Annotated in this window: 77 protein-coding genes (2 of these 77 only partly in view); 26 read left to right on the top strand and 51 right to left on the bottom strand. The window is 68.9% G+C overall.

Going from position 1 to position 51287, the window contains the following annotated elements:
* The 21 genes from BLW32_RS14145 to BLW32_RS14050 form a co-directional block, all read right to left on the bottom strand.
* Positions 1-6 carry the start of a tRNA(His) guanylyltransferase Thg1 family protein gene (locus BLW32_RS14145; protein WP_068741732.1) on the bottom strand. The gene continues 696 nt to the left of window position 1, outside the view, so only the first 6 of its 702 coding nucleotides appear in the window; the start codon lies at positions 4-6; the stop codon falls past the left edge of the window.
* Positions 3-182: a hypothetical protein gene (locus BLW32_RS14140; protein ID WP_068741733.1), complete on the bottom strand. Its 180-nt coding sequence runs from the start codon at positions 180-182 to the stop codon at positions 3-5. The genes BLW32_RS14145 and BLW32_RS14140 overlap by 4 nt, the downstream gene beginning before the upstream one ends.
* Positions 179-349 carry a hypothetical protein gene (locus BLW32_RS27580; RefSeq protein WP_156486407.1) on the bottom strand — a complete coding sequence of 57 codons (171 nt, stop codon included), beginning with the start codon at positions 347-349 and terminating at the stop codon, positions 179-181. Before BLW32_RS27580 ends, BLW32_RS14140 begins: the two co-directional genes overlap by 4 nt.
* Positions 342-953, bottom strand: a complete 612-nt coding sequence (locus BLW32_RS14135; protein WP_068741734.1) for a hypothetical protein — start codon at positions 951-953, stop codon at positions 342-344. The genes BLW32_RS27580 and BLW32_RS14135 overlap by 8 nt, the downstream gene beginning before the upstream one ends.
* Positions 946-1578 (bottom strand): hypothetical protein, encoded by a 633-nt coding sequence (locus tag BLW32_RS14130; RefSeq protein WP_068741735.1) that lies wholly within the window; start codon positions 1576-1578, stop codon positions 946-948. Before BLW32_RS14130 ends, BLW32_RS14135 begins: the two co-directional genes overlap by 8 nt.
* Positions 1575-1808, bottom strand: coding sequence for a hypothetical protein (locus BLW32_RS14125; RefSeq protein ID WP_068741736.1), 234 nt, complete (start codon positions 1806-1808; stop codon positions 1575-1577). Before BLW32_RS14125 ends, BLW32_RS14130 begins: the two co-directional genes overlap by 4 nt.
* A complete protein-coding gene (locus BLW32_RS14120) occupies positions 1808-2140 on the bottom strand; it encodes a hypothetical protein (protein ID WP_068741737.1) in 333 nt (110 codons plus the stop codon). Before BLW32_RS14120 ends, BLW32_RS14125 begins: the two co-directional genes overlap by 1 nt.
* Positions 2137-2445 (bottom strand): hypothetical protein, encoded by a 309-nt coding sequence (locus tag BLW32_RS14115; protein WP_068741738.1) that lies wholly within the window; start codon positions 2443-2445, stop codon positions 2137-2139. Before BLW32_RS14115 ends, BLW32_RS14120 begins: the two co-directional genes overlap by 4 nt.
* On the bottom strand, positions 2442-3668 hold the full coding sequence (locus BLW32_RS14110) for a hypothetical protein (RefSeq protein ID WP_139286164.1): 1227 nt from the start codon (positions 3666-3668) through the stop codon (positions 2442-2444). Before BLW32_RS14110 ends, BLW32_RS14115 begins: the two co-directional genes overlap by 4 nt.
* Before the next feature lie 79 nt (positions 3669-3747).
* The gene (locus BLW32_RS14105; RefSeq protein WP_068741740.1) at positions 3748-4359 is read right to left on the bottom strand and encodes a hypothetical protein; all 612 of its coding nucleotides are present in this window, start codon (positions 4357-4359) and stop codon (positions 3748-3750) included.
* A 122-nt stretch (positions 4360-4481) separates the two neighbouring features.
* The gene (locus BLW32_RS14100; protein ID WP_068741741.1) at positions 4482-4856 is read right to left on the bottom strand and encodes a hypothetical protein; all 375 of its coding nucleotides are present in this window, start codon (positions 4854-4856) and stop codon (positions 4482-4484) included.
* Positions 4853-5119: a hypothetical protein gene (locus BLW32_RS14095; RefSeq protein ID WP_068741742.1), complete on the bottom strand. Its 267-nt coding sequence runs from the start codon at positions 5117-5119 to the stop codon at positions 4853-4855. Before BLW32_RS14095 ends, BLW32_RS14100 begins: the two co-directional genes overlap by 4 nt.
* 16 nt (positions 5120-5135) lie before the next feature.
* Positions 5136-6578, bottom strand: coding sequence for a hypothetical protein (locus tag BLW32_RS14090; RefSeq protein WP_068741743.1), 1443 nt, complete (start codon positions 6576-6578; stop codon positions 5136-5138).
* Positions 6579-6660: 82 nt separating this feature from the next.
* Positions 6661-6849 carry a hypothetical protein gene (locus BLW32_RS14085; RefSeq protein ID WP_068741744.1) on the bottom strand — a complete coding sequence of 63 codons (189 nt, stop codon included), beginning with the start codon at positions 6847-6849 and terminating at the stop codon, positions 6661-6663.
* 123 nt (positions 6850-6972) lie between these two features.
* The gene (gene whiA, locus BLW32_RS14080; protein ID WP_170181051.1) at positions 6973-7935 is read right to left on the bottom strand and encodes a DNA-binding protein WhiA; all 963 of its coding nucleotides are present in this window, start codon (positions 7933-7935) and stop codon (positions 6973-6975) included.
* 8 nt (positions 7936-7943) lie between these two features.
* Entirely contained in the window at positions 7944-8432 is a 489-nt protein-coding gene (locus tag BLW32_RS14075) for a hypothetical protein (RefSeq protein ID WP_068741746.1), read from the bottom strand.
* 22 nt (positions 8433-8454) lie between these two features.
* Positions 8455-11145: a DEAD/DEAH box helicase gene (locus BLW32_RS14070; RefSeq protein ID WP_068741747.1), complete on the bottom strand. Its 2691-nt coding sequence runs from the start codon at positions 11143-11145 to the stop codon at positions 8455-8457.
* Between the two features lie 260 nt (positions 11146-11405).
* The gene (locus tag BLW32_RS14065; protein WP_139286163.1) at positions 11406-12179 is read right to left on the bottom strand and encodes a hypothetical protein; all 774 of its coding nucleotides are present in this window, start codon (positions 12177-12179) and stop codon (positions 11406-11408) included.
* On the bottom strand, positions 12176-13036 hold the full coding sequence (locus tag BLW32_RS14060) for a hypothetical protein (RefSeq protein ID WP_068741749.1): 861 nt from the start codon (positions 13034-13036) through the stop codon (positions 12176-12178). The genes BLW32_RS14065 and BLW32_RS14060 overlap by 4 nt, the downstream gene beginning before the upstream one ends.
* On the bottom strand, positions 13033-14529 hold the full coding sequence (locus BLW32_RS14055) for an E3 binding domain-containing protein (protein ID WP_139286162.1): 1497 nt from the start codon (positions 14527-14529) through the stop codon (positions 13033-13035). Before BLW32_RS14055 ends, BLW32_RS14060 begins: the two co-directional genes overlap by 4 nt.
* Before the next feature lie 48 nt (positions 14530-14577).
* Positions 14578-15015 carry a hypothetical protein gene (locus tag BLW32_RS14050; RefSeq protein ID WP_068741751.1) on the bottom strand — a complete coding sequence of 146 codons (438 nt, stop codon included), beginning with the start codon at positions 15013-15015 and terminating at the stop codon, positions 14578-14580.
* Between the two features lie 909 nt (positions 15016-15924).
* Here BLW32_RS14050 and BLW32_RS14045 point away from each other — a divergent pair.
* Genes BLW32_RS14045 through BLW32_RS14035 form a run of 3 tightly spaced genes read left to right on the top strand, consistent with a single transcriptional unit; the run spans position 15925 to position 19076 of the window.
* Positions 15925-17850 (top strand): DNA polymerase, encoded by a 1926-nt coding sequence (locus BLW32_RS14045; protein WP_068741752.1) that lies wholly within the window; start codon positions 15925-15927, stop codon positions 17848-17850.
* Positions 17851-17897: 47 nt separating this feature from the next.
* A complete protein-coding gene (locus BLW32_RS14040; protein WP_068741753.1) occupies positions 17898-18263 on the top strand; it encodes a hypothetical protein in 366 nt (121 codons plus the stop codon).
* Positions 18264-18275: 12 nt separating this feature from the next.
* Positions 18276-19076, top strand: coding sequence for a hypothetical protein (locus BLW32_RS14035; protein WP_068741754.1), 801 nt, complete (start codon positions 18276-18278; stop codon positions 19074-19076).
* 101 nt (positions 19077-19177) lie between these two features.
* On the opposite strand, the gene BLW32_RS14030 is transcribed toward BLW32_RS14035, so the two are convergent.
* From BLW32_RS14030 to BLW32_RS14010, 5 genes are all read right to left on the bottom strand, one after another.
* Positions 19178-19486, bottom strand: a complete 309-nt coding sequence (locus tag BLW32_RS14030) for a hypothetical protein (RefSeq protein ID WP_068741755.1) — start codon at positions 19484-19486, stop codon at positions 19178-19180.
* Positions 19487-19518: 32 nt separating this feature from the next.
* Positions 19519-19821, bottom strand: coding sequence for a hypothetical protein (locus BLW32_RS14025; protein ID WP_068741756.1), 303 nt, complete (start codon positions 19819-19821; stop codon positions 19519-19521).
* 59 nt (positions 19822-19880) lie between these two features.
* The gene (locus BLW32_RS14020; protein WP_068741757.1) at positions 19881-21206 is read right to left on the bottom strand and encodes a hypothetical protein; all 1326 of its coding nucleotides are present in this window, start codon (positions 21204-21206) and stop codon (positions 19881-19883) included.
* Positions 21207-21441: 235 nt separating this feature from the next.
* Positions 21442-24000, bottom strand: coding sequence for a hypothetical protein (locus BLW32_RS14015; protein WP_068741758.1), 2559 nt, complete (start codon positions 23998-24000; stop codon positions 21442-21444).
* A 42-nt stretch (positions 24001-24042) separates the two neighbouring features.
* Positions 24043-24615, bottom strand: a complete 573-nt coding sequence (locus BLW32_RS14010) for a transglycosylase SLT domain-containing protein (protein WP_231857402.1) — start codon at positions 24613-24615, stop codon at positions 24043-24045.
* A 934-nt stretch (positions 24616-25549) separates the two neighbouring features.
* Here BLW32_RS14010 and BLW32_RS14005 point away from each other — a divergent pair.
* The 7 genes from BLW32_RS14005 (at position 25550) to BLW32_RS13975 (ending at position 33206) form a co-directional block, all read left to right on the top strand.
* Entirely contained in the window at positions 25550-26119 is a 570-nt protein-coding gene (locus BLW32_RS14005) for a chymotrypsin family serine protease (RefSeq protein ID WP_231857375.1), read from the top strand.
* Positions 26120-26298: 179 nt separating this feature from the next.
* Positions 26299-27072 carry a helicase associated domain-containing protein gene (locus tag BLW32_RS14000; RefSeq protein WP_074850579.1) on the top strand — a complete coding sequence of 258 codons (774 nt, stop codon included), beginning with the start codon at positions 26299-26301 and terminating at the stop codon, positions 27070-27072.
* Entirely contained in the window at positions 27069-27764 is a 696-nt protein-coding gene (locus BLW32_RS13995; protein WP_068741761.1) for a helicase associated domain-containing protein, read from the top strand. Before BLW32_RS14000 ends, BLW32_RS13995 begins: the two co-directional genes overlap by 4 nt.
* A gap of 159 nt (positions 27765-27923) precedes the next feature.
* Complete coding sequence (locus BLW32_RS13990) at positions 27924-28565, top strand: 3'-5' exonuclease family protein (protein ID WP_068741762.1); 642 nt, start codon at positions 27924-27926, stop codon at positions 28563-28565.
* Positions 28562-29965, top strand: a complete 1404-nt coding sequence (locus BLW32_RS13985) for a helicase associated domain-containing protein (RefSeq protein WP_068741763.1) — start codon at positions 28562-28564, stop codon at positions 29963-29965. Before BLW32_RS13990 ends, BLW32_RS13985 begins: the two co-directional genes overlap by 4 nt.
* Entirely contained in the window at positions 29962-32940 is a 2979-nt protein-coding gene (locus BLW32_RS13980) for a DEAD/DEAH box helicase (protein WP_068741764.1), read from the top strand. The genes BLW32_RS13985 and BLW32_RS13980 overlap by 4 nt, the downstream gene beginning before the upstream one ends.
* Entirely contained in the window at positions 32940-33206 is a 267-nt protein-coding gene (locus BLW32_RS13975; RefSeq protein WP_068741765.1) for a hypothetical protein, read from the top strand. The genes BLW32_RS13980 and BLW32_RS13975 overlap by 1 nt, the downstream gene beginning before the upstream one ends.
* 21 nt (positions 33207-33227) lie before the next feature.
* Here the strand turns inward: BLW32_RS13975 and BLW32_RS13970 are convergent, their stop codons facing one another.
* From BLW32_RS13970 to BLW32_RS13960, 3 genes are all read right to left on the bottom strand, one after another.
* A complete protein-coding gene (locus tag BLW32_RS13970; protein ID WP_068741766.1) occupies positions 33228-34169 on the bottom strand; it encodes a DMT family transporter in 942 nt (313 codons plus the stop codon).
* 52 nt (positions 34170-34221) lie between these two features.
* Complete coding sequence (locus BLW32_RS13965) at positions 34222-34440, bottom strand: hypothetical protein (protein ID WP_068741767.1); 219 nt, start codon at positions 34438-34440, stop codon at positions 34222-34224.
* Positions 34441-34539: 99 nt separating this feature from the next.
* Positions 34540-34770 carry a hypothetical protein gene (locus BLW32_RS13960; protein WP_068741768.1) on the bottom strand — a complete coding sequence of 77 codons (231 nt, stop codon included), beginning with the start codon at positions 34768-34770 and terminating at the stop codon, positions 34540-34542.
* A gap of 147 nt (positions 34771-34917) precedes the next feature.
* Between BLW32_RS13960 and BLW32_RS13955 the strand changes: the two genes are divergently transcribed.
* The gene (locus tag BLW32_RS13955) at positions 34918-35181 is read left to right on the top strand and encodes a hypothetical protein (protein ID WP_068741769.1); all 264 of its coding nucleotides are present in this window, start codon (positions 34918-34920) and stop codon (positions 35179-35181) included.
* Between the two features lie 111 nt (positions 35182-35292).
* Here the strand turns inward: BLW32_RS13955 and BLW32_RS13950 are convergent, their stop codons facing one another.
* The gene (locus BLW32_RS13950) at positions 35293-38313 is read right to left on the bottom strand and encodes an FtsK/SpoIIIE domain-containing protein (RefSeq protein ID WP_068741770.1); all 3021 of its coding nucleotides are present in this window, start codon (positions 38311-38313) and stop codon (positions 35293-35295) included.
* A gap of 313 nt (positions 38314-38626) precedes the next feature.
* Here BLW32_RS13950 and BLW32_RS27085 point away from each other — a divergent pair, with 313 nt between their 5' ends.
* The 13 genes from BLW32_RS27085 to mihF all read left to right on the top strand — a co-directional run bounded on the left by BLW32_RS27085 (position 38627) and on the right by mihF (position 42321).
* Positions 38627-39103 (top strand): hypothetical protein, encoded by a 477-nt coding sequence (locus BLW32_RS27085; RefSeq protein ID WP_068741771.1) that lies wholly within the window; start codon positions 38627-38629, stop codon positions 39101-39103.
* On the top strand, positions 39100-39249 hold the full coding sequence (locus tag BLW32_RS27575) for a hypothetical protein (RefSeq protein ID WP_156486408.1): 150 nt from the start codon (positions 39100-39102) through the stop codon (positions 39247-39249). The genes BLW32_RS27085 and BLW32_RS27575 overlap by 4 nt, the downstream gene beginning before the upstream one ends.
* Positions 39246-39425, top strand: coding sequence for a hypothetical protein (locus tag BLW32_RS13940; RefSeq protein ID WP_068741772.1), 180 nt, complete (start codon positions 39246-39248; stop codon positions 39423-39425). The genes BLW32_RS27575 and BLW32_RS13940 overlap by 4 nt, the downstream gene beginning before the upstream one ends.
* 15 nt (positions 39426-39440) lie before the next feature.
* The gene (locus tag BLW32_RS27570; RefSeq protein WP_156486409.1) at positions 39441-39599 is read left to right on the top strand and encodes a hypothetical protein; all 159 of its coding nucleotides are present in this window, start codon (positions 39441-39443) and stop codon (positions 39597-39599) included.
* 48 nt (positions 39600-39647) lie between these two features.
* On the top strand, positions 39648-39830 hold the full coding sequence (locus BLW32_RS27080; protein ID WP_139286161.1) for a hypothetical protein: 183 nt from the start codon (positions 39648-39650) through the stop codon (positions 39828-39830).
* Positions 39831-39851: 21 nt separating this feature from the next.
* Positions 39852-40031 (top strand): hypothetical protein, encoded by a 180-nt coding sequence (locus BLW32_RS13935; protein ID WP_068741773.1) that lies wholly within the window; start codon positions 39852-39854, stop codon positions 40029-40031.
* Positions 40032-40129: 98 nt separating this feature from the next.
* A complete protein-coding gene (locus tag BLW32_RS27565; protein WP_156486410.1) occupies positions 40130-40300 on the top strand; it encodes a hypothetical protein in 171 nt (56 codons plus the stop codon).
* 3 nt (positions 40301-40303) lie between these two features.
* On the top strand, positions 40304-40516 hold the full coding sequence (locus BLW32_RS13930; protein ID WP_068741774.1) for a hypothetical protein: 213 nt from the start codon (positions 40304-40306) through the stop codon (positions 40514-40516).
* 7 nt (positions 40517-40523) lie between these two features.
* The gene (locus BLW32_RS13925) at positions 40524-40790 is read left to right on the top strand and encodes a hypothetical protein (protein WP_068741775.1); all 267 of its coding nucleotides are present in this window, start codon (positions 40524-40526) and stop codon (positions 40788-40790) included.
* Positions 40791-40792: 2 nt separating this feature from the next.
* Positions 40793-41023: a hypothetical protein gene (locus tag BLW32_RS13920; protein ID WP_068741776.1), complete on the top strand. Its 231-nt coding sequence runs from the start codon at positions 40793-40795 to the stop codon at positions 41021-41023.
* An 83-nt stretch (positions 41024-41106) separates the two neighbouring features.
* Positions 41107-41700 carry a ParB N-terminal domain-containing protein gene (locus BLW32_RS13915; RefSeq protein WP_170181050.1) on the top strand — a complete coding sequence of 198 codons (594 nt, stop codon included), beginning with the start codon at positions 41107-41109 and terminating at the stop codon, positions 41698-41700.
* A gap of 15 nt (positions 41701-41715) precedes the next feature.
* A complete protein-coding gene (locus tag BLW32_RS13910; protein WP_068741778.1) occupies positions 41716-41928 on the top strand; it encodes a hypothetical protein in 213 nt (70 codons plus the stop codon).
* 81 nt (positions 41929-42009) lie between these two features.
* Positions 42010-42321 carry an integration host factor, actinobacterial type gene (mihF, locus tag BLW32_RS13905; protein WP_068741779.1) on the top strand — a complete coding sequence of 104 codons (312 nt, stop codon included), beginning with the start codon at positions 42010-42012 and terminating at the stop codon, positions 42319-42321.
* A 278-nt stretch (positions 42322-42599) separates the two neighbouring features.
* On the opposite strand, the gene BLW32_RS27560 is transcribed toward mihF, so the two are convergent.
* The 21 genes from BLW32_RS27560 to BLW32_RS13805 all read right to left on the bottom strand — a co-directional run bounded on the left by BLW32_RS27560 (position 42600) and on the right by BLW32_RS13805 (position 49684).
* The gene (locus BLW32_RS27560; RefSeq protein WP_156486411.1) at positions 42600-42776 is read right to left on the bottom strand and encodes a hypothetical protein; all 177 of its coding nucleotides are present in this window, start codon (positions 42774-42776) and stop codon (positions 42600-42602) included.
* Positions 42777-43088: 312 nt separating this feature from the next.
* Positions 43089-43307: a hypothetical protein gene (locus tag BLW32_RS13895; RefSeq protein ID WP_068741780.1), complete on the bottom strand. Its 219-nt coding sequence runs from the start codon at positions 43305-43307 to the stop codon at positions 43089-43091.
* A 46-nt stretch (positions 43308-43353) separates the two neighbouring features.
* Entirely contained in the window at positions 43354-43614 is a 261-nt protein-coding gene (locus tag BLW32_RS13890) for a hypothetical protein (RefSeq protein WP_068741781.1), read from the bottom strand.
* A gap of 41 nt (positions 43615-43655) precedes the next feature.
* A complete protein-coding gene (locus tag BLW32_RS13885; RefSeq protein WP_068741782.1) occupies positions 43656-43871 on the bottom strand; it encodes a hypothetical protein in 216 nt (71 codons plus the stop codon).
* Positions 43872-43891: 20 nt separating this feature from the next.
* Positions 43892-44083, bottom strand: a complete 192-nt coding sequence (locus tag BLW32_RS13880) for a hypothetical protein (protein ID WP_074850575.1) — start codon at positions 44081-44083, stop codon at positions 43892-43894.
* A complete protein-coding gene (locus tag BLW32_RS13875; RefSeq protein ID WP_068741784.1) occupies positions 44080-44322 on the bottom strand; it encodes a hypothetical protein in 243 nt (80 codons plus the stop codon). Before BLW32_RS13875 ends, BLW32_RS13880 begins: the two co-directional genes overlap by 4 nt.
* Before the next feature lie 32 nt (positions 44323-44354).
* On the bottom strand, positions 44355-44600 hold the full coding sequence (locus BLW32_RS13870; RefSeq protein ID WP_068741785.1) for a hypothetical protein: 246 nt from the start codon (positions 44598-44600) through the stop codon (positions 44355-44357).
* Positions 44597-44920 (bottom strand): hypothetical protein, encoded by a 324-nt coding sequence (locus BLW32_RS13865; protein ID WP_068741786.1) that lies wholly within the window; start codon positions 44918-44920, stop codon positions 44597-44599. Before BLW32_RS13865 ends, BLW32_RS13870 begins: the two co-directional genes overlap by 4 nt.
* On the bottom strand, positions 44920-45168 hold the full coding sequence (locus tag BLW32_RS13860; RefSeq protein WP_068741787.1) for a hypothetical protein: 249 nt from the start codon (positions 45166-45168) through the stop codon (positions 44920-44922). Before BLW32_RS13860 ends, BLW32_RS13865 begins: the two co-directional genes overlap by 1 nt.
* Positions 45165-45338, bottom strand: a complete 174-nt coding sequence (locus BLW32_RS27555; RefSeq protein ID WP_156486412.1) for a hypothetical protein — start codon at positions 45336-45338, stop codon at positions 45165-45167. Before BLW32_RS27555 ends, BLW32_RS13860 begins: the two co-directional genes overlap by 4 nt.
* Positions 45335-45538, bottom strand: coding sequence for a hypothetical protein (locus BLW32_RS13855; protein ID WP_068741788.1), 204 nt, complete (start codon positions 45536-45538; stop codon positions 45335-45337). The genes BLW32_RS27555 and BLW32_RS13855 overlap by 4 nt, the downstream gene beginning before the upstream one ends.
* A gap of 77 nt (positions 45539-45615) precedes the next feature.
* On the bottom strand, positions 45616-45915 hold the full coding sequence (locus BLW32_RS13850; protein ID WP_068741789.1) for a hypothetical protein: 300 nt from the start codon (positions 45913-45915) through the stop codon (positions 45616-45618).
* Complete coding sequence (locus BLW32_RS13845) at positions 45912-46112, bottom strand: hypothetical protein (RefSeq protein WP_068741790.1); 201 nt, start codon at positions 46110-46112, stop codon at positions 45912-45914. The genes BLW32_RS13850 and BLW32_RS13845 overlap by 4 nt, the downstream gene beginning before the upstream one ends.
* 172 nt (positions 46113-46284) lie before the next feature.
* Positions 46285-46941 carry a hypothetical protein gene (locus tag BLW32_RS13840; RefSeq protein ID WP_139286159.1) on the bottom strand — a complete coding sequence of 219 codons (657 nt, stop codon included), beginning with the start codon at positions 46939-46941 and terminating at the stop codon, positions 46285-46287.
* 249 nt (positions 46942-47190) lie between these two features.
* Positions 47191-47994, bottom strand: a complete 804-nt coding sequence (locus BLW32_RS13835; RefSeq protein ID WP_068741792.1) for a metallophosphoesterase family protein — start codon at positions 47992-47994, stop codon at positions 47191-47193.
* Between the two features lie 58 nt (positions 47995-48052).
* Positions 48053-48295, bottom strand: a complete 243-nt coding sequence (locus tag BLW32_RS13830; RefSeq protein ID WP_068741793.1) for a hypothetical protein — start codon at positions 48293-48295, stop codon at positions 48053-48055.
* A gap of 35 nt (positions 48296-48330) precedes the next feature.
* Positions 48331-48516, bottom strand: coding sequence for a hypothetical protein (locus BLW32_RS13825; protein WP_068741794.1), 186 nt, complete (start codon positions 48514-48516; stop codon positions 48331-48333).
* Between the two features lie 55 nt (positions 48517-48571).
* Positions 48572-48835, bottom strand: a complete 264-nt coding sequence (locus BLW32_RS13820) for a hypothetical protein (RefSeq protein ID WP_068741795.1) — start codon at positions 48833-48835, stop codon at positions 48572-48574.
* The gene (locus BLW32_RS13815; RefSeq protein ID WP_139286158.1) at positions 48832-49137 is read right to left on the bottom strand and encodes a hypothetical protein; all 306 of its coding nucleotides are present in this window, start codon (positions 49135-49137) and stop codon (positions 48832-48834) included. Before BLW32_RS13815 ends, BLW32_RS13820 begins: the two co-directional genes overlap by 4 nt.
* A complete protein-coding gene (locus BLW32_RS13810; RefSeq protein WP_068741797.1) occupies positions 49134-49391 on the bottom strand; it encodes a hypothetical protein in 258 nt (85 codons plus the stop codon). Before BLW32_RS13810 ends, BLW32_RS13815 begins: the two co-directional genes overlap by 4 nt.
* Positions 49388-49684 (bottom strand): hypothetical protein, encoded by a 297-nt coding sequence (locus tag BLW32_RS13805; RefSeq protein ID WP_068741798.1) that lies wholly within the window; start codon positions 49682-49684, stop codon positions 49388-49390. Before BLW32_RS13805 ends, BLW32_RS13810 begins: the two co-directional genes overlap by 4 nt.
* Before the next feature lie 166 nt (positions 49685-49850).
* Here BLW32_RS13805 and BLW32_RS13800 point away from each other — a divergent pair, with 166 nt between their 5' ends.
* Positions 49851-50843 carry an SPFH domain-containing protein gene (locus BLW32_RS13800; protein ID WP_068741799.1) on the top strand — a complete coding sequence of 331 codons (993 nt, stop codon included), beginning with the start codon at positions 49851-49853 and terminating at the stop codon, positions 50841-50843.
* A gap of 104 nt (positions 50844-50947) precedes the next feature.
* Positions 50948-51287 carry the 5' portion of a hypothetical protein gene (locus BLW32_RS13790; protein ID WP_068741800.1) on the top strand. Its footprint extends 170 nt past the window's final position, so the window shows 340 of its 510 coding nt (coding positions 1-340); it begins with the start codon at positions 50948-50950; its stop codon lies off the right edge, out of view.

Here is a 51287-nt window from a genome sequence, read left to right as displayed (position 1 = left end):
GCTCATGCGGTCCCACCTCCCCGCGATTCGCGCTCGGCGCTCAGCACAGAGAGCCACTCCCAGTCCTGCGAGCCGCGGCCCAGGGACTGCAGGAACGCCTTCTCCAACTGCTCGTCGTTGAGCGCTGCCGCCTGCTCGCGCATGCGCTGCATTCTCGAGTCGTACTCAGCGCTTGCGCTCATGGTGTCTGGTCCTCTCGGGTGCGCAGGTAGGGGATCGAGCCGGCGATGTTGGCCGGTGGGTCGTAGATGCTGACGGGATGGCGCCGGCGCCGGAGGGCGGCGAGCCAGTAGCCGAAGCCCAACCCGCAGACGAAGGCCGCGGCATGCAAGAGGACGAGTTCAGCCACTGGCCTGCTCCGTCCCATGGCGTGCGATCCAGCGGTCCACCGTCTTGAGATCGCCCTTGGTCATGTAGCTCAAGCGGGGGTTGGCTTTGGGCAGGAGAATCGTGGTGGCGCCCGACCGGGAGTCGATGACGTCGGCGGGCCTGCGACCGCGAGCGGGGTCGCCGCACTGGTACGCGGACGACTCACTCAGGTAGCTCCAGCCCGGCGTCCACAGCAGCGGAGACGTGTCCGGAACAGCGTGCCGGACGAGGTCGGCCTCCCACATCACTCGGCCGGCGGTGCCCGTCCAACCGCCGCCCGGGAACACGTAGCCGTCAGGGAGGAGCTCCTCGGTGAGCACCGGCAGCTCCGGGAGAGGGGTGGCGTCCACATACGCCCGGAGGGCGACTGCGACGTGGAACGAGGTGAGCCAACGGACGTCGATCCCGCGCTCCACTGCGGACGCGATCACGGAGACGAGCGCGGGGTACCAGCGCTGGTCGCCGAACGAGTCATCCAACCAGGACAGATCGAACGTGGGGAGCTCCTCCTTGCTCCACCGGCCGTCGAGAACGCCGTCAAGCCCGAGCAGCCATACCGGGCGGCCGGCGACGAACTCATGCATCTCCGGCCTCCTCGACGAGGGCGTGGAGCACCGAGAGCTTCTGGCGGTGCCAGGTGGCGGTATCAACTCGGCTGTCCGAGTCGGGGACGCGGTCGGGATCGGCGTTCATGACCGCGATGACCGCGTTGGCGACACGGCAGTAGTGGGGCTCGTAGCGGCGGAACGAGAACCCGTTGCCGGTGGGGATTCGAACCTCGATGTCCATCGTTGGCAGGAAGTCGCTCTCCTGCGGGGCGTGCCCGAGCTCCTTGAACCGCTGCACGGTCGCCGCCTCGCGGTCGGCCTTGGTCCGGCGTGAGGGAACGAGATGCCCGGACTTGGAGTCGATTCGCCATCCGACCGGGACGACAGTGCGTCCGGCCCGCATCTCGTCGGTGGGTTCGTACCCGTGCACACCGAACCAGCTGATGCGCGCGGTCTTGACTCCGATGTCATCGGCCACGTCGAAGACCTTCTTGTTCCAGGCGTCGTACGAGCTGCGGTACCGGTCATACCCGTCGACGACCCGCGGATCGGTTGCGATCCACCACGCGGCCGGCAGCGTGTTCTTGAACTTGGGCAGTCGGTCGCCGATGAGCACGCGCGCTTCGTCGAGTTCGAGCTTGTCGGTGGTGTTGGGGGTCATGGGTGTTCTCCGATCGGTAAGGTCTTCCCGCCGAGCGCGGCGATGGTCAGGCCCATCCAGCAGTCGGCAGCGTCGAGGTGCGCCGTCTGTAGGCGCTTGGTGGTCGGGGAGTCGATGCGGGCCGCCATATCCGCAGCCTGGGCGCAGTACACGGCGTTCTGCAAGGCGATCGACGCCATCTGCAGCCGCCAGGCCAGGTGGGCCCGCGACGGGCTGTAGTCCGGCGTCATCAGCCGGTCCTCGTGCGGTGTTCGGTGCAGACGACGCCGCGGTCGGGCAGAAGCGGTGCGAGTAACGGCCACCGCGCGAACCTGCTGCCGCAGCGGCAGCAGTCGTACGTCTCACGCCACGACGGGCGCCGGTCGTCGACCGTGACCGCGTGGCAGGCCGGGCAGCGGTGCCTCTTGTCGGTGTTCCAGCGTGCGACACCGAAGGCGTCTCGGCCGAGAGTGCCGTCGGCGAAACGAGATCGGTAGACGCGCAGGAGGTACCGAGCGCGGGTGTAGCCGGGGACGTGGTCCTCGAGGAACCAGATCAGCTCCTGGCGGCGGCGGGTGCTCATGAGCGCTCCCCGAAGACGAGCTCGGCGCAGTACATCGCGAACTTGCTCGTGTAGTTGGAGTGGCCGGCTGCGAGCTGCTCGACAGCTTCGATGCGTGCGACATCCACTGGACCCGCCCCGCGGTCGGCGCGAGCCGCGTTCACCAGGTCACGCATGAAGTCACGCTCGTGCGCGGCCCAGGCGAGCTCGCCAGAGGACAGGCGCTGCTGCCGCTCGTCGCGGTGCTCGGCTTCGCTGTTCAGCTTGTTCGTGAACTCCTTGATGAGGCCCAGGAACTCGCGGTGCTGCACGCTGCTGAGGGTCACGACTCTTCCTCCACTCCGGTGTCGGGGCCGATGTGCTCACGCCCCACGCCGACGTTGCGGTAGACACCGCGGATCGGGTCTGCGACCACGCGGTGGCCAGGAGTCAAGGGATCGAAGTCCCGCTCCTCGATCGCGGGCACGGCGGGCTCGTAGCGAGTGGTCTTGCGGCTGGAGCGACTTGCGTTCGCCGAGTCACGCGCGAGGCTCGCCAGGGAGAGGAAGTCCTCGCTGGCAACGCCCTCCTGGGGCTCGAACCGGCGCGGGGCCACGATGTAGGTCCGCGCAGGGTCGAAGGGGCGTGTCCGACCGGCAGCCTGAACGCGCGATGTCGGCGAGTCGAAGTCGGTGACGCGGTGCAGCTGGTCGGTGACGTTGCGCTTCCACCAGGCGTCGTGTTCGCGGGCGGCGTCGGCCGCGCAGTAGCCCTGCGCGTAGTTCTTGTCCCGGAACGTGTCGGGCGTCAGCACCAGCCACGGCGTGTCCGCGCGAGCGGCGATGATGGAGTCGATCGACCGGTCCCACCTCTCGTCGAGCGGAAGCTCCGACCACTGCTCCGATGCCTCTTCGCGAGCGGCGTCGTCCTTGATGTCCCAGATGCCGGCGGCCTTGGCGCCGAGGTCGCGCACGGAGTAGCCCTGCGAGCAGGTCAGCAGCGCGGGACCGGGATCCGCGACGGAGTCCGCGAGGTGAAACGCGACAGCGAGCCACCGCTGTGCGGCCCCTTCGAGCGGCCCGCCAGGGCCGACTCCGGTGGTGATCACGCCCGCCAGCCAGGTTCGGTCCTCTGCGGGGACGATCATGCCGTCCTCGACGGAGCCGGAGAGCCGCGCGAGAAAGGCCTCGGCCTCAGTGCCGTGCGCGATGGCGGTGTTGAGCACCGTCTCCGCGAGCGACTGCGTGGTCGCGGTCTCCACGCTCTTCCGGATGACGTAACTGGGTCCGGGGACGATCCGCAGTTCGGACTGGCCCATCAGCCACATGGTGGCCGCCCACCTGGAGAACTCTTCGACAGGTGGGCGGGTTTCGCGGTCCACCGCCCGGCACATCCGCACGTACGGGTAGTAGTCGTCGGGCAGGATGCGGCCTGCTCGCCGGTCTCCGCGGTCGGTGTCGAGCTCGAGCATGCGCGCGGTGATCTCGCTGATCCGGTGCATCGCACGGGCGCGCTCCCGGCCGGGAACGCTCGTCTCGCGGGTGCGAGTGGTGCAGTAGATCGCGCTCACGGTGCCGGCCACCCTCCACGGGCGCTGCCGATGTCGGCGTGATTGCTGGTCATCGTTCTCCTCCTGGTGCCTGCGCCGGCTACGCGGCGTTCTTGCGCGCGATACTGGCGTCGATCAGGGCCAGGACCTCGGTGATCGCGACAGGGGCCTCTGCGGACCGGCGGGGGACCTCGATCTCGTCGAGCGTCGCCCAGAGCTGCCGATCGGCTTCGGTGGCGTCGTCCGGGTTGAACCCATCACGGTGGTCGGCGACCGCGCGTGCGAGGGTGAGCAGGCCCTTCTCGTAGCTCCGCGCGTAGGCGGTGATCTGCTCGTGCGCGGTCGCCGCCGCGGCGCGGCAGGCAGCGCTGATGCGCAAGGCCGCCGAGCAGCGCTGCTTGATCCGCAGGTGCTCCCGCTTGGCCTCGCGGTAGTCCTCAGCGCGGTCGAAGAGCCCGGACAGCTCCTCAACGGCCGCAGCCGCCGCGGAGGCCCTACTCTGCAGCTCGGCCGCGACCACCTTCACGACGGCCAGCACCTTGTCGCAGGCGACGGGGTCGCGCGTGATCGCCTCGATGGCGGTCTGGGCGGGCGCCCAGCAGAGCGCATGCACCGCATTGCGCAGGAGACTCGGGTCGGCGTTGGCGACCCAGTTCGGTTCGAGCAGAAGTGCGCGGTACTCGGCGCCGCTGGACGGGATGCTGCTGGCCATGGGTGTTCGCTTTCGTCGCGGTTCAGGACTTCAGCGATCTCGCGTTGAAATCTCTAAAATAGAGAGTACGACGAATGTGCGAGCAGGGCAACCCGATCCTGCTGCGCTCGAAGTGGGCGGGGCTACGCGCCGTGCAGGCGCGCGAACTCCTCGAAGCCGCCGTCGGAATGCGCCTGGGGCTCACAGGTCTCGCACTCGGAGAAGGTTGCGGCGAGCGCCGCGTGCTGGATCCACCAGGCGACCGCCTTGCGGTTCGGGACCGGGTACAGCTCAGCCGAAGTGGCGGTCCCCTCGATCATGCGGAGCATCTTCGTGTCGAGGACGACCTTGTTCTCCCGCACCGCGCGGCGCACGATCTTCGCGAGCTCGACGTCGGGTCCGGCGGGCTGGTACAGGATCAGGCACCCGTGCTCGCAGGTCTCGGTGAGTCCGAGACGCCCGTCTGACGGGTCCCACACCACGTTCCGGACATCGGGGGTCTGCCAGGGGAGGTTCATCGCTTGAGGGCCTTTCGGATTCCGGTGACGGCGACCGCCACGGTGATGGCTGCCGCCACGAACTGTGCGGCGAGGAGGAACTCTCGCGCAGAGTGCTCCTCACCCCACAGCGCGGCGCAGAAGAAGTTCACGGCGAAGGTGAGCATGAGCACTGTGCTGCATGCCGCCAAGGCGCGGGTGTGCGCGGACAAGCGCTTCCATGCGGCCGCGGCCGGCACGGCTACGACGAGCGACAGGACGATGTAGAAGGTGAAGCCGAGCACGGTGCATGCCTCTCGGTCAGGGCATCGGGTCGTCGTGGCGGGCTGCGAGAGCCAGCTCGACGGTGCCGTTGGTGAGCTCCCACCACAGCAGTCGCGGTGCCTGTGGCGTGTGAGAGCGGATGTAGCAGCGGTACGCGGAGGCGGAGTCGTCGCGGGTCATCTGCCCGGTCGTGCCGGCGCTGCGGCCGTTCCCGTGGGCGTGGACCGCCCGGGAGGGCATGTTGAACGCTCGCCGGGTCAGCACGTCGACGACCACTTCGATGACCTTCTCACGCGGCGCCTGGGGGAGTGCCAGCGACTCGATGAACGAGGCGCCGATGACGAAGTCCCGGAGCGGGAACTGGGAGCGCTCGGATTCCGCGGTCACGCGAAGCCAGGTGCGGTGCACGTCATCTCGGAACTGTTCTTCCGGGTCGCTGAACAACGGAGCCGACTCGGCCGCCAGTTGCGCCTCGAGGGTGTTCTTCTTGGTTCGGAGCTCGTCGACTTGCTCACGCAGCCGCACCAGTTCCGCGGACATCGTGCGTTGCGACGCTTCGGCTGCCGCCGCGGCCCGGGCCGCGGCATCCGCTTCGGACTCCGCGGTCGCTTGGCGAGTCCGGGCGGCAGCGGCGTTCGCTCGAAGTCGCGATGCCTCGTCACGCGCGGTCTCGAGCTGACGCCGCAGCGTCTCGAGCTCTGCGGTGTCGCCGCCCGCAGGGTGTTCGACCTCCGTCGACCTCGACGGTGCGCGACTCTCCGCGGCGGTGTTCATGACGTTGGCGAGTGCGGCTTGGGCCTGAGCTAAGACGTCGCTCAACTGTTCGAGTGGTTGCGCGAGCGGATCGTCAGCGGCGCTGCTGCCGGCCGCAGGCGCGACGGGGTCTTCCGCAACGGCGAGCCGAATGCTCTCGCTCCGGGTGTCACCAGGCGAGGCCGGAGAGTTTGCCGACGCGGGGCGGGCTGCGCCCTGGAGGCGAGCAGCGACATCCCCGGGGGTCGCAGTGACCGTTGGAGCGGAGGTGATCACCCGCAGCACGGTCGATGCGCGTCGCGGAGGAGTTCGTTCTTCGAACAGACGTTCTGCATGTTCGACAGCCGCGGTCACGCGTCTGCGCGCTTCCGCGGTGCCGCTGTCGGTGCGGATGATCCGCCCCCACGAGTGCGGCCCGACCACGCGGATGGCGCCGCCGTAGGTCCGGAGGCCTGGCGTGTCCTCGAGATACCAGGACACGCCCATGTCGGCCAGGCCGTAGACCGCGGCCCGGGGGCCGACGAGCGTGGCGATCTCCTCGAGCGGTACGCCGAACCGGGACACTCCGTTGTCGTTCCAGGGGGAGACGATCACGATCGGGGTCTCGTTCTGGTTGGACAGTGCGCGCGTGATCAGCGCCTCTGCGTCATCCCGGGTGCGGACCACGGTGAACGCCTCGGACGCTGGATGATGCAGCGTGGCGGACATGGTGCTCCTCTCGGTCATCGGCTTGGTGTCGATCCTTTCAGGTAGGCCTGACATTGATCTGCTGATTGCAACAACCCCCTGTGCGGCTGAGGCTCCGGCCTCATGCGGCGGCGATGAGCGACGTCGCCATCGCGCCGCCGCCGGCCGCGGTCAAGACGCGGGCGATCAGGCTGGACCACACGCGGATGACCGCCGGGGCCCCGGGGGCGCTGGGTTCGACGGCGGCCGCGGCCATGCCGATCGCGAACGCGAATACCCCGAGCATGAAGATGTTGTGCGGTTCGGTCACCGTCGCCTCCTCCCATTCGAGTCTCTAAAATAGAGACTACAGCGTCTCTGGTTAGAGAGCCACTCGGCGGGGAAGCGCAGATGCGCCGCCGCTCGAGGCCCACAGGGACGCGACATGCGCAGCTCACGCCGCGTGCTGAAGGCGGTCGGCACGCGCAGCGAGTCGAATCAGCCTGCGAATCCTGCCCGCGACCGCGTCCTTCGACAACGGCGGCTCGGCCATCTCTCCGAGTTCCGAGAGGGTCAGCTTCGGGTGCTCGACCCGGAGCCGGGCAGCCTCAACGAGAATCGGTGGCACGTCGTCGCCCAGGACCTCGAAGGCGTGCAACACTGCGCGCACAGCTTCTTCGGCGGACGCGAGATGACGGAAGGTGTTCGCCGCGCGCAAGTCGGCCACGCGCGTCTGGTGTCTGGACTGTGCGCGATCGGCGACCCTCTCGCGCCACGCGACTGCGGCCCCGGGCGCACCGAGCGTGTCCAGCGCGCGCACGAGTGCCGCGTCGTTTCGAACGCGCAGAACCTCGAACTTGCCCTCGCGGGACGGAACCGTGCGCAAGGACGCATCGATCTCGAGACGCCGCGCGAACCCTGAAAGAGCCATCGCAGCGGGCAGGCAAGGAGTGCCGATCTCGAGCATGCCGGTGGTGTTGGCTCGAGGCGTCACGGTCAGAGCGCCCCGCATCAGCACCGCGCCGCGCAGCGCCGCCGTGATCTCGCCAGCGCTGCCGCTGACGATCCTTCGAGGCATCCCCTGCACCGGCCGGCCGGCCTTGTCGATCAGGCCGAGCAGGCGAGCGACGTCGGCGCCCTCTCGAACCCTGACGGTGAACCCTGAAGGCTTGCGCTTCGCGCGCTCGATGACGACATGAGCATCGTCGAAGGCGAGGGAGAGGAGCGCCTTGAGTCGGCGGGCCGGTGCCTCGAACGGCGTCGACGCCTCCAACTCGACGCGTCCGCCTCGGACGACTAGGGCGTCCGCGACGCGAAGCGCTCCGACGAGCTCTGCGCGCGTCAACAGTTCGTCCCCCGGCGCGGGCTGGTTGCCTTGGGCGAGCTCGGTGAGGAGGTCGTCCTGAAGGTCGCTCACACCCGTGCTCATGCTCGCGTCGCTCCGTGCTCGATCGACGCAAGGGCGCTCCACAGGGCGCGGTCGGCGTCGGATGCCTCGTCAGGCGATGTCTCGCGCCGGTGCGTAGCGACTGCGTCCACCAACGGATGAAACGCGGCGGTGCGATCGGAGCGCGCGGCGTTGAGCGCCTCGATGAGCGTGTTCACGGCCGCGCGCCGCCGCGCCAGCGCGCGGTTGCGCTCCCGGGAGTCCGCCGTGCGCGGCGCTCCCGACGCGCGTGAGGCCAGCTCGGTCAGTTCCGCCTTCACCAGCCGCGCGACGGGACGGATCTTCTCGCAGGAGCGCCGGTCGGCGCAGACGGCGGCGATGAGCCCCTTCTCGTTGCGCCAGGCGAGGGCATGCACGGCACTGCGCAGGTCCTCCTCGTCGGCAGCCAGGACCCACGCAGGGTCGCGCAGCAGCGCACGGTACTGATCGCCGAGCCGGCGGTGGGCGGCGTTCATCGTGGTCGTCATCGAACCTCCTTCTGGTCATGGGTCACGCCGCGGGAACCTGCGGCGCGTCGGGGACATCAAACAGCGGAATCCAGTAGTCGGCCTGCGCGAACGCGATCATGTCGGCCAGGTCCCGGCGATCGAGGCTCCGCGCATCGGCGACTCCGAGCCGCTCGGCCAGGCCCACATCGGCGGCGCCGGGTGTGCCGCGGGAGGCGTCGCGGAGATGCCCCGGGAAGAACCGCTCCGCGGCGGCATCCGCCTCGCTCAAGCTCATCCCCATGAGGTAGGCCTGCGGCCCCGGCTCCACCCACTCGCCGGTGGTGCTGATCCAGAACATCCGGCGCACGATCGAGTCGAAGAAGCCGAAGCCCCAGTCCTTGCCCGGCTCGGTTCCGGGCACGCCGCGCATGTCCGCCAGGATGATCGCGCCGCGACGCCCGTCGATCTTGTAGACCGGCCGCACCAGACCCCGAGGGTGCCGCGTCCAACGAACGGTGGCCGTGCGAGTGGACCACTTCGAGTCGCTCACGCGCAGGTTCTCCGTCGCGACGACGGTGCCGGAGACCGGGTCGAAGGTCTCGAGCGGATCCACGCGGTGGGTGTCGCACACGCATCCGCATCGGCAGATGCTGAACGCGAGGCGGCAGGTGCACGTGCAGGGGACGGTCGGCTCCGCTTCGAGGGCCGGCATCTCGCCGGCCTCGATCTCCGCGCAGCTGCAGCGGCAGTCGCACCCGACGCCCGTGCAGGAGAACTCGCAGTCTCCGGCGCAGGGCTGGATGCATCCGCAACCAAGGCTGAGCTCGTCCTCTTCCTGCTGCTCGCGGCGCTGGGGGTCGAGCTGGGTCTTGACGATCAGCCCCAGCGTTCCGGCGCCAACGAGATCTACGACCAGCGCGCGCTCCTTGACGCGCCCGTCCTCGAAGGTGTGCGGGCGCAGCCCCCGGCCCACGCACTGTACGAGCCGGATCTGGCTCTTCGTCGGCCGCGCGAGGACGACCACCTCGCACCGGGGGAAGTCTGCTCCCTCGGTGAGCACGTCGACGGTCACGAGGACCCGCGTCTTGCCGGCGCGGAATCTCGAGTAGATCCCGCGGCGCTCCTTGACCGTGGTCGGGCCGACCACTACCTCGGCGGATACGCCGAGCCCGACCAGCGCTTCCGCCAGCTTCTTGCAGTGCTCCATCGAGGCGCCGAAGACGATGGTCGACATGTCGCCGGTGCGCTCGAGGACGGCCTCGACGGTGGCGTTGAGCGTCGTCTCGCGGAGCATCGCCTCCTCGGCCTCGCTGTCGGTGATCTCGCCGTCGCCGACGTGCAGCGAGGACACGTCGAGATCGGGGAGATCAACCGTTACCCCCTCGGGCCGCAGGAGGAACCCGTTTTCGATGGCCCACAGCACATCGCGTTCGAACACGACCTGGTTCCAGATCTCGCGCAGGGGGCGCTCACCGGTGGTCGGCGCGTGTCGCACCATCGTGGCGGTGAAGCCGACGCGTCGCCCGCCAAGAGCCTCGAAGTGGTCGAGGACCTTTCGGTACGTGTTGGCTGGGGCGTGGTGCGCTTCATCGACAATCACCAGGTCGCGCATGCCGATGCGCTCGAGCGACGCCTCCTTCTGCAGCGACTGCACGGTGGCCGAGACGATGGGGGCGCCCGGATCGCCGCGGTGCGGGCCGCCGATCAGCGCGGGCGGCGGACCTGCTGGATTCACAGCCACACAGGCATCGGCCATCTGTTCGATGAGTTCGTTACGATGCGCCATCAATAGAACACGGCCGCCGGCGGCGATCTCGCGCTTCGCGAGCTCGGCGATCACCGTCGTGTTGTGCGTGACGATGTGCTCCTCGCCGATGACGTAGAGCCCGTCATCGGCCTCGACAGAGATGCACTGGCACTCGGCGTCGCCGGCCGGCTCGATCGACACGATCGAGCGGTGGGGTTCGAAGGTACGCCGCGGCTGATCGGTGCGCTTCTTGCGGGAGCTGTGAAAGGGCTCGATGGTGGTCGGCAGGAGGATGTTGACCTGGAACTCGGTGTACCGCTTGCCGGTGGTGGGTTGGGTCCGATCCTTCGAGGAGACGCCCGCGGTGCCGCCCAGAGACCACACGAGACGCTGGACGTCGTTGGCCAGTCGCCGGGAGGTCGTGTGGTAGTTGATCGAGCGTCGGCCGCCTCCGCGCGACGATCCGTCGCCATCCATGAGGCCCTGGAGCAGCGCGACACGCTGCTCGACGGACGCCTCGAGGTACGGGTCCGGGATGAACTTGCCGGCGCTGAGAGTGCGCAGGCCGAGGTCGCCGAGCGCCTCGTAGAGGTCGCGCTCGCGCGCGAACGACATTCGGGGGCAATACGCGCCGTACTGCTTCGCCTGGACGGAGTAGGACAACCGGACCCGGGCGTGGACTTCTTCGTCGGGGGTGGTCAGGTTGACGCTCGCGGGAGTCGGGCCCGCGAGATAGCCGTTCGCGATGAGGGCACCCAAGGTGTATGGGTCGATGGGCAGTTCCTGATCGGGGTACTGGACCGGTGCGGTCATCGGGATCCGCCAGCGGTAGCCGCCGTTGTCGGTCTCGTCGATGAGGTCCGTGGCGGCGAGCTGCACCGTCGTCATCACGCGAGGCTTGCGCTTGCGGCGCCACACGTGCCAGAGGTGGTCGCCACTGGCGAGCGCGGATGTGCCGTCGGAGAAGGTCAGGCGCCAGATCGGGAGCGTGCCCTGCGGGTACACGCCCCGGATCTGCGTTGGCGTCCCGGACGGGTGAAATACGCGGTCACCTGCCTTCAGTTCGCCGTGTTTGCGCAGGCCAGACGGGGTGGGGACCAAAACGTAACCTGGGATACTTTTGCCCGACCCAGTCGGCAGCACCACCGCGGGTCCGCGTACCCCGAGCAGCGTGGCGTCATCGACAGCATCTGCGGCCTCGACCTGGTAGCCCCGCAGCTGGCGGGGTGCGTTCGCCGGCGCCGCGTTGGGCAGTTGCGCGAGTGTCACGCAGCTCCTTCCGGTCGCAGTGCACATGTGAGAACGAAGTCGGCGCCGGTGACGTACATGGCCGCGCGATCAGTAAGGAGCAGCGAGAGGCATTGCGCCGGGCCGGCATCGGTGACCGAGAGGACGCTGCGGCGCACGCCTGCGCGGCGAGTCATCCGCCACCCGAACCCGGCCTTCTCGAATACCGGGACTGCGCCGGTCGAGCGCATCAGCGACGCCGCGCTCGCGCAGGCGAGGTCGCCGGCCGACGCAGGCATGTGCCCCTTCCCGGCGAACAGCCCGTTGAGCACCTCGCGCCGGTCGCCGTCCTCGGCGGTCAGGTAGGGGAGCAACTCGGACTCGGCGGTCGTGAAGCCCTGCCGGATCTCGTCGCCGAAGGTGTACGGGTCGATCGGTAGGGCGATGCCCCGGAAGCCCACTGAGTGCGCGAGCGGGACGCTCCACCGCGGTGCGCCGTCCCCGAGGTGCAGGTGCGGTGCGATGTCCGCCGTCCGGTACACGGCGTCCGTGCCCGTCGCCGCGTCGCGGGCCAGCCACGGATGTTCGTGGACGACACGTGCAGTGGCGCCGTCGTCGAAAGTGACCGCCACGGTCTCCCGCCACCCGAGATCGCCGACCTCCAGCACGTCGACGGTGCCCCCGTCGGCGCTGAACACCGAGTCGCCGGTGAGGAGGTCGGCGAGCCGGACGAAGCCGGAAGGAACAGGGATCAGGGTGTCGGCGGGCTGTCCCGCGCCCATCGCAGGTATGGCGGTCGCTGCCGCGGTCACAGCCCCGGCTCGGGTAGGTGGTCCAGCCACTCCGGGGAGGCGCCGAGGGACGTGCGCGCCGCGGCGATCGCCATGCGGAGCGCTACGGCGCCACGGACCATCGACGGGGCGGGGGTGCCGTCTCGCTTGCGCCTGGGAGTGACGATGACCGCCAGGTGGTAGGCCGCCAGGGACTCCCTCGTGTGCGCGGCCGTGAGGACGCGCGTCGGCTGGTGCTTGCGCGCCAGGTAGTGCAGGAGCTCGAAGTCGGCGTTCTCGATCCGCAGGGCCGCGAGCATCACCTCGCCCCAGTGCTCGCCGTAGAGCTCCTCGAGCGTGTTGGCCGAGATCGTCTTGGCCAGATCACGAATCCGGCTGACGGCGTTCTCGGTGTTGCAGCGCTCGGAGGAGTTCCACTCCTCTCCGCTGCCCGTGAGCTCGAGGATCTCCAGAAGCGCCTGCGCGAGCGTGCGATGCGTGGCACGCCCCAGCACGGCGCAGCGGACGCAGGGACGGCCGGGTTCATCGCTGTGCTCGTGAGGGTGGTCGACGAACTCGACCTTGTCGTCACGGATGGCGTTCGCCGCGCGCTGCGCGGTGGTGCGCGTGTAGTCCACGAGGAGCTGTAGGTCCATCGCGAACATCGAGGGCGGCTGCTCGTCGACCGTCGTCCTACCCTCGTTCGAAGAGAGGATCAGCGGCGCTACGCGCACCGGCACACGCGTCGCGGACGAATCGACCTCGGCCCGGCTGGTGGCCCATGCAGCCGCCTCCGCGAGGTCGGACTCGCTCGGCGTGAAGGGTTCTTGGTCGGGGATCGGGTCGTTGAGGAAGTCGCCGAACATCTCGGCGATCGCGGAGTCCAACGTCGCCGTCACAGTGCGACCGTCGCGATGGCGCCGAGGGTGACCAGGATCGAGACGCCGCCGGCGATGACGAGCTCGGCGTCGACGATCTCGACGCCGGTGATCACGCTGGCGGCGAGCTGCTTGAGGTCCTCGGTGTCGCCGCCTCGGAGGACGCGGCCGGCGGCGACGAGACTGTCGGCCGAGATCCTGACCTGGTTGGCGGGCACGGCCGCGGTGGCGGCGGGGGATTCGGGCACGGGGACCTCCTGAGTGGGCGGGGCGGGCGATTCGACGACGGGTGCGGGCGCGGGTTCCTGGGCGGCGGTCTGCGCCGCGGCTGCCTGCTCCGCCTGCGCGGCCGCTGCCTGCGCCTGGGCGAGGGCGAGGGCGTCGGCGGCTGCTTGCGCGGCGGCCTCCTGCTCCGCGATCACCTGCGCAGCTGCGCGCTGTGCCTCGAGCTGCGCGTCCTGCGCCGGGTCGACCGCGGCCGCGGGCTGCGCGGCGGCCGGTTCCACCGCCTCCGGAACCTCGGCGGGAGCGGGCTCGGCGGGAGCAGTCGCCGCCACGGAGCCCGACTCCGCCGTCGAGGAGCTCTCGAGCGGAGTCGACGCGGGCGCGGACACCTCTGCCGGCGCCGCGCTCTCTGCCGAGGCGGCGGCCTCGGCCTCGGCAGCGTTGCGCGCGGCGATGTAGGCCTGGACGTCGGTCTTCTTGATGCGACCGCCGGGCGCGGTACCCGTCACCAAGTCGAGGTCGACGTTGTGGCGCTTGGCGAAGGTGATGGTGGTCGCCGCGGCCTTGGCGCTGCCACCCGCCGGCTTGTCGGTCGACGCGACGGGCACGGCCGGAGGCGCCTCGACCGGCGTGACCGGCATCGCGGGCTGGTCTGGAACGTAGCCATCCGCGACCGCGGAAGCGACCGGGGGCAGCTGCGCACCCAGGGCCGCGGTGAAGTCCACCGGCGCAGCTGCCTGAGCGACGCCTGCGGCCGCGCCGGTGAACGCGGTCTCGGTCTGCACCGAAGGGGCCGCGGGCGGAGCCGCCGCCGGCCCGGTCGCGGGAACTGCGGCCGGTGCCACCTCGGGAGCCGGCGCAACGGCCGCGGGGAGGGTAGGAGGCGGAGTCGTCGGCGCGATGCCGACGATCGCGGACGTCGCCAGCGGCTCGGGCTGCGGTTCGGCGGTCAGCGCCGTGCGAGACGGGTCGACCGGCGCGGGCAGCGGCGCGGGCACGGACGCCGTGACAGGAGCCGCGACAGCGGCGGGATGGCTGACGTCCTGCAGCGGCGCGCCCGCGGGGGGAGTGGCAGCGGGCGCACCCGCCGAGGGAGGCACCGCAGCGGGGGTAACCGCCGGTGCGACCGCTGCGGGCACGACCGCCGCGGGGACCGGCGCCGCAGTCACGGGAGGGACGGCCGCGGCCGTGGGAGCCGCGGCGGCCGGCGGTGCAGCCGCCGGAGGAACTGCGGCCGGCGGAACGGCGCTCGGCGGGGCGATGTTCGACGGGGGAAAGGTCGTGGTCACGTGAATCCTCTTCGGTGGTTGGTCAGGGATGGGCGGCGGGCAGAATGCTCAGGCCGAGGGGGTGCACTTGATCTGGAACCCGTCGGGCCCGGTCGTCACGACGTCGGCATACACGCTCGGGTAGCGGTCCATCAGCCGGCCGTAGTCGACCTCACGGCGACCCTGCGTCGGGGAGATCCGGAAGCTGCCGTAGTCGCCCGCGCGCACCTGGCCGTACTGAGCGATGACGGCGTCGAGCAGGGCCTGCCGCGGGCCCGCGTCACGATCCTCGTCACGCTTGCACGCGTTCTTCACGACGCGGAGGACGTGGAGCTGCTCGGCGGCGTTGGGGCGCGCGGCGGCGACGGCGAGCACCAGATCGGCGAGCACCTGCGCCGCGTCATCCTGGGAAGCCAGGAGCTCGACGAGCGTGGCCTGGAAGGTGGGCTGGCCGGGCGCCTGCACGACGGCGGGCGGGGCGGCGGGGGTGTCGAGCGTGGCGGTCATCAGAAACCTGCCCTTCATGTGGTTGGTCGGGCGCCCGGGTGAGCGCAACCGTGTTGTGCGTCGGCGGCGAAGCAATCACGGTTCAGGCACCGTCATCCGGGCCTGATGGTGACTGTAGTGCGCCGCCACGACCAGCGCAACGAAAGACGCAACGCGGTCACGAATGGTGTACCAAGACGCACCGACAAGTTCTGCGCGCGGGAAGACCTGGACGCTTCGACCAGCTCCACGGTCTGCTCGAAGCGTACTAATGATTCGCTATCACTCGAACATAGATACGAGTCACTAGCCGGTGCTTCCGGCTGGGCGCAGTTGTGTCGACCGCGCCACGATCCGCACCCGGATGACCTGCGCAAACTGACAACGAGACTGGAAGTTCTGTTCGTAGCTGCAGACTTCCTCGACCGTCGCGGGAGCGGGGGGACCCTCCTCTCGACCGCACACATGTCTGATTTCGTCTATTGCAACGTTCGCGCATCGTGTTTCGCGATCAGACGTATCTCTGCTGGTAGTCCTATGTAATTATCATTGCTAATGAAAAGGTTCTTCGCATATGTTCTCTCGATCGTTGGCATTGCAACTGTCGATCGCGGCGCGCTGGAAGTGCTGCCCCTTCCCTCAGAGGGACCCCCCTCTCGCGCGACCGCGGGGAAACGCAGCACGTCTACGTCGGACTCTGAACTCTGCTGTCAGTTTTCGCAGGTGAAGGCGGCGCGTTCTCGGTCCTGCGAGGGACGATTCCGCCGGCGAGCGCATCCACGGCGCTGACATGGTTCGAACGGAATACCTCCCGACTGTCGACACGTTCGACCTCACCGTGGCGGCGAGCAGGGCTTGATGCGGAGGTGCATCCGGCGTGTCGCAGGGGGCGCACTTGCGTTCCTCCGATTCGCCGGTTGAATGGGGCGCATGCTTGTCGAGCCCGCCGTCCCGGCGATCAATCTCCCGCGTGTGAACGCGGTCGAGTTCGCCTTCTACGACCACATGGTCGGGGCCTACCTCGTCACGGCGGATGCCGCGATGGACACCTGGATCGACGAGTTCTGCCGTTCAGCTCCATCGACTGTGGCAGCGGACATCGAGTCGCGCGGCCTGGACGTCAACAAGTTCTCGATCACCTGCGTGACCGTCGCGTTCAAGCTCGGAGGCGACACGATCTCGATGCTCTTCGATCCGCTCAGGCGCCCACATCACGCCCGCAAGCTGGAGCGGGTCTTCGAGCACGCGTCGCGGATCGTCTTTCACGGCGCCGCCTACGACCTTGCTCCCCTGTACGCGCACCGGCTGATCACCCGCGGGCAGATCCGCAAGCTCGGCGACACGCTGGTCGCCTCTCGGATGGTGCGCACCAACTCCAAGGGGCAGCGCGGCCTGGGCGAGCTCGCCACGACGCACAAGCTGATGAGCGATGACCGGCTCACGATGGAGGACGTCTTCAGCGTCCGCGGACTCAAGAAGAGCGAAGGCTGGTGGGCCACCGACATCGACACGCCCACGTACGCAGTCGGCGCCATGTCCGACACCGTCGCCACCCTGCGTCTGTGGGGGACTCCTGGCGTGCACGGCGAGGGCATCATGACCGTCGCAGCGCGGCACCTCACCGCGCCCGCACTTGGGTTCGGCGGCAAGGGGGTCCTGTCGGCACAGGACGCCGAGCGCGTCGTCGAGGAGGTGCAGCAGGTCAACCAGATCGTCCTTGAGCGCACCGCCCGCGGCTACGCGATCGACCCGGACTTCCTTCAGCGCGTCCACGACGAGACGGACGAGGCCACGCAATCCGCTGCGCGGATTCTGACCGAGGCCGGGATCAGGCCCGGCGTGGGTCGCGACCTCGTCGCCGTGCTCGAGAGTCAGGGCAAGTTGCCCCAGCCCTGGCCGCTGACCAAGGGAGGACAGCTCTCCTCTGCCAAGGAGCACCTCGCGATCTTCACGGATGAGGACGCCGTACTCACCTCCGAGCTGGCGGTGGCTCACCGAACGGTCGCGAACAACGAGAAGGTCGTCGGCTACGTCCAGAAGGTCGTGGAGAACGCCGGCCCGACCGGGCGCCTACACCCGGAGATCAAGATCCTCGGCGCCCACGCGACCGGACGAATGAGCGCGGCAATGCCCGAGATCCAGCAGTTCCCGAAGGAGGCCCGCGGCGTCATCATCGCCGACCCCGGCCACCAGCTGATCTCCGCGGACTGGAAGTCGATCGAGCCCGTCGTCCTCGCGACCGCCGCGGGCGACCGCGGCTTCATCGCCGACATGCGCGCCGGCAAGGACCCGTACGAGCCCGTCGGCCAGGTCGCGGGCGTCGACCGCAAGCTCGCCAAACGCAAGATGCTCGCCGACATGTACGGCCAGGGCCACGCCGCGGCCGCCCGGCAGTACGGCTGGACCATCGAGCGCGCCAAGTACGTCCAGCAGCAGATCCGCCGCTCCCTGCCGATCCCGTACCGCTTGATCGACAACCTCAAGCAACAGTCCGAAGCGACCGGGCACGTCACCACCCTCTCAGGGCGCGTGGCCGACCAGATCCTGCGGTTCAAGATCGACGGCCGCGAGGTGATCGAGGTCAAGGATCGCGTCGCGCCCAACCACTTCTGCCAGGGAAGCGCGCTCGACATCATGCACTACTCGATCCTCGAGTGCGATCGACGTGGCCTCTCCGACCACGTCCACCTCTGGATGCACGACGAGATCATCGCCGACAAGGAGGTTCAGGAGGAGGTGCGCGAGGTCATGTCGACGCCGCCACCGTTCCTCGCGTCGGTAGCCGAGTTCCACGGTATGGAGGCGTTCCTCGCTGTGGACGTCCAAGACATGGGCTCCCGCTGGGAGTACGTCTAGCTACCGCTCCTCACTATCCGACCAGCCACCGACACCGGGAGTTCAGAATGCCCAGCCACCCCAAGGCGACGGCGGACATGTTCGCTGCCACGAAGTTCCACACCGCCGACGATAAGGCGCTGACTGTCAACGCCACTGTCCGGTTCCTCGAGTCCGGGCTCGACCCCTCGAAGCTCACTAAGCGTGCGTACTACTTCTTCCATCAGACGCTGTCCATGTCGGCGCAGTACAACCTGGACGGATTCCGGCACCACCACCTGATCGACGACGCCGCCAAGGCCGACTTCCTCGATGAGGTCCGCTACCTCGTTGATCGTCAGGCGATGCTCGACCCGGAGCGGAACTCCGACATGGCGAGCCTGTTCGCCGACGGATTCGACGGACGCTACGCAGACCTGCTCAACCAGTTCTGAGAGGAGAACACCATGCTCGGATCCGACCCCATCGCCGGCTTGCTCGGAGCGGGCCTCGACCCGCGTTCGCCAGCCGTGCTCTGGACCCGCTATCTGAAGGCGCTCAACGCAGAGGGGTGCGCGACGACGATGCTCGGTCCGAGCGTCACGAACACCGGTGCATTGACCGACGAGGACGTCGCCAAGCTGGCGGCCCTGGCGACCCAGTACCCGGCCGGCACCGCGATGCCGCGCGAGACCACCGGCAAGCTCGCGGGCTTCGAGACCGTCGATGTGCTTCCTGAGCGCATCACCGCTCGGGTCGGTGCCTACTTCCGGCGCGTGACGCGCGCCGTCGGCAAGGACAACTTCCTCCGGCTGGCCCAGACCGGAGCGGTGTGCGCCGGCGCGGGCATCCACGTCGGGCGGTCGCGGATGGCGGCGGTCGTTGTGCCGGACGCTGGCGCGATGAGCGCCTGGCGGCAGTGGGCAGTCGAGACGAGCGGCGATCCGCACGAAGCGCACACTGCCCCGACTCTGCTCCTGTCGGGAATGCCCGGCGGTGGGATCTACCTGTTCCGGACGTCGGCGATGGCACCCGCGGGCGAACCGCCTGCGGCCGAGCCACTCCCGGCGGCGGCCTTCACGGTAGGCGGCTGCACCGTGACGTCGAGCGAGCTGGTGGTTCCAGTGCCGCCCACGAGGCTCGCGGGCGGCACAGTGATGCGGTTGGGCCCGTGCCGCATGCTCCCTTCCTGGCTTGAGGGCGCGATCGCGGACACCGCCGCCGCGGCCCCGAGCGCCCTGGGCCCCGGAGTCGCAGCTGCGGCGTGAGTCTGCGCACCCCGGAGATGCAGAAAGACCCCGACACCGCGTGAGGACGGTGTCGGGGCCTCGATCTGCGCCGGAGGGCGCCGCTGGGGCCTGGTTCAGGCTTAGCCCTGACCGGTGACCTTGCTTGCTGCTCCGCCGCTCCGGTCGTAGCCGACGGTGTCGGACTTCGCCTCGGAGACGGCCATGTTCACCTTGTTGACGGTCTCGCGGACGCTGAGGACCGCGGCGTTCTGCTGCTGCGAGAACTCGGTGGCCGAGTCCATCGCGATGCCCTGGACGGCGCCGGCGAGCTTGCCGTACTCCTTGAGCAGGGTAGCGGCGTCGGTCTCGATGATGCTGCCGGACTTGCTGATCGCGGTGCCGTTGGCGGTTGCGCCTTCGACGTTCAGGCTCAGGTTCGGGGTCGTCATGTTCTTAGCTCCTTAGAAGTCGGTGGCGTCGGTCAGCCGTTGACGGCGCCGGCGTGGCTCTGCTGGCGTTCCATCTGGACGCGGATGACCTCGCGCGTCCCCGTCACGGCGCTGCGTGCCGTGTTCAGGAGCTTGGTCAGCTGCGGGTCCGACTCGGTGTCGAATCGGTTGCGCGCGGCGGCCGTGGTCGCCGAGACGTAGTTCTTGGTGGCGAGCTCGTCCACCTGGACCTTGATCGCCTTCTTCTGGGTGTCGATGGATTCGATGCTGTGGTCCAGGTTCTTGCAGATCGTCTCCGCCGTTGCGGGGTCGATTCCGACCAGTTGTCCGCCCATGGTGTCCTCCGGTTCGTGATCGTGGATCGGTCAGAGCTATGGTAGCGCACGCGCGCAAACTACTCACCAGCAAAAGACGCACGGAGAGTCTCGATTGCCTCTTCGATGCGCTTTTCGGTGCCTCCTGCGTAGACGATCTGCTTGGTCGCTCCCTCTCCGCGGGGGTAGGACAGGACCAGCCCCTTGCCGGTGAGGAACGCCATAGCGAGTGCTGCGGGTTCGGCCCGGGAGACATCAACTGCGCTGGTAGCGACCGTGATCTCGGCGGATGCGTGCACCGTGGCGGAGCCGATGTCTGCGAGAGCGGCAGCGGCGGTGGAGGGAACATCGACTGCAGTGGCGGCGGCCGTCACGGCCGTGCGAATCGCCTTGCGACGCGCCGCGTCGTCCTCCCGCTCGTCCTCTGTTGCGTCTTCGCCGGGATCCGTGTCGATCACCGTGCCGGTCTCGGGGTCGGCGGCGAGCGACCGGATCGTCGCGGCCGGGAGCACCACGGGGGCCTTCAGGGGGTACGGCTGCCACTGGCGGTCCGGATCGAGCAGGTCGAGCAGCGCGCTCGCGGCGTCCTCCGCGGCGCCGGCAACGCGGTAGCTGCGCGTGATCGAGAAGGTCGAGTTGTTGAGCAGAGCACACACCACCTCGTTGGCGGTGACCCCGATACGGAAGGTCACCCTCGGGATGTGCCGCACGGCCTTCTCGAGGTTGAACTCCTTGATCACCGAGGGGATCTCCACCCCGGTCCGTCGCAGGTAGCGCAGCAGCACGATGCCCGAGACCGTGACATCGGCCAGCCCCGAGAGTGCGTCGAACATCGCCTTCGCTTCGCTGGTCAGAGCTCCTGACCGGTCCAGCGCCTCCATCTGGGTCAGATCGTGGACGATCTGACCCTCGGAAAGGTCCAGCCGGGGGAGGGTCGGACCGAAGTCGGCCGGCAGCTGCTGGATCAGGCCTTTCGCGGCAAGCCAGTGCCAGTGCGAGAGCGTGAAGTAGGGGCTCGTCGACGTCACCGGAGCGGTGAGTGAGTTGTCGACTGTGAGCCAGCCGCCGATGGTGCGGTGATCCGCGTTCGCCTCGGTGAGGTCGCTGGGGGAGGTCACCCTGCTCATCTCCGCGCGGAGGGAGGTGGAGGCCTTGACCGACCCGCCCGAGGCGGACACGCCTCCCTTCACGGCCTCGGCGACGCTGGTGAGCTTCGGGTCGACTGCGACCGCGATCTCGATGGCTTCTTCCGGCTCCAGCTCTTCAGCGTCTTCGGAGCTGGCAACCGCTGCCGTCTCTTCGTCGGTGCCGTTCAGATGTGCGGCGGGGGCGGGGACGTGGTCCGCAGACGGCGTAGTGGGTGCGTCGGTATCGGCGAGCACGGCCGCCAGTCGGGGATCGATCATGCGCCGATGATGGCCCGGCCCGACCCGCGGAGACGAGTCGGGCGCGAAGGCGGAGGCAGGGCATGCCGGTGCGTCAACGATGCGGTTGCTCCGCGCTCTTGCGCCTTCCAATGCGCCATCTACCTGCAGGTGTCGCGTCCTCGACGCAGTGCTCGGCTGTGGCGCATGATGAACAACACAGGTTCATGAAAAGGGGCACCCGTCAGCAGCGGGTGCCCCTGTCCGTGTGTGTGCCTCAGCCGAGCGCGCGTCCCTCGTACGGGACCTCACGCGGCACCTCGGCCGCCGGCTTGACCTCGGCGACCGGCGACGGCTCGGGCGCCGCCGGCTTCGGATCGGCCGGCTTCGGGTCCGCGGGCGGCGCCGCGGCCGGCGGGTCGGCCGGCTTGGCGTCGGTGGCCGGGGCGGCGCCGGGCACATCGAGCGAGCCGGTGCCGACGGTGCTCGGCGCCGGGCCACCGCCGCCCGCGGGAGGCTGCGCTCCACCCGGGGCCGGAGGCTGGCCACCACCGGCCGGAGGATGCGCGGGCGGCTGGCCACCGCCGGCCGGGGGCTGACCACCCTGACCGGCCGCGGGCGGCTGACCACCGGCCGGTGGCTGTCCACCCTGGCCACCCTGGCCACCGCCGGCCGGGGGCTGGCCGTTCGCGGGCGGGATCTCCGATCCCTGGCCGCCGGGAGCCGGCGCACCGGGCTGCCCCGGCTGCCCACCCGCCGGCGGCTGATCCCCGGCGCCGGGTGCGGCCGGGGCGTCCGGCTTGGCCTCGGGAGCGTCCTCGGGGAGCTCCGGCAGCGGGATCTCGGCGACGAACCCGTCCTTGCCGAGGACCTCGTCGAGCGCCTTGACCTCGCCGGTGGAAGTGAGGACCTTGTCGTCGCCGAGGTACATGCCCGACTCGGTGTCGCCGACGACGGCGTCGCCCACGCGGGCCTCGGCCGGGTCGATCGGATCGCCGAGCGCGGTGATCGGCATCCCGGCGGCCTTCGCGGCGTCGAGCACGCCGACCGGCTTGTTCGGGTCGGCGTCGGCCATGTTCAGCATCATCTCGCCGATGCGCGGGTCCGGGACACCGGAGACCTTCTCGTTCTTCCCGTCGACGGGCACGCTGAGCTCGAAGGGCTTGCCCACGGTCTTCTTCGACAGCGGGACCGCGTCCTTGTCGACCTTGCCGTCGCCGTTCTTGTCGACCGGCTTGCCGTTGGCGTCGAGCTGGTGCGGGCGCGCGTCGCTGCCCGCCGTGCCGACGGTCTGCGCGGAGGCCGGGGCCGGCGTGGTGAAGGGCACCGTGGTCGCCGCCTTGCGATCGTCGTCGGCCGCCTTCGCCGCGGGGTCGCCCTTGCCGGCCGGGTCGAGCTTGTCGCCCGCGAGGTACTTGTCGAGCTGCTTGAGCATCTCGTCCGGGGTCTTCGCTGCCTGTTGCGCGGCCTGCTGGGCGGCGTTCGCGAGCGGCTGGGCGGCCTGGGCCGCTTGCGGTGCCGGGTTCTGCGCGCCGGACTGCGGCTGGCCACCCTGGCCCTGGCCCTGCTGGCCGAGGGCGGAGAGCAGCGAGGCCAGCGGGTCCTGCGTCTTGGCGCCGGCGCCGGGCTTGTCGGAGGGGCTCGCGGTCTTGCTGGGGTCGGCCTTGCTCGGCGACGGGGTGCCGCCGCCGACGGTCTTCGACGGGGCGCCGCCGCCCCCGCCGGTGATCTTGGTGTTGCCGGTCCCGTTTCCGGTTCCGTTCCCGGAGCCGGTGACCTTCGGCTTCTCGGCCTCGACCACGTTCGGCACGGTGATCGATCCCGCGAGGGCCCCGATCTGCCCGCCGATGCGACGGGCCTCGTCGGCCTTGGGCAGCGAGTGCTCGGGCATCGCGACTCCGTAGAGGCCGCGGATGTGCCTCTCCGCGCTCTCACCGATCTCGCCGGCCGTCGTGCCCTCGGTGTACTTCTCGACCTTCTCCGCGGCGTCCTTGAGCGCGAGGCGCCGCCCACGCTGGATCCCGCGCAGCTCGTGGAAGCCAGCGTTGGCCGTGGTCCCCACCTTGCTGATCAGGCCCGGGAGCTGGTTCACCGGGGTGATGGACTCGCGCAGCTTCGCAATCGCCGGCGCGATCCGCTCGTACTGCTGGTCGATCAGGTACTCGCCGGTGCCCTTGAAGGCGTTCTCGAGGTCGTCGATCGCCTTGACCAGGTCGACGGAGACCTTGTTCGCCGCCGTCCACGTGTCGCCGAGGGTGGAGATGTTCGACCCGGTCGGCAGGTTCGCACCGCCGGTCAGCCACGCGAGCGCAGGATCGACGCGGAACTGCTCCAAGTTCATGGACTCGATCTCGGTGTCCATCCGGATGATGAAGTTCTTCGACTCCTCGGGGACGCGCGGCAGGATCGTCGGGTCCTGCAGCCACTTCGTGCCGTTGCCGGGCGGCGTATCGCCGAAGCCGCCCAACTGATCACCCGCACCGCCGTTGGTGGCGGGCGGTGCGGGGCTCTCCGCAGCGACCGGGGCAGGTGGGGCGACTGCGGTCACGGGAACCTTCGGATTGTCTGCGCGGCCACCGTTTCGGGAATCGGAGTCGTTGAGCTTGCCCTCGAGCGCGGCGAAGTCGACGGGGCGGTTCTTGTTCTCCGCGATCGCCGCCTCCGCCAGACGGACACCTGCCTCGCCGGATCGCGCGCGGATCGCGCTGAGGATCTGCGTCTGGATCGCGTCGAGCTGCGGGCTATCCGGGTTGGTGACGACGAGCTCGTTGTACCGGATCCAGTTCGTCGTGATCTCGTTGTTGCGTGCGATCTGTTCCGCGGTCAGCTCCGCCATGGTGGGAGTCCTTACGTTGAGGGGACGTTCGAGGGCGTGCGATCAGTATCCGACGCCGCGGCCGGTTCCCCGGGCCATGAAGGAGTCGAGTCCGGCGCCGGTCTGGAGGTTGACCCCGTAGCGGTCGCTCGCGTAGCGCCAGCCGGCTGCGATGTTCGCAGTGGGGTTGTAGATCGACGTCGACGTGCCGGGAGCGTGGTAGGCCGCGAAGGTGCTCGGGATCGTCTGCATGACACCGCGGCTGGAGTTGTGCGGCGCGCCATCGGCCTGCGTGGCTCCCCAGGCGTTCGAGTCCCAGCGGTTCACCGCGTTGGTGGATCCGCCTGACTCGCCGCCGATGATGATGCGCGTCGCGGAGGTGAACCGGGGCAGGAGTTGCGGGTTCACACCAGCGGCGAGGAGTCCCGCCTGGATGTCGGCGTCGGTGACGGTCGCGACCGCGTGCTGGTCGTAGCTCACCGCCGCCTTGTCGATGGCGCCTGCACCGCTGACCGGGCCCGAGGAGCCCGCGGTGGCCGACGGCGGCACCAACTCGATGTCACGTCCGCCGGGAACAGGGGACTGCACGTGGACGGTGCCCGGAGCTGTGGCCGTTGCCGACTTGGGCGGGACCACCTTCGGAGCCGCGGGAACCACTCGCGTGTTGCCCGGTGCCGGTGTCAGGACCACGGGCCGCTGCGGGACGCTGCTCGCCGCGGGACCGGGGCGAGCCGGTGCGGGGGCTCCGGCCTGCACTGGTGGCGCCGGCGGGAGCGGAACAGCCGCGCCCGGCCCAGCAGCGGGAGGAACCGCACCCACCCCGGGAGCGGCGCCTTGGACGGGAGCCGGGGGAGCGGGGTGGGGCTTGGGCGGCACGCCCGGAGCCGGAGCCGGAGCTCCAGCAGTGGGAGCCGGCGGTCGGGCGCCGTTCGGAGCCGGGGGCGTTGCCTTCGGCGCGACGCCGGGTGCGGGGACCTTCGCCACGGGCGGCTGCGCCCCGGGCCGCGGAGCCGGGGTCGGCTTGGTCTGCCACGGTCCGGAGGTGTGTGGTGCCGGAGCGGGTCCGGGCGCGGGCGTGGGCGCCGCGACCGCGGGCCCTACGCCGAGCGCGGACAGCGCTGCCGCCGCGGCGACGGCAGAAAGGATCGGTCGCGGACCGTTGAGCATGTGAATCTCCTGGGTTCATGGCTGGGTCGAGGGCGGAAGTTAGCCCTCTCCGGACGCCGGCAGTGCGTGCGGCGCGACTACCAGCGGCGCAACGCTGCGTCCCGGCGGCTAGCTTGTGCGCCGGTGTACGCTGCGCCTCACGACGATGAAGAGGTGTTCAATGCGCAGGACGAGAACCGTCTCGCGGAAAATGCTTTCCGGGCTGTCGGTGTTCGCCATGGCGGCATCTGTGGCCGTCGCTACACCGAGTGTTGCGTCGGCAGATGCGCTGCCAACCGGCCCGTGGACGGCCATCGGTCCGGTGCAGCGAGAAGGTGGGCCTTCGGCGTTCACCAGCTCCGAGGTGCCGCGTCCGGGGGCGACCCTGGTCCAAGACGGCCGGGGTGCCCAGACCCTGTGCACCGTGAGCTGGCCGGTTCTGCGACGCGGAACGAGCCTCGGCTACCTGACCGCGGGTCACTGCAACCAGCAGCAAGGCGCCCCACTCTGGATCCCGGCGACGCCCTTCGGAACACCTCGCGTACGGCTCGCCCCGCTGCAGGATTCGGCGCGCGGGCTCGACGAGCGCGGAGCTTCACAGGACTCAGCTGTCTTCTACCTCTCCCGCGCCGCTCGTGAGGCGGGCGCTTCCGACCTCGCGCCGGCGCCTGGAGTGGTGCTTCGCGGAGTTCTCACACCCGCGCAGGTCATGGCGATGCCGAAGGGGACGTCGGTGTGCATGAACGGCGCCCGGTCGGGGGTCACCTGTGGTCCGCTGATCGCCGCGGACGAGAAGACTCTTGAATGGGGCGGAGGGGCGGTGTCCGGGGACTCGGGGGCGCCTGTCTTCGTGGTCGACCGAGACGGCGACGCCATGGCGATCGGCATGCTCACCGGAGGGCCGACGGATACCGACAACTTCGCCACCTACCTCGCACCAGCGCTCGAGCGGCTCGGGGTGTCGGCGGTAGTGGGGCCCGACTCGAAGCGATGAGCGCGCCGGCTTCGATCCGCCAGAGGACGCGACACTCGCAGGTCAGCGGCGCCTGAGCCCGCCCCACGGAGGATTCCTTTGCGCGACCCCTGATCCTCTCGGTAGTCTCCAAAATAGAGATTCTCGACCGGGAGGTGTGGTGTGCCAGCAAGGCCAGAAGCTGTGATCGGTCAGTGCCGATGACTGACACGAACGACGACGGCGCCGAACAGCGCGCGGGCCAAGAGAGCGGGTACGAGGCAGGCTTCGCGGAGCTGCAGCGGTTCGTTCGCGAGCAGGGACACTCACGCGTGCCCGCGAAGTATCACGCTGCGAGCGGGTTCCGGCTCGGCTTGTGGGTGCGGAACCGGCGACGGGACTACCTGGCTGGCCGGCTACCTGGCGACACGGCGCGCCGGCTCGAGGCATGCCCCGGATGGACATGGCAACCCTCCGTGCAGGCACGGACAGAGGCGATCTCCGCCTACCGCGAGCACTACCGACGAACCGGATCCAGCACGATCCCGCGGGCGCTCGTCTGCCCGAACGGGTTCCGCCTCGGCGCCTGGGCCGCCGGCCGCCGCGCGGCGTACCGACGCGGGCAGCTGTCGGATCGGGTCATCGGTGAGCTCGAACGGCTTCCCGGCTGGACGTGGGGCGAGCCGCAGACTCGCCGGAGGAAGGAACCACCCGCGAGCTCGGACACAGTCCGGGAGGAAGTCACGCTGCGGAACGGGACTACCGTCCGCGCCGCGCCGCAGGTGCTGTTCGCGACCGGCCTCCGGCATCTCGACGAGTTCGTGACGGAGCGACGGCACGGCGCCGTGCCGCGCGAGTACGTCTGCGGCGACCGCTTTCCGCTCGGGGCGTGGATCGCGACTGTGCGCACCGCCCACAACCGCGCCGAGCTCCCACCCGAGCAGGTTGTCCAGCTCGAGGAGCGCCCGAACTGGCACTGGGACACAGCGCCATGATCCCGCAGGAGATGCGTGCGGACGCCTGGGCGGAGGGATTTCGCCACCTGCAGCGCTTCGTGGACACGCACGGCGTCGCCCGCGTCCCCGTCCGCTTCCGTTGCGCCGACGGCTACTACCTCGGGGCCTGGGTGAGCCGGCAGCGTCTCGCTAATCGAGACGGCACTCTCACCGCGTCTCAGGAGCGGTTGCTGGCACGTCTGCCGGGCTGGACGTGGGGCGAGCGCACCCTGCGATGGATTGACGCCTACCAGGAGCTCCGCAACTACGTCGACGAGCACGGCACCTCCGATGTCCCCGTAGCGGCGCGCACGGTCTCCGGATTCTGCCTCGGCGGGTGGGTGGTCAAGCAGCGCGAGCGCTATCTGGCGGACATGCTCCCGAGCGAGCGGATCCAGCTGCTGGAAGCTCTTCCGGAGTGGCGCTGGCTCGCCAAGCGCCACCGGACCTGGTCCGAGGGGCTCTTCGAGCTGACGCAGTTCGTCGAGCGGCACGGGCATTGCGAACCCGCACCAGGCCACTTCACGCCGTCGGGCTTCCCTCTCCGCAGCTGGGTGATGGCGCAGCGCCGGCGCCACGCCGCTGGACTTCTCCGGCCGGACCACGCATCGGCGCTCGAAGCGGTGCCGGACTGGTCATGGGTTACGTCCGCCTGCTGCCACCACGACGTACCGGCTCATCGCGCGGCGTGAGCACGAGCACTACCCAATCGCGGGCACCGGGCGACCCGCATTCGGGGACCTCTGGCGCTGTCCGCGCGTCGCGATTGCGCCTCACCCACCCCTTCGGTACTCTCTAAAATAGAGAGTCAATCGTCTGGAAGGGGCGCCTCCGTGCTGGATCTTCGCACCATGCTCGACATCGAAACCACCGGCCTGGAACCGAAACAGGACCTAATCTTGGAGATCGGCGTCGTTCCCTTCGACGAGCAGCTCGGCGCCCTGGGCACGTTCACCGTGCTGGTCGCCAGCACCGACGCCGTCGCCTGGGCCCGCGCAACCCTCGCCGCTCGCGGCGCCGGCGAGGCGCTGACGATCGCCCAGCAGATGCACCTCGACAACGGCCTCATCGAGGACCTCATCTACCCGAACCGGTTCATCGTCGCGCCGGACGGCTCTGACTACCCCGGGCGCGTGGTCTCGACCGACGCCGCTGACGCCGGGCACGTGGTCGCCGAGGCGCTTGCGCGCTTCGGAGTGCCCGAGTCGATCCCTCTCGCCGGCAGTTCCGTTCGCAGCCTCGATGCGCCGATGCTCGCCGAGCACGCCCCCGAGCTCTTCGAGCGCTTCAACCACCGCACCATCGACGCGTCCTCGTACTCCGAGCTCGTGCGCTTCATCGACCGCGAGGGGTACGAGGCGATGAGCGCGACCCTCGCGACCTCGGGGCACCGCGTCATCGGCGACTGCCTCCGATCGCTCGACATCGTGCGCCGGTTCCGCGACCGCTACGGCATCGGCCCGCACGCCGCGCCGGCCACGGACGCCGCATGAACGCGTGGGACGCTCGCTGGGAGGCGGCCTACGCGCAGCTGCAGGCGTTCGCTGACGAGCACGGCTCCTGCGACGTGCCCCAGGACTTCCGCCACGAAGGCGGCGTCCAGATCTACTACTGGATCCGCACCCAGCAGCAGCGACATCGAGCCGGAGTCTTGAGCCCCGCACGGAGCGCGCGCCTCGAGTCCTTGCCCGGGTGGAAATGGGCCGCTGCCCGAGAAGACCCCGCTGAGCAGAACATGCAGGCTCTGCTGGCGTACGTCGACGAGTACGGCACGGCGGACGTGCCGACCGGGCATGTCACCGCCTCCGGGATCCGGCTCGGCCACTGGGTCGCCGCGCAACGGCAGAGCTACCGGCGGGCCGCGATGTCGGCCGAGCGCGCTGCCGCCCTCACGAAGCTCCCGGGATGGCGGTGGTCGCGCAGTCCCCAGAAGATCTGGGAGAAGGGCTATCGGGCGCTGCTGGCGTACGCGCGTGAGCACGACGGGTCGTGCTTCGATCTGCGCACCTCCCACGTGACCGACTCCGGGATCAAGCTGGGCCACTGGGTGCACAACCAGCGCCAGTTCTACCGGCGAGGGCAGATGACGCGAGAGCGCGCCAAGACACTCGAGGCCGTGCCGGGCTGGACCTGGAGCATCGGCGGCGCCGAGCTCGCGCGACGCCGCTCCGCCACCGGTGGCGGCCGGCGTGCACAGTTGCACTTCGACCGCGGCATCGAGCTTCTCGCTCGCGTGTCCGCCGAGACCGGGACTGCCGCCATCCGTCCGAGCGTGGTCGTCGACGGAGTTGCGCTCGGCCTGTGGGTGCAGCGCCAGCGCGCCGAGAAGCGGCGGGGCCGGTTGAGCTCGACCGCGCAGGCGCGACTCGAGGCGGTCCCGGGGTGGACGTGGACGCCCCAGGAGGACCGGTGGCGTGCTCGACTGGACCGATTGCGCCAGCAGGCCGTCCGAAACGGTGGCGGTGCGGTGAGCACGGCGCACGTCGAGCCTGACGGCCTCCGGCTCGGAGCATGGATCGTGCAGCAGCGGATCGCCTACCGCAACGGAACGCTCAGTCCCGAACGGATCCGCGCGCTCGAGGCCGTCCCCGGCTGGGAGTGGGTGGGAAGCCGCACCCGTGGCCGCGTGCGGATCGAGACACAGATTCAGGCGTGGGTCCGCCGGGTGGCGATCGCGCACCTGCGCAGGTTCTACCGCGCGCAAGGTCACTTCGACGTGCCCTTCGACTACGCCGCCCTCGACGAGTTCCCGCTGGGCGCCTGGGTGGCCGAGCAGCGCCGCGCGTACGTCGCCGGCCGCCTGCCGCAGGAGTCGCGCGAGGCGCTGTCGTCCCTGCACGGCTGGACGTGGTCCGAGCCGGCCTCCGACACGGAGACCGGAGCCGCCGCATGAGCGTGATCGTTCCGGCCGGCGTCGCTGCGCCCGCACTGCGGCAGCGTGCCCCGCACAAGCTCAAACGGCACCAGAAGAAGGCCGTGGGCTGGGTCGACGCTGCCCTCGCTCGACAGCTGCTCGTCATGGCCTGCGGCACCGGCAAGACCCTCGTCGGCCAGCACGCCACTGCGAAGCTCCTTCCGTCCGGCTCGGAGCCGGTGACGGTGCTGCTGCTGGTGCCGAATCTGAACCTGCTGCAGCAGACCTTCGACGAGTGGGCCACGCACGCCCCGTTCGCGTTCGACGCGATCGCGATCTGCTCCAGCTTGACCAGGGCCGAGCAGAAGGCCGTCGACGTCGAAGGGGATCTCGACGTCTCCGAGCTGACCGTGCCGGCGACCACCGACGCCGCGACCGTCGCAGCGTTCCTGCGCGGGAACGGGCAGCGCGTGCGAGTGGCGTTCGGCACGTACCAGTCACTGAGCAAGGTGATCGAGGCCCACGCAGACCACAAAGCTCAGCCGTGGTCCGTCGTGGTCTGCGACGAAGCACACCGCACCGCGGGCCGGACGGACAAGCCCTTCGGCCGGGTCCTCCATGACACGCACGTGCCAGCCGAGCGGCGCCTGTTCCTCACCGCCACGCCGAAGGTGCACAAGCTCGCGAGCTCCGAGTCCGCGAGCGCGTCGTCGACACTGCTCGCGTCGATGGACAACACCGCGCTCTTCGGCCAGCAGCGGCACACGCTCTCCGTCGCCGAGGCGATCGAGAGGAAGATCCTGTCCGAGTACCGGGTCGCCGTGATCGGCGTCCAGGACGCGGAACTGGAGGCGGCCACCGCCGTACTCGACACCGTCACTCTGGACGGGAAGCGCTTCTCGGTCGATCACGTCGCCGCCGTCGTCGCATTGTCGAAGGCCGCGGCCGAACACGGGTTGCACGCCGCGATCGCCTTCTTCAACACCCGCAAGTCCAGCAAGCAGTTCGTCGAGGCGTTCCAACACGTGCACGCGGCCCGGACCGGCGAGTGGCTCGCAGACGGCACAGCCGAGCACATCGACGGCACCATGTCGACGGCCGTCCGCCGCGCAGCGGTCGCTCGCCTCGCGAATCCCCGAGCGGGCGGCCTGGAGGTTGTGTCCAACGTCCACTGCTTCAGTGAGGGGATCGATGTGCCGGCGCTGGACGCTGTCCTCTTCGGCGAGTCTCGCGGCAGCCAGATCGACGTCGTGCAGTGCGTAGGGCGCGCGATCCGCCGCAACGGCGACCGGACCGCGCTGATCATCCTGGCGGTGCGCATCGGCGCCGGCGAGGACCCGGAGACGGCGGTCGAGGAGTCGCAGTTCGCGAAGGTGCGCCAGGCGATCGCGGCGCTCGCGGACCACGATCCGAGGATCTCGGAGGCGATGCGAGTGCTGGTGCGCGACGCGATGGCGGACGAGGCCGATCGGCGACGCGAGTCAGGTGCAGTCGCCGGCGAGGAAGCGGGCTGTGCGGTTTCGGGGGGCGCTGGCTCTGCGGACGAGGCGGCGGACACGGCGCAGTCGCAGGGCGATGCTGCAGCTCCGGATGTGGAATTGGCGCAGCGGCCAGCTGCGGCAGATGTCGCAGCCGCCAAGCGGCTGATCGCGATCGATGTGCCGTCGGAGATCATCCAGTCCGGGTTCACGCTACGGATGCTGGACCGGAGCACTGCAGGGTGGGAAACCGGCATGGCTGAGCTGCGGGGCTTCGTCGAGAAGAACGGTCACGCGCGCGTGGCGGCCGGGCACGTGACGGATACCGGCTTCGCTCTCGGCGGGTGGGTGAGCAGCCGCCGCTGGGAGAACCGCGCGGGGCGGTTGTCGGCGGAGCGTGTCGCTGAACTCGAAGCGATCCCCGGGTGGCTCTGGAGCGTGACTTCCTCGCTGTGGGAAACCGGCATGGCTGAGCTGCTGGGTTTCGTCGAGAAGAACGGTCACGCGCGCGTGGCGAACGGGCACGTGACGGATACCGGCTTCGCGCTCGGCAAGTGGGTGAGCACCCGCCGCGGGGACTACCGAGCGGGGCGGTTGTCGGCGGAGCGTGTCGCTGAACTCGAAGCGGTCCCCAGGTGGCTCTGGGACGCGGTTTCTCCGCTGTGGGAGAACGGCATGGCTGAGCTGCGGGATTTCGTCGAGCAGAACGGTCACGCGCGCGTGGCGAACGAGCACGTGACGGATACCGGGTTCGCGCTCGGCACGTGGGTGAGCAACCGCCGCAAGGACTACCGAGCGGGACGGTTGTCAGCTGAGCGTGTCGCCGAACTCGAAACGGTCCCCGGGTGGCTCTGGGACGCGGTTTCTTCGCTGTGGGAGAACGGCATGTCGGAACTGTGGGATTTCGTCGAGCAGAACGGTCACGCGCGCGTGGCGAACGGGCACGTGACGGATACCGGGTTCGCGCTCGGTACGTGGGTGAGCAACCGCCGCAAGGACTACCGAGCGGGGCGGTTGTCAGCTGAGCGTGTCGCTGAACTCGAAGCGGTCCCCGGGTGGGTGTGGGACGTGGCTTCTTCGCTGTGGGAAACCGGCATGGCTGAGCTGCTGGGTTTCGTCGAGAAGAACGGTCACGTGCGTGTGCCGCAGGGGTACATGACGGATGCCGGTTTCGCTCTCGGCTGGTGGGTGAGCAGCCGCCGCAAGTACTACCAAGCGGGGCGGTTGTCAGCTGAGCGTGCCGCTGAACTCGAAGCGGTCCCCGGGTGGGTGTGGGACGTGGTTTCTTCGCTGTGGGAGAACGGCGTGTCGGAACTGCGTGGTTTCGTCGAGAAGAACGGTCACGCGCGCGTGGCGAAGGGGTACGTGTCGGTTACCGGGTTCGCTCTCGGTACGTGGGTGAACAGCCGCCGCAAGGACTACCGAGCGGGGCGGTTGTCAGCTGAGCGTGTCGCTGAACTCGAAGCGGTCCCCGGGTGGATCTGGGACGCCCGCCCGAAGCTCAAGCACGAACCCACACCGCCACAGGCCGCCTGATGCTCTCCGCCACCCTTCTCGTCACCGGCATCGCCTTCGCCTACGCCGCGGTCGCAGTCGCCGTGTACGACGCGATCGACCGGGTCGAGGACTTGCGGTTGCTCGCGAAGTACGAGGAGCACGAGGGCCGCAAGCTCACCGACGCGGAGATCGACGCAGCCTTCCGGTCGTTCGCGGCCTTCTGGGTGCTCTCCGTGCCACTCGTCGGCATCGCGATGCTGATCGAGTGGATGCGCCGCGGAGGCCCTCCGCCGAACGGCTGGTGAGCAGGCCCTGTCTCGGTCGGCCTATGCGCCAGTATCGCCAGCCGGAGCACGGCCGTCGATCACGTGCAGCACGAGGCTTGCTCCAAGGATCACGACGAGGTCGCCCAGCGCGGCCGGCCGCACCGGCTCCCCGAAGAACGCGAACAGCAGCAGCACCGAGACCGCGGGGGAGAAGTACGGCAAGCTCGTCAGGGCCAGCGATTGCGACTCGCGAAACGCCCACGTCCACGCGAGTTCTGCGACGACGTAGGTGCCCACGCCGATCAGCACGCTGATGCCGAGCACGCGTCCGTCGAAGCGCGCAAAGTCCAGCCGATACCCCGTCACTGTCAGGCCCGCGGCCACCGCCAGCAGCGAGACCCCGTTGGCGATCGAGACGGCGAAGAACGTCGCCAGCAGCTTCGAGTGCAAGATCCTGTCGAAGGCGGCGGTCGCGTTCAGCGCGAAGGGAAGGTAGATCCCGCTGCCCACGGCCGCGGCGAAGGCCCACGCGATTCCCGGAGAGAAGCCGCCGCCGGCCTCACCCGATCCACCAGCCGCGACCGCCACAGCCCCACCGAACGAGACCAGAACCAGTGCCCACTGCAGGCGCGTCAGCCGGCGCACCGGCGCCGTCGACAGCAGCGGCACAGCCACCGCGGCGATGAGCGGCCACAGGAACGCGATCACCGTCGCGTCGACCTTGGGGGCGGTGAACAGCGCACGGTAGAAGCCGTAGTACCAGAGCGCGAGTGCGAGGCCGGACGTCGCGGCTGACGCTGCGCCGCGCACCGCTGGCCGGCCGGCGCGGATGAGGGTGAGTGCGGCCTGCCGATACCGCATCGCGATGAGCGAGCTCGCGCCCGCAGCGGCGAACGCGCTCGCGAGGTAGAGCTCGGTGAACCCAGCACGGTCCCCGACCAGGGTGATGAAGATTGGCTTGAGCGCCCAGAAGGCGACGGCGACGGCCGCGGCGGCAGGCACGAGCAGCTTCGCCCTGTGCGCCCTGGCGGGGTGGGCCTGTGTGCGATACAGGTCAGGACACCAGCACGGTGATCTTCGGGTCAGCGCCGCGGATCACGATCGCCTTCTCGCCGGCTTCGAGAGCCGCGGCGGTGTCGGAGCTCGGCTGGTGCTGGGACCCGAAGTAGGTCGCCTTGACGTGGGCCATGCCTGCGGCACCGTCGGCGTCGTCGAAACCTCCGACCTCGTGGATGTCGTCGTCGACCTGGATCTGGATGCTGTATGCGCTCATGTCGGCGACGGTGGCAGACGGCGGTGGCGAGGCCAGCCGAGGGCGCGGGCTGGCAAGAGCGCTGCCACTGGGCTTCATCGCTCGGTCAACGAGATCGACTCAGCTGACGAGAACAGTGATCTCCGGGTCGGCGTCGCGCACGGGGATCTCGCTCGCGCCGGCCTCGATCGCCCACTGGATCTGGGCGACGGACAGGTTGATCCCCGTGGGCTGGCCGAAGAACGAGGCTTCGACGTGTGACGCGGCGGCGGCCGCCCTCGCGCTGTCGAACCCGCCCACCTGATGGACGGTCGTGTCGACGCGGACCTCGATGTTGTAACGGAAGCTCATGGCGCCGCAAGGTACTCGCTGCCCAGCGCCGCGTAGGCGCGCGGCGCGCGATGCGTGTCGTCACTCGCGCTGGAGGCTCGACCCGTTCGACAATGGCAGCACCGCATGGTTGGGGACACTCTCCACCATCTCGACGAGAGGCACCTCGTGTCGTACAACCTCACCATCACCGAGCCCGGACACCCCACGTGGACCAAGAACGACTACGACGGCGACTCCACGGGAGACCTCGCGTTGTTCCATGCGACCGGCCGCCTGCGTGAGCTCGGTGCGCAGCAGGCTGAAATCGATGCCCTCCACGAACGCTTCGCCACCGAGCTCGCCACGGGCTCCGGGGACGTCTTCCTCGCCCCTGGCACGTCCTTCACCGGTCACGCCGGCCGCTTCGGCGTCGAGATCGTCCGCAACTGACAGGTACTCTCCTCGGTCCTCGCCCGAGGACGCGACACCAGCAGGTCAGGGCCAGCGCCGCAGAACCCCGGCCGGCGATTTGCGACCGGGGTTCTGCGACATGTGCACGGGTCAGGCTGCGTCGGAGAGACCGAGCCCGAAGCCGCTGAGGACCCGGCACACCGCGGCGGAGACGTCGTCTTCGGTCACCAGCAGCATCTCCGCGTCCGAGAGTGCGGACAGGTCCTCGGACGTGCTCAGACGTTGAGCGGCGACGCCCAGGGCGACCTCGTAGACGTTGCGCACGAACCGGAGGTTTCCAGCCACGTCGATCAGCCGGTCGCCCTTGCGGTCCGCGACATCGAGGATGGCGACGGCGCTGCGGAAGGGCTCCTCAGCACTGGGGTGGACGGACCGCCCATCGCACTCGGCGAAGTTGAGCAGGTGCTCCCACAGCTGTGCATCGGTGAACGCCTCGAAGGTGATCCGAGTGCCGAAGTGCGAGGCGAAGAGCGCGTTCTCTTCCAGGAAACGCTCCACCAGTGGCGCGTAGCCGGCGATCACCACGGCGAGATCGTCGGGGTCGCGCTCCAGATGACCGCGGAGCGCATCGAGCGCTTCGCGGCCGAACAGGTCGATCTGCTCATCCTGCTCCCGGGCGAGGTCGTAGGCGTCGTCGATGAAGAGCACGCCCCCGTGGGCCTTGTCGAGAACCGCCTGCGTCCTTGCGCCGGTCTCCCCGATGTGGGTCCCGACCAGGCTCGCACGGGTCGCGCGCGTGACCTTGCCGGTCGAGAGACGTCCGGTGATCTGCAGGATGCGTCCGATGAGGCCGGCCAGGTGGCTCTTGCCGATACCGGGCGCGCCGGCGAGCACGAGGTTGCGCGACGCCGACCGCGTCAAGGGCAGACCGCGCCGGCGCAGCTCCATCTCCACTTCAGCGGCACCGAGCAGCGCGTGCAGCTCCTTCTTCACCGCGTCCTGGCCGATGATCGCGTCGATCTCCGCGCGCACCGTGACGATGTCCTTCTTCTGCTTGGCGCGAGCAGAGGCGGTGATCGCCCCCGGCTCGACGACGGGGACCCTGCTCGCGGGATTCCCTTCGGCAAGCGAGGCACTCAGCTTCCCGATCTCGTCGGTGCGGTCGTGGATCGCGTACCTCCGGACGCCGTGGTCAGTTCCGTCCGGGTCGATGCCGCGGTCGATCGGGAGGAGGATGCGGGCCTGCAGCATCGTCACCGGGTCGAACGAGCGTCCGGGCTGGCGTTCCGGGATCAGGGAGTCCAGCGTCAGGCGGAGCTCAGCAGGCATCCGGGTGCCGGCGTAGCTGGTCGACCAGAGCTGCACGACACCGGGCACCTCCATCGAGTAGTGCGGGACGTTGCCGGTGCTCCCCGATGCAGCGCTGTCTGCCGTGAAGACGAGGTGGACGCCGACCGTGTGGCCGCGCTCGATGATGTTCAGGAGGCGATCGGCCTGAGCACGCCGATCGCCGTCCCCGAGGAAGGTGCCGATGCCGTCGATCGCCACCACGACGTAGCCGTACGGGTCGTCGGAGTCCGAGTCCTTCCGTCCGAGGTACTGGTCGACCACGTGATGGCCCGCGACGGCCATCGCCGCCGTGCGCATCTCGATCAGCCGATCCACCTCCGCGAGGACTGCGCGGACTCCATTGTCGTCTCCGGCCGCGACGTGCGCGGCGACGTTCGGCGCTTCGGCGACCGCAGACAGGGACCTGTCGTGGCCGTCGAGAAGCATGAACGCCACCCGTCCATCGGCGTGCGTGACGGCGCTCGCGAGCACCATCGTGCGCAGCGTCGTCGACCGACCCGACTTCGGGCCACCGGCGATCGCGTAGTGCGGACGCTGCCCGGTGAAGTCGAGGATCCAGGGGAGGGTCTCGTGGCGCCGCGGTGCGTCGAGCACGCCGATCCGGATCTTGAGCCCCTGCTTCTCCTCTTCGAGCGCGGGCTCGTCCGCGAAGGTGCGGGGCACATCCAGCGGATCAGTCCACATCGCGGGCACACGCGGGACGTCGAGCGCAGCGAGGCGCGCGATCAGAGCCTGAGCCATGTTGTCGCGTGCGTCGTCGCCCGTGTGCGGCCCGTCGCCGGGCAGGGGAGCCTCGTGATTGAAGGCGACCACTTCGACCGGTGCCGGGTCCGCCGGCAGCCTCCGCAGGGCTTTGCCCATTGTCTGTCGGGAATGGATCATGTTCGCCGCGGCGTCCGTGCCGATCATCGCTCTCGAGTGGGCGGGGTGGTTGACCGCGAGGCAGTACCCGAAGCTCAGGGAGGGAAGGAGCTCTGCGGCGTTGCCGCTGTCGAGGTACTGGCTCGCCAGCACGAGGTGGACACCGAGAGATCGCCCGACACGTGCGGTCCGAAGGAGCATGTCCAGGAAGGCGGACCGGTGGCGCAGGTAGTCGCCGAACTCGTCGACCACGATGACGAGGTGGGGCAGCGCCGGCCAGTTCGGGTCGTTCGGGTTCTCGCGCTGCTTGCGGCGGTACGCGTGGATGTCCGCGCAGCCCTTCTGGCCGGTGATGAACTCCTCGCGACGGGTCACCTCGCCATCGACGACAGCGGCGAAGCGTTCGATGAGGCTGTTGCTCTGCTCGAGGCCTGAGAGCGCGGCCACGGTGTGTGGCAGCCGGTCGAATCCGAGGAATGTCGACCCACCCTTGAAGTCGGCGAGCAGCAGAGCGATGTCGTCCGGTCCGTAGAGCGAGACCAGCGAGAGGAGGATCGAGCGCAGGAAGTAGCTCTTGCCCGATCCGGTCCGGCCGGCGATCCCCCCATGCGGTCCGTCGCCGCCGAGGTTCTCCTCGAGCATGTCGAGGTAGTTCAGCTCGGGAAGGATCTCGTCGCCGCGACGCAGGTAGCCGATCGGGGCCCGCAGCGATCCCGTGGCGGAGTTCCGCGCCCACACCGCTTCGAAGTCGTTGGTCGCGAGATCGGTGATGCCGAGCGCCTCGAGGAAGTTGGGGACGTGCGGGCCGTCACCCCCGATCGAGGTGCCGGGGCCTCCCGGCGGAGGCGGCGCTGTGGCGTCGGCTGCGGTGACAGCGGCGAGGGCCTGCTGGTACTTCACCTCGGGGTGTGCGGCCATGTGCTCGCGGGCGAGCTTCTTGAGTCGGGACGATTGGACCATGGGTCTGTAGACCTCCTGTGCAGCGCAGGGACGGACTTCGTCGGCGCCGCGACCACCAGCCGTGCCCTGCGTGAGCAGAAGGCGAAACGAGCCGCGTGCTCCTGAGGGAGCTGACCGTCGAATCCGGCTGAGGTCGCGGCCCAGCACGTAGACGACTCCCACCCCGCGGTTGGGGCGATTGGCTGGGAAGGTATGCCCGCACGAGGGTCGACTTCGAACGCGACACGAAGTCGACCGGAGCTTCTTCGCTCGGCGGCACGCAATTCCGCGCCGCCGTCGACGGCGCCCGGCGTGAGGTCGCATAGTGCCCGCCATGAGCCTCATCGACAGCAACTGGAACGACTCCGTCGACAGCATCCGTGACACCAGCAGGCACTCCGGCATCGACATCGGCGAGGACCAGCTTCCCGGGGCCTACCTGGAGACCGACGGCGAGCTCACCGTCGGCGTCGTCGAGTACCTGCACTTCGCGACCGAGCGCGGAGACCTCAACGGACTCCTCACCGAGGAGAACTGGCTCACCGAGGAGGGACTCGCCAAGGCCGAGGCTGCGATGCGGAAGCTGCTCAAGGACGCCGGCGTGCCCGGGGCGGACACGCTGAGCGTCTCGGATCAGACCGGCGGCGACGAGCCCCACATCGACTTCTCGATCTTGATCCCGGCTGACAGCAACGCGACCGTGGGCCGTGTCTTCGACAACGTGGTGCACCCGTTCTGCGCGGTGGTGCAGAACGTCACCGATCCCGGGACGTTCGGATCCCCGTACCTCTGGAGCGAGGTGTCGCGATGAGCGGGTCGAAGGGACTCGTGCTGAGCAAGATCGAAACGCTGGGACTGGTGTTGCGGCAGGCGCGGGTGTGTACGCATGAGCTGCCGGACGAGATCTGGGACGCCTACGTGGACCTGCGGGAGACGGTCGAGCGGAGCGATTTGTGACGCGCGAGTACCTGGCCGGCGACCGAATCTCCGATCTCGAGCAGGTCTTCCACGGCACCGTCAGGGCGGTGCTCCCAGGCGACCCCGACCTGTACGAGGTCGACTGGGACGACCTCGGAGAGCCCGGCTCCACATCCGTAGAGCACGCCGACAACCTGCTGCCCGCCGGAAGCTGATCCAGAAGGAGAACCATGACCGTATACAACGTCCGGGCCAGCGTCATCGAGGACATCGAGGCGAACACCGCCGAGGCGGCGGTCGCCGAATTCCTGCGCCGGCTACGTGCGGCGAAGTTCGAGGTGTACGAGGACGCCCCCTACGACGTGCCGAGCGCGATCGAGCGCGACTGATCAGCACGATTCCCGCGAGCCAAAACTCGCACCGAGAAGGAGAACGACGTGGCGAACATTCACACAGGCCCGATGTGGTTGGTCTACCGGTCCGATACCGGAAAGTACTTCGCACAGCTGTGGGGCGAGGTCCCCACAGCTGGGGGCTTGATCGACCCCGACACCGGCGACGACCTGGAGGTAGTCGGCTGGACCACCAACGCTGACGACGCCGCAGCGTGGGCAGCGTAGTCCACACAGAACGGAGCAGAAATGGCCGAGATCCACGGAAACGAAGGTGCGCTGGTCGATCTGACCACTGGAAGCGTCCTCCGCGTCACCCCCGAGTCTGACATTCGGTGGGCGCCGCTGTTCCCGGCCCACCTTCCCGACGAGGACGCGCTCGGCTACGCGGAACTGCACGGCCGGCCCGTCCGCCGCGTCGAAGAGTAGTGATCGCGGTGCCGGCGCGCGTCAGCGGCGGCAACCTCATCGAATCAAGAAGCCCCAGAGATGGGGATCGCCGAAAGCGCAAGATCTAGGAGCACACCGTGACCGACACTTGGACGAACTCCGTTCCCCGCGAACTGGCAACGTGCTTGGAAGACCGTGGCGCCGAAGACGCCGCGCAGTGGCTCAAGGAGCACGAGAACGACGGCGAGGTGTGGGACCTGATCGGCGACCTGCTCGACCGCATCGAGTCCCTGGCCGCCGAGGAGTAGACGGTGGGCTGCACGAACTGGGACTTCCAGACCCACGGAGAGACCGGACTGACCCGGTCCGAGGATTCCGACGATGCGCCCTTTCGCACCGTCACGATCACCAACGACAGGGAAGAGATCGTCGAAGTGTCGGTGATCGGCCTTCCGGACGGCACCGCGAAGATCCTCATCACCGAAGACACCACAGCGACGATCACCATCGTCGACGAACGCTAGGAGCCCCATGCCCACGTACTGTTTCCGCGCCGAGGCCGGCTGCGACATCGACAACCTCTTCACCGCGCTCGACCTCGCGGGAATCGCCTGCGAGAAGCTCGCCTTCGACGAGGACGACGTGACCACCGGCGGCGAGTGCAACATCTCGGCGGCAGCGGACCTGGAGACCGTGCTCGACTGTGCCCGCCAGGTCGTGGACGGGCACGTCATCGTTCGCACGCTGCGGCCGGGGCGGTTTGAAGACCACGACATGGACGACGTTCGGAATGGATGACCATGGCCGACACCGTTTGGGAACTCACTGAGTACTTCGAAGACGCACCCGCCGAGACCACACTGTTCCACTCCGAAGCTGCCGCGCACGCGGATCTCGCCGCCCGAGCTCGCGACGGCGGACTCCCCGAGGAGTACTTCGACCCGTCCGACTCCGACACCGAGATCGCCATCACCATGCTGGCGTTCTGGCGCCAGGAGATGGTCCTGGAGCTGCGGGAGGTCGTCCGGTAGCGGGCGAGACCCCGAGCAGGCAGATGGACGCGGGCCAACCTGCGAGCTATTCTCTGATTTAGAGATTCGACAGGGAGGTGTGCGTGCATCGGACCACGCTCTTGCTCACTGCGCGCCGGCGCGCTCGCACGGTCCCGGCGGCCTGGTTCCGCTCGAACGTGCAGCCGGCCAACAGCGACTCCTGGGCTCAGGCCGAACTCCTGCTGGTCGATCCGCTCGAGAACCGGCGCGTCGCGGAGCTCGAGACCGAACTGAGCACCTCGGGCTTCGACAGGCCGGTCATCGTCGAACAGGACGCCTGGTGGCGCCCCGCGGTCCGCGTCGTCGACGGCATGCACCGCTCGATCGCCGCGATGCGGCTGGGCTTGGACATCCCGGTCCGCGTCGGCTACGACCCCGCCGCGGACTACGACCACAGCGACGTCTACCGGGTAACCGCTGAACCGCCTGCCGCAGACCTCATCGACGCGGTCCTCAGCTCGGCATCGTTCCGAAGCTCGACCGGCCACTGGATCCAGTGCGATACCGCGTCCGGCCGCGTCGATGGCCCTGTTTCCTTGTACCTTCCCCGTCACCCGGAGCTGCGGCCGACGATCGCCGCAGAGCTCCAGGAGCGGCTGCGTCAGGCGGGAGTCTTCGCCTCGGTCGAGTTCTTGGAGAGCCGGCAGAACGAATAGGGGAGTGGTGTCGCCGTGGGCGGGTCCGACTACAAGAAGCGCTTGAAGAACCTGATCGCCGCGGCAGAGAAGGAGAACTGGACCGTCAGCAAGACGGGCGGCGGCCACTGGAAGTTCGTGCCCGCGGACAAGACGAAGGACATCGTGCACGCCCCGGCGACATCGAGTGACCGGCGTGGGGTCGCGAACGTCGAGGCGGACCTGAAGCGCTCGGGGCTCGAGCTGTAGACGCGCCGCGCACCGCGGCTGTCAGCCCATCCCGCTACGGTCGCCCGCGTCTGAACCAGCCAACTACCAGGAGGAACTCTCATGGCTCTCCCCAACCTCACCGACGAGCAGCGCGCCGAGGCGCTCGCCAAGGCCGCCGCAGCCCGCACCGCGCGCGCCGCCCTGAAGTCGGACCTCAAGTCCGGCAAGGCCTCGTTCGCGGACGTGCTCGGGCGCAGCGGCGAACCCCTCGTCGCGAAGATGAAGGTGTCGGCCCTGCTCGAGTCCCTGCCGAAGTTCGGCAAGGTCCGTGTGGCCGAGCTGATGGACGAGCTCGGTATCGCGCCGACGCGGCGTGTGGCCGGCCTGGGCGAGCGCCAGCGCGCAGCGTTGCTCGAGAGGTTCGGGGGCTGAGGGTGGCTGCCCGCACCGCAGCGACGCTCACGAACACGAACGCGGATGTCTGGCACCTACGTTCGGTCGCCGGCCAGCAGCTCGCGGCGATCACGGGCTCGGAAGAACGTGTCCTTGGGCCCGCTTCCGCAGTGCTGGTCGCGGATCACGGCTACACGCCGGGGGAGTGGGCCCGCCGCGGGCCAGGTCGATACGCGTATGTGATCGACGACTGACCCCGACGCAACGAGAAGTGCCCGCGACCTTGAAGGTTGCGGGCACTTCTCGTTCTCCTCGACCTAGTCGACCTGCTCGACCAGCATGTTGTCGCGGAGGGATTCCCACTCGCCGACGCTGAAGTCGTTCGGGTTCAGGCCGGCGATGTAGGTCTCGACGGCTTCTTCCGCGTCGGAGGCGATCACCGCGTCGTCGGAGAGGGCCTTGTCGACCAGGTTGTCGATGCGGAACTTCGGCATAGCTGTTCTCCCAGCGTTCGTCGGGGTGCACGCAGGCCTCGTGCAACTGCTCGTAGGTCAGGCCGCCATGAGCGTCCTCGTAGTCCTGCGCGGCCGCACGAGCTGCGGCCGCAGTCGGATACGTGCCCACGTGCACGCCCCCGTCGATCTCGTCGAGGTACTCGTCGCGGGCGATGAGTTCGACACCCCAGTCGTCCGGACCGCGGTTCTGGCCGAGAGACCAGAAGCCGTGTCCGGAGATGGTCGTGGCGCCGTTCTGGTCTCCTTCGTCGTTGTGGGGCTCGTCCCACACGATCATCGGCATCGCCCGCTCTATCCGAGCGCCTGCTTGCGGCGCTCCTCCTCGGCGGTGACGGCTTCCTTCTTCCGTTCCGCCTCGTCGGTGACGGCCTGCTTGCGGGCCTCCTTCTCCTCGGGGGTTCCGGGACCCTCGGAGATCCGCGTGCGCTCGGCGAGCGCATCGTCGGAGATCTTGGTCCGCTCGGCGATGGCCTCGTCGGAGATGCGGATGCGCTCGGCTTCGGTGCTCATGGTGATTCCTTTCGGTGTGGTGATGGGGTCATCGGTGTGGTGCGGTCTACCAGGCGTTCCGGACGTCGAAGGTGATGTCCCAGCCGGAGTCGACACCGCCGCCGGCGCCGCGACGCTCGACCGACACCGCCGCGGCGGCCGTGCGCTCGTTCGCGGTCGCGAACACGTACTGGCGCGCCAGGTCCGCCGCCGAGTCGGCGTCGCTGAGGGAAGGCGCTGCGGAGAGGGAGACGCTGTTGGCGCCCCACCGGATGCGGTCGGCGGAGCCGGAGGGCGTGCAGAGGATCTGCACCTTGAGCAGAGGCATGTGGGCCCTTCTTGAGTTCAGTGTCGTGATGGCCGGCGCGTTCACTGTCCGTCGCTGGACCACACGAGTTCGCCGTCACGATCGGCGGAGACGGCCTTCCAGTCGTCCCCCAGTTCCAGCTCGTGGCTGCACTCGTTGCAGAGGCGCTGGTAGCTCTCGGATTCGGCCGCGGCGATCGCTGCTTCGACGCTGTCGGCCTCCACCTCGATCACGCACTCGGCGTGGGTCTGCAGGGAGACGGTGAATGTGTGCGGCATGTTCGTTCCTTGCTGACCGGTCACGCCGAAGCGTTGACGTCGAAGTGGATGTCCTGTGGGCCGTCGTCGGTGTACTGGACGGCGGTGCCGTTCTCGATGACGGGATCGCCGCCGGCCTTGCGGATCTGCTTGGCGATCTTCTCGAGCCAGGTCGCGAGCGCCTGAGCGTCATCGGGCCCGTTGGTGGACGCGTGGATCTCGAGGTTCATCATGAGTTGTACACCCCCGTCCAGAAGGTGAAGACCTCTTCGCTGCCGTCGCTGATCACCGGAAGGCCCGCTTCGAGAAGCGCCTGGTTGATCACACCCGGGATCCACTCCAACTCGTCGGAGTCCCACTCGGCCTTCGACCCGAGGCCGGCAGCGATACTCGCGATCGCGGCTCGGCACTGCTCGGGGTGCGCCGCGAGGGCTTCGGCGACTGCGGCCCAGTTGGGCTTGATGTCAGCCATGGCTCGTCCTTTCGTGTGGGTTCGTGCGTCGGCTACCCGCGCTGCTCGCGGACCGTGCGCCAGAAGGTCATGTCGGGACCTGCGTCCCCGTTGATCGGAGGTAGCCCCCACGATCGAGCCAGCGGGTCCAGTACGGTGCCGATGTCGCACGCCGCGCTGGCATTCCAGTCGCGGGAGCCGAGGACGGACAGCACGCGAGCGAGGGCAGTCGCCGCCTGTTCGGGGTCGCTCGCGATCGCCTGGGCGACTGCCTCACGCGTCGGGGGCCCGGCGCTCATCGGATGCCTTTCGTCGGGGGAGAGAGCTCGCTGTCGGAGGCGAGGTCGAACGTCACGATCCATCGCGGGTCGGATGTCTCGCCGGCCCAGGCGACTTCCGTGGCTGCCGCGGCGGTGGCTTCGGCGCTGTCGAGGCCGAACTCGCGTGCGAGGGTGGTCGCGGCCTGACCAGCGGCGTCGCTGTCCCAGACCCCGGGGTGTCGGTCCTTTCGCGCGAGCATGACGTCTGCCCGGCCGGCACGCGAGATGCGCACGGCCTCCGAGAAGTCGGGCTCGAACTTGTCGAGCTCCAGGTGAACTTCCACGTGCACGTGGCCCATCACGCGACCCGCTCGAAGGTCACGATCCACTCGCGCCGGCTCGGGTCGAGGCGCGCGTTCAGCGGAGCGAGCGCGGCGCGCTCCTTCGCGGTGGCGAAGGCCGTCTTCTTCGCGACCTCGACGGCGCCGCTCTCGCCCACGACCGGAACCTGGCTGGTGGCGGAGAAGCCGACGCGCGTTGCCGGCGCGAGAACGCGCCGTACGAGTCCTTCTGCGGTGAGCTGCAGCGTGACATCGACCGTGTTCACGCGGCGGCTCCCTCGGCGGTGCTGACGATGACCTGCCGGTGCGCGTCGTCGACGGCGAGATTCAGCTCGTGCGCGAACTCGCCAGCGGCGATCTCCAGCGCCGACTCAGGGTCGTCCGCCTCGAAGGAGAGCTCACGCGGGCTGTCCGGGTGCGTTGCGTGGAAGATCATGAGCGGAAGTCCCCGCCCGCATCGACGACGCGCGCGACGGTCGCCCATGCGAACTCGACGTCGACGAGCGGACCCCCGTCGGTGGTGGACACGGACGCGAAGTCGTTCCGTGCGCCGCCGATCGAGGCGGGACGACCGTCGAGAGTGATGCCGGCGGTCTGCACGAGTGCTCGACGTTCGGCGAGGCTGATCTGGGGCATGGGGACTCCTCCGGGAGCGGGACCGTTCGCCGGACTGTGCCAGTTGCGGCGCAGTCCGGACGCATGCGGCGCGGTCGCTACGCGTACGCGGCTGGGATCTTCGCGCCGGTGTGGTCGTCGATCAGATCGTGGTCCTCGTAGTTGACCTGGTAGCCGACGATGAACCACTGACGGTCCGCCTCATCGGTGAAGTCGACCTGGTCGATTTCGGCGATGACCGTATCGATTCCGAGGGCGCCGCCGTCAGCGGTGATGAAGTACACGTTGCTCTCGTAGCCGCCGGAGTTGAAGCCGTAGATGATCTCCACGGCGCCGCCGCACTCTTCCAAGAGCTCCGCGATCTTCGAGTGGGCCAGGTTGGTGCTCCGGATGCTCATGCTGCCTCCGACTGGGTCTCGCGCACGACGATCGCGTCCGCGACGTCGGCCAGGGTGGTGTCCGCGGTGGCGAGACCCTGCACTCGCAGGGTGGTGATGACTGCGGTCGACCCGACGACACGGGCGTCCGAAGGGTCGGCGGCGTCGGTGCACCAGGAACCGGGCAGTTGAGGGTGGCTGATCTCGTATCGGGGCATAGCGGGAATCTGGCACGGACGCGCGTACTCGCATGGCCGCGGCGCGCTCGACGGGGCGCCTCACGGCTTTCCTTGCGTCCACTTCAGGGGACGCGACACTTGCAGGTCAGAATGGTCGAAATGAGCACGAGCCCGTCACCCTGGACAGGTGACGGGCTCGATGGACTAGCGGTCAGTAGCCGGGAACGCCCTTGAACGTCTTAGCTCGCTGCAGGTCCGAGAGGCGCACGTGCCGCACACCCGGAATGCCTCCGGGCCCGTCGTAGCCGAGGTCGAGCGAGAACTCGATCTGCTCGCCCAGGATCAGAGCGTCGGCCGGCCCATTCCAATCGTGCGATGCGAGGTACTTGCGGATCCGCCCGAACCCGGGCAGGCGCTTGCTCACGGCATCCGGCGAGCCGAAGGTCGCGCGGTGTTCGATTGGGAACACGTGCTGCAGCTTCGAGTCGGAGTCGGTTCCGGCGTAGTCGATCTCGTCGATGAGCTGCTGACGTGCGAAGCGGGTCGATCGCAGGTAGATCCCGTACTCCAGCATCATCGTGAGCGCGCCGTCCGCGCTGCTGGGGACGATGCCCACGACGTCGGTTCGGTAGCCCCGCTTCGGCCGAAGGGCCGCGTAAGCAGGGTCCGTCCACAGTTGGTTGCCGTCTCGGTTCGCCTCCGCGTGCAGCGTCCTGGCCTGCCGCTCGCCCAGACCCAGGTCGGCGAGGTCACGCGGGAGGTACGGGTGCGTGCCCAGCTGGGTGACGAGGCTGGCGCGGGAGTGCACCAGCCGATCCTGGGCCGAGGTGAAGTCCTCGACCATCTGAGAGAGGTTGGGGGTGGGCATGGTTGATCCTTCCGGTGGCCCCGGCCCGGGCGCGTTGGCCCGGGCCGGGGGAGGGCGGCGGATGCTGTGGTTGGTCAGAACGACCCGCGCCGTCCGCCGGCGACGGGATCGGCTTCGACACTAACACACGGCTTGGCGACGAAGCGTCAGTAAGCCGGTCTCGAATGGGATCGTCCCACGAAAAGGACGCGACACGCGCAGGTAGACAGGCGTCTCGCACGCTTCGAGCACGGCGTCGCGGTGGCCGGACTAGTCGTCGAAGAGCTCGGTCACCGCGGCGACCGGAAGGTCGAGTCGGAGCATGTTCTTGCGTGTGGTGCTGCCGTTGCAGTCCAGGCCGGTGATCGCGGTGGTGAAGCCGTCTCCGCGCATCTCGCCGTCGTAGCGGTGGTGGTAGTGCCCGTGAAAGAGGCGGCTCGGCTGCACCGCGTCGACGACCTTGCGCACCTGGGATCGGCCGTAGTCGGCGTCGGAGGCGATGATCGGTGGCAGAGCGATCCCGTTGACGGACAGCCACTGATCGAGCTCCGATACGCCGCGCGGGGCGTCGTGGCAGATCATGATGTCGGCCGGCCCGCCGGCGATCGCCTCCTCGACGTCCAGATCCGAGATGACCTCGTCCGGCCACCAGTCGACGCCGGCAACTCGCAGGTCCCGGTCGATCGACGGGGCCCCACCGAGCGCCAACCAGGTCTGCCCCTTCCACTGCCACCGGAAGCCGGCCGGCAGGTGGACGATGTGCGGACGGATGATCTGAACCCCGTCTGTGACCGGCCACGCAGCGAGCTCCGGCTGCCACTCGTGGTTGCCCCTGATCCAGAAGAGGGGGAGGCCGTATCGCTCGAGCACCTTCTCCAGCGCGTCGAGGTACGCCTGGCCACCGCCGCCGGGCCAGAAGCCGAAGTCGCCGAGCTGGACGAGCGCGTCGACCGGCCGGTAGTCCATCAGCCGGTCGATGGCGTGCTTGGCCCACTTCCCGGCGCCGTGCCAGTCGCCGGCGACGCCGACGGAGGTGGGCTCGGGGAACCCTGCGATGGTGCTGGTGGGGGTCACGACGTTCCTCTCGCGAATCGGGGGTGCGAACGTTGGGGCCAGGTGCAGTCGGGTGCACTCAGAGATACGCCGAGGCGACCTCGTCGGCCTTCGCATACGCCGACGAGCGGTCCGCCACGTTCACCGCGGAGCGCACCTTGCCGGTCTCCTCCTCCCACACGATCACGCGCCAGCTGCCGCCCGACTTTGCCTCTCCGAGCGTGACCTGCAGCAGTGTCTCATCCGGGTCACTGTCGGAGAGCCGGTGCGCAGTGAACGCGCTGCCGGCGAAGTGGAGCTTCTCGAAATCGTTGAAGTGCACGGGCTTCTTCCTCTGTTCGTAGGTGGCGCGGGGGTCTACGCGCTGTAGTCGCGCACGGTCTCGTGCTTCGTCGCCGTGTAGGTCACACGGACGACCTTCCCGCTGATCGCTTCCGCCTCGCGCTCGGCGATGTCGAGGTCGTCCTCATCGTGGTTCGAGTCGAAGCTTCCGTCGGGCCCGTAGACCTCGAATGCGGTCAGCTCGATGATGCCGTCGCTCATGGTGTTGCCTCTCCTCGTCGTTCGCAGGTATTGATCGGACGTGTTCGGGGTGCCGCTAGGACAACCACGCGCTGGCCAGCGCCAGCGCGTCGTCGGCGCTGGCCATCTTCGGATCGGCCGAGAGGTCCCAGTCCTGGTCGCCGAAGATGTGGATGGTGGTGACGACGAACGTGCGGCCAGCGTCGTCGACGGTGTCCTCGATGAGGACCGCTCGGTCACCCAGTTCATGGACGAGATCCCAGTGGCCCGAGAGTGAGGGTGTGCAGCCCGGAACGGCGCGGGCGACCGCGGCGATCAGCTGGTCGCGCTCGTCTGTCATGACGCCTGCTCGCGGAAGGTGGAGAAGTCCGCGGCGATGCGTTCCACCGCCGCGAGATACGTCGTCGGGTCGGCGTGCTCGTAGACCGTGACCATGCCACTGGCGTCCTCTCGGACTACCCAGTAGGCCTCATGCGCGCGGCCGGGGACCGTCCCTTCGAGCGCAGGGTCGGCGGTGTCGATGTAGCCGAGCGGGTAGTAGATCCCGCCCCACGACGCGAGCTCGCCGATCGGATCGACTCCCTCGAGGGTGGTTGCGAGGCGGAAGAGCACCTCGTCCCGTGGCGACTCGAATCGACTCACGTCAACCACTCCTCGACGTTCTGGAACGTTCCGCTGGCGTTGTCGTAGAGACTTCCCGGCTCGCGCGCCCACGTGCCGGTCTCGATGCTGCGGCGGAGGCGGACGAGCTCGTATTCGTGCCAGCCCTCGGATTCGCCGCAGTCCTCGATGATCACCGCGAAGCTCCCCCGCTGGAAGCGGGCCACGTCGACCTTCATGACTTCGGGGATTTCCGCGGCGATGCGCCCGAGCAGCTGACCGAACTCGTCGCTCACGCTGCACCCTGCTCGAACTCGGCGTACGCCTTCTCGTGGGCGGCGAAGGCGTGCTCGTAGCCGGCCGCTGAGGAATACATCGACGTGGTCACGAAACCGCGGCTGTCTTCGCAGACGATCACCCAGGCGTGGTCGGGGAAGTCGCCGGCTCGGTCGCCGAGGTCGGAGCGGTCGATGCGGCCGAGGCCGGTGAAGTGGAAACCCCATGTGAGGACGTCTCCCGTCACCTCGCCGGTGCCGTCGAGACACAGCTCGTACAGAGCCTCGTCGCGATCGCTGTTGAACTTGCTCACGGTGGCGCTCCTCCTGGTCGATGCGGGCGGGCAGAACGTACTCGCCCGACTGATGTCTGCCCGCGTACGGCGCGCGCCTCTGATCGATGTTGCTACTCTCCAAAATAGAGATTACAGTGATTCTCGAATAGGCGGTACTGCAACCCGCTTCAGCGAAAGAGGTCACATGAGTTCCACAATCTGGTCGGTCGTCCTCGTCCTGGCAGGCGTCTCGGCGATCGTCTACAGCCGACGAGTGGCTCGCACGGCCGCCGCAGCCGACTCCGAGTTCCAGGCACGGAAGGCCGACGAAGCGGATCGGAGGTACCTCGACAGGGACCTCATCGAGCAGGGCGAGGCGCTCGTGCGTGCGCTGCAGAACAAGCGGGTCGCTTCGAGGATCTTCCTCGGAATCGGTTCGCTGACGACCGTGCTGGGTCTGCTGATCCTCACCTCGTCCTGCGTGACGGTGGTCAGCACGAAGAACATCGGTGTTGTCACCACCTTCGGCAAGCCCAGCCGGTACCTCGACAACGGCGTCCACCTCAAGCTCCCGTGGCAGAACGTCACCGAGCTCGACGGCGCCATCCAGACGCAGAACTACGTCGACGAGGGCGACAAGAAGGAAGCGATCACCGCTCGACTCGGCAACAACTCAACCGCCCGCGTCGACGCCACCGTCGTCTGGCGTATCAAGCCCGAGGCGGCGCCGAGCCTCTTCCAGGACTACCGCGGCTTCGACAACATCCGCGACAACCTCGTCACGCGCGAATTCACCGCCGCCCTGAACGACACCCTGGCCAGCTACAACCCGCTCGCGCTTCCGGGCGAGGGCGACGGAGCACAGAACGCGAAGAACGCCCAGACCGTCCTCGACAAGCTCCGCATCAAGGTCGGAGACCGCGTCGAGGTGCTCGGCGTGAACATCCCGGTGATCCACTTCGATGCCCGCACTCAGGACTCGATCAACCAGCGCATGACCGAGATCAATAACACGCAGGTCGCACAGCAGCGGCAGAAGACCGCCGAGGCCGAAGCTCAGGCCAACCGCATCCTGGCCGACTCGGTGCGAGATCCGAACGTGCTCGCTAGCAAGTGCCTCGACATCGTCCGCGAGAAGGGCGGGTCCGTTCTCGGATGCATCCCGCTCGGCGGCAGCGTGATCGCCAACCCGAAGTAGGACGCGGACATGTCGACTCGGAAGCGTCCCGCGGCGATCCTCCTCGCACTCGCGCTCACGCCGAGTGCGTGCGGGCCCCGGCTCCGCGCGTCCAAGGCAACCGCATGAACGACGAACGCATCGGCGCGCCGTGGTGGTTGGTGGCGCTGGTCTGCTTCGCCACGTCGCTCGTGACTGGACTCGCTGTCTGGCTCTTCACGCCGAAGTCGTCGCCAGCATCTGTGGCGGCGCCGCCGGTCACGGTGACGCAGACGGTCGGTGTGACGGTGACCGCGACGAGCACCCCGCCGAGCGCTCCGGCGAAGCCCTCTGGTCCGCAGTGGGTGGTTCGCTCGCCGGCGGGCCTCGCGTGCGTCTTCGATGACAACGCAGTCACCTGCTCGGGCGCGTTCGCTTCGGGCGCGACGGGTTACGTCTGGACGGCGGGGACCGCGGAGGCTGTCG

The organism is Tsukamurella tyrosinosolvens, from assembly GCF_900104775.1.
Taxonomy (GTDB): Bacteria; Actinomycetota; Actinomycetes; order Mycobacteriales; family Mycobacteriaceae; genus Tsukamurella; species Tsukamurella tyrosinosolvens.
The sequence above is the reverse complement of the archived record's forward strand: the minus strand, read 5'-3'. Positions and strand labels throughout refer to the sequence as shown.

Excerpts from the sequence above, each read along its gene's own strand:
- BLW32_RS13800 (WP_068741799.1), top strand. The coding sequence starts at position 49,851 with ATGAGTTCCACAATCTGGTCGGTCGTCCTCGTCCTGGCAGGCGTCTCG.
- mihF (WP_068741779.1), top strand. The coding sequence starts at position 42,010 with ATGGCTCTCCCCAACCTCACCGACGAGCAGCGCGCCGAGGCGCTCGCC.
- BLW32_RS13870 (WP_068741785.1), bottom strand. The coding sequence starts at position 44,600 with ATGAGCGCCGGGCCCCCGACGCGTGAGGCAGTCGCCCAGGCGATCGCG.
- BLW32_RS13875 (WP_068741784.1), bottom strand. The coding sequence starts at position 44,322 with ATGGCTGACATCAAGCCCAACTGGGCCGCAGTCGCCGAAGCCCTCGCG.
- BLW32_RS27555 (WP_156486412.1), bottom strand. The coding sequence starts at position 45,338 with ATGATCTTCCACGCAACGCACCCGGACAGCCCGCGTGAGCTCTCCTTC.
- BLW32_RS14100 (WP_068741741.1), bottom strand. The coding sequence starts at position 4,856 with ATGAACCTCCCCTGGCAGACCCCCGATGTCCGGAACGTGGTGTGGGAC.
- BLW32_RS13985 (WP_068741763.1), top strand. The coding sequence starts at position 28,562 with ATGAACGCGTGGGACGCTCGCTGGGAGGCGGCCTACGCGCAGCTGCAG.
- BLW32_RS14050 (WP_068741751.1), bottom strand. The coding sequence starts at position 15,015 with ATGACCGCCACGCTCGACACCCCCGCCGCCCCGCCCGCCGTCGTGCAG.
- BLW32_RS27085 (WP_068741771.1), top strand. The coding sequence starts at position 38,627 with ATGAGCCTCATCGACAGCAACTGGAACGACTCCGTCGACAGCATCCGT.
- BLW32_RS14015 (WP_068741758.1), bottom strand. The coding sequence starts at position 24,000 with ATGGCGGAGCTGACCGCGGAACAGATCGCACGCAACAACGAGATCACG.
- BLW32_RS13845 (WP_068741790.1), bottom strand. The coding sequence starts at position 46,112 with ATGCCCCGATACGAGATCAGCCACCCTCAACTGCCCGGTTCCTGGTGC.
- BLW32_RS13980 (WP_068741764.1), top strand. The coding sequence starts at position 29,962 with ATGAGCGTGATCGTTCCGGCCGGCGTCGCTGCGCCCGCACTGCGGCAG.
- BLW32_RS13960 (WP_068741768.1), bottom strand. The coding sequence starts at position 34,770 with ATGAGCTTCCGTTACAACATCGAGGTCCGCGTCGACACGACCGTCCAT.
- BLW32_RS14090 (WP_068741743.1), bottom strand. The coding sequence starts at position 6,578 with ATGACCGAGAGGAGCACCATGTCCGCCACGCTGCATCATCCAGCGTCC.
- BLW32_RS27570 (WP_156486409.1), top strand. The coding sequence starts at position 39,441 with ATGACCGTATACAACGTCCGGGCCAGCGTCATCGAGGACATCGAGGCG.
- BLW32_RS14135 (WP_068741734.1), bottom strand. The coding sequence starts at position 953 with ATGCATGAGTTCGTCGCCGGCCGCCCGGTATGGCTGCTCGGGCTTGAC.
- BLW32_RS13825 (WP_068741794.1), bottom strand. The coding sequence starts at position 48,516 with ATGAGCGACGGCATCATCGAGCTGACCGCATTCGAGGTCTACGGGCCC.
- BLW32_RS13850 (WP_068741789.1), bottom strand. The coding sequence starts at position 45,915 with ATGAGCATCCGGAGCACCAACCTGGCCCACTCGAAGATCGCGGAGCTC.
- BLW32_RS13880 (WP_074850575.1), bottom strand. The coding sequence starts at position 44,083 with ATGATGAACCTCGAGATCCACGCGTCCACCAACGGGCCCGATGACGCT.
- BLW32_RS13820 (WP_068741795.1), bottom strand. The coding sequence starts at position 48,835 with ATGACAGACGAGCGCGACCAGCTGATCGCCGCGGTCGCCCGCGCCGTT.
- BLW32_RS14025 (WP_068741756.1), bottom strand. The coding sequence starts at position 19,821 with ATGGGCGGACAACTGGTCGGAATCGACCCCGCAACGGCGGAGACGATC.
- BLW32_RS13975 (WP_068741765.1), top strand. The coding sequence starts at position 32,940 with ATGCTCTCCGCCACCCTTCTCGTCACCGGCATCGCCTTCGCCTACGCC.
- BLW32_RS14105 (WP_068741740.1), bottom strand. The coding sequence starts at position 4,359 with ATGGCCAGCAGCATCCCGTCCAGCGGCGCCGAGTACCGCGCACTTCTG.
- BLW32_RS13890 (WP_068741781.1), bottom strand. The coding sequence starts at position 43,614 with ATGCCTCTGCTCAAGGTGCAGATCCTCTGCACGCCCTCCGGCTCCGCC.
- BLW32_RS27575 (WP_156486408.1), top strand. The coding sequence starts at position 39,100 with ATGAGCGGGTCGAAGGGACTCGTGCTGAGCAAGATCGAAACGCTGGGA.
- BLW32_RS14125 (WP_068741736.1), bottom strand. The coding sequence starts at position 1,808 with ATGACGCCGGACTACAGCCCGTCGCGGGCCCACCTGGCCTGGCGGCTG.
- BLW32_RS27560 (WP_156486411.1), bottom strand. The coding sequence starts at position 42,776 with ATGCCGAAGTTCCGCATCGACAACCTGGTCGACAAGGCCCTCTCCGAC.
- BLW32_RS13995 (WP_068741761.1), top strand. The coding sequence starts at position 27,069 with ATGATCCCGCAGGAGATGCGTGCGGACGCCTGGGCGGAGGGATTTCGC.
- BLW32_RS14040 (WP_068741753.1), top strand. The coding sequence starts at position 17,898 with ATGCCCAGCCACCCCAAGGCGACGGCGGACATGTTCGCTGCCACGAAG.
- BLW32_RS13865 (WP_068741786.1), bottom strand. The coding sequence starts at position 44,920 with ATGGGCCACGTGCACGTGGAAGTTCACCTGGAGCTCGACAAGTTCGAG.
- BLW32_RS13885 (WP_068741782.1), bottom strand. The coding sequence starts at position 43,871 with ATGCCGCACACATTCACCGTCTCCCTGCAGACCCACGCCGAGTGCGTG.
- BLW32_RS14120 (WP_068741737.1), bottom strand. The coding sequence starts at position 2,140 with ATGAGCACCCGCCGCCGCCAGGAGCTGATCTGGTTCCTCGAGGACCAC.
- BLW32_RS13990 (WP_068741762.1), top strand. The coding sequence starts at position 27,924 with ATGCTCGACATCGAAACCACCGGCCTGGAACCGAAACAGGACCTAATC.
- BLW32_RS13895 (WP_068741780.1), bottom strand. The coding sequence starts at position 43,307 with ATGAGCACCGAAGCCGAGCGCATCCGCATCTCCGACGAGGCCATCGCC.
- BLW32_RS14130 (WP_068741735.1), bottom strand. The coding sequence starts at position 1,578 with ATGACCCCCAACACCACCGACAAGCTCGAACTCGACGAAGCGCGCGTG.
- BLW32_RS13925 (WP_068741775.1), top strand. The coding sequence starts at position 40,524 with ATGCCCACGTACTGTTTCCGCGCCGAGGCCGGCTGCGACATCGACAAC.
- BLW32_RS14035 (WP_068741754.1), top strand. The coding sequence starts at position 18,276 with ATGCTCGGATCCGACCCCATCGCCGGCTTGCTCGGAGCGGGCCTCGAC.
- BLW32_RS14045 (WP_068741752.1), top strand. The coding sequence starts at position 15,925 with ATGCTTGTCGAGCCCGCCGTCCCGGCGATCAATCTCCCGCGTGTGAAC.
- BLW32_RS14075 (WP_068741746.1), bottom strand. The coding sequence starts at position 8,432 with ATGACGACCACGATGAACGCCGCCCACCGCCGGCTCGGCGATCAGTAC.
- BLW32_RS14020 (WP_068741757.1), bottom strand. The coding sequence starts at position 21,206 with ATGATCGATCCCCGACTGGCGGCCGTGCTCGCCGATACCGACGCACCC.
- BLW32_RS14030 (WP_068741755.1), bottom strand. The coding sequence starts at position 19,486 with ATGACGACCCCGAACCTGAGCCTGAACGTCGAAGGCGCAACCGCCAAC.
- BLW32_RS13935 (WP_068741773.1), top strand. The coding sequence starts at position 39,852 with ATGGCCGAGATCCACGGAAACGAAGGTGCGCTGGTCGATCTGACCACT.
- BLW32_RS14000 (WP_074850579.1), top strand. The coding sequence starts at position 26,299 with ATGACTGACACGAACGACGACGGCGCCGAACAGCGCGCGGGCCAAGAG.
- BLW32_RS13855 (WP_068741788.1), bottom strand. The coding sequence starts at position 45,538 with ATGCCCCAGATCAGCCTCGCCGAACGTCGAGCACTCGTGCAGACCGCC.
- BLW32_RS13920 (WP_068741776.1), top strand. The coding sequence starts at position 40,793 with ATGGCCGACACCGTTTGGGAACTCACTGAGTACTTCGAAGACGCACCC.
- BLW32_RS13965 (WP_068741767.1), bottom strand. The coding sequence starts at position 34,440 with ATGAGCGCATACAGCATCCAGATCCAGGTCGACGACGACATCCACGAG.
- BLW32_RS13950 (WP_068741770.1), bottom strand. The coding sequence starts at position 38,313 with ATGGTCCAATCGTCCCGACTCAAGAAGCTCGCCCGCGAGCACATGGCC.
- BLW32_RS13840 (WP_139286159.1), bottom strand. The coding sequence starts at position 46,941 with ATGCCCACCCCCAACCTCTCTCAGATGGTCGAGGACTTCACCTCGGCC.
- BLW32_RS14140 (WP_068741733.1), bottom strand. The coding sequence starts at position 182 with ATGAGCGCAAGCGCTGAGTACGACTCGAGAATGCAGCGCATGCGCGAG.